The sequence below is a fragment of the Streptomyces sp. NPDC017993 genome (assembly GCF_044328065.1).
Classification (GTDB): Bacteria; Actinomycetota; Actinomycetes; order Streptomycetales; family Streptomycetaceae; genus Streptomyces.
Genome location: NZ_JBIRGO010000002.1, coordinates 1 through 56,588 on the forward strand (window position 1 = coordinate 1; position 56,588 = coordinate 56,588).

The window sequence follows — 56,588 nt, forward strand, 5'->3', positions numbered from 1 at the left end:
GGGGGGGGGGGGGGGGGGCCCGGGGGGGGGGGGGGGGGGGGGGGGTTGGGGGGGGGGGGGGGGGGGGGGGGGGGGGGGGGCGGGGGGGGGGGGGGGGGGGGGGGGGGGGGGGGGGGCCCCCCCCCCCCCCCCCCGCCCGTCGAGCACGTCACGCGAGTTACCGCGCCGTGACGGCCTCCTTCTCGGTGGCCGACCGGCGCAGCCGCTCGCGCACCAGCGAGATGGCGACCACGACCGCGGCCAGCAGAACCGAAAGCAGCACCTGGATGCGACCGCCGCCCTCGCTGTCGTCGGTGAGCATATAGACGAGCACGAAGGAGATCATCGCGATCGTCGCCCAGGTGAGGTACGGGAAGAGCCACATCCGGACCGTGAGCTTCTCGGGGCTCTCGCGCTGGATGATGCCGCGCATCCGCAGCTGCGAGAAGCAGATGACCAGCCACACGAAGAGCGCGACCGCACCCGAGGAGTTCAGCAGGAACTGGAAGACGGTGTCCGGCCACAGGTAGTTGAAGCCCACCGCGATGAAGCCGAAGGCGACGGAGACCAGGATCGCTGCCTGCGGGACACCGCGGGAGTTCGTCCGCGCGAAGACCTTGGGGGCGTCGCCGCGCTGGCCGAGGGAGAAGGCCATGCGGGAGGCGGTGTAGAGGCCGGAGTTGAGACAGGAGAGCACCGCGGTCAGCACGATGACGTTCATGACCTGGCCGGCGTGCGGGATGCCGATCGTGTCGAGGGCCGCGACGTAGCTGCCGTGCTTCTCGATGGAGGGGTCGTTCCAGGGCAGCAGGGAGACCACGACGAGGATCGAGCCGAGGTAGAAGACGCCGACCCGCCAGATGACGCTCTTGGTGGCCTTGGTGACCGCGCGCCGCGGGTCCTCGGACTCACCGGCGGCGAGCGTGACGATCTCACTGCCCATGAAGGAGAAGACGACCATCAGCACACCGGTGAGGATGGCGCTGGGTCCGTGTGGCAGGAAACCGCCGTGCTCCGTGAGGTTGCTGAAGCCGGTCGCCGCGTTCTCGGAGCCGGGCAGCACGCCGAAGATCGCCAGGCCGCCGAGGACGATGAAGCAGACGATGGCGACGACCTTGATGCCCGCGAACCAGAACTCGAACTCGCCGAAGGAGGCGACGGAGGCGAGGTTGGTGGCGGTGAGGATGATCATCACGAGCAGCGCCCAGGCCCACTGCGGGACGGCCGGGACCCAGCTCGTGAGGATGGCGGCGCCCGCGGTCGCCTCGACGGCGAGTACGACGACCCAGAAGAACCAGTACAGCCAGCCGATGGAGAATCCGGCCCAGCGGCCGAGCGCCCGGTCGGCGTAGGCGGAGAAGGAGCCGGACGTCGGGTTGGCCGCGGCCATCTCGCCGAGCATTCGCATGACGAAGACGACGAGGGTGCCGACCAGGGCGTACGACAGCAGGATGCCGGGGCCGGCGGCGGCGATGCCGGAGGCGGAGCCGACGAAGAGACCGGCGCCGATGACCCCGCCGACGGCGATCATGGACAGATGGCGGTTCTTGAGGCCGGACTGCAGGCCTGACTGGTGCGGAGCCTGACTGTTCCCGGGCGGAGCGGGAGGGGGTGCCACGGGAGCAGGGGGACGTGTGGTCATCTCGACATCCATTGCGTGGTGGGAGGGGTCGTGAGCGGGGTGACTGCTGAATTCGCCTCGGTAGCAGGGCACAGGTGCGGGCCGGGTCGGGGGACGACGGCCGGTGGCCAAGGCCCTGAGGAACTTCGATGACGGTGAGACCACGGACCGCGGTCTTCCCATTGCGGCGCGGGCGACGTACCGGCTGTCGCTCGGTTGCCCTCTGCTCGACCTCCTTGTGAGAGGTGAGCCGCATCACCGCCGGATGAATTTGCGCCAGCGTATGAGGAAAGACGCGGCGGCGTATTTGTGAGACCGCACAAACTCGTGGCCGATAACTGTCCGGTCGACCAATGCATAACTCGGACAAACGGGATCCATCGCCGGCGGGCGGGCACTGTGGACCGCGTCGGCGGAGCCTGCGCGCGAGGAGCTCGGGAGGAGCTCGGCGGGACCTCGGGAGGATTCGGGAAGACCTCGTTCCGCTTCTTCCGCGCAGCCTACGGGGCACGCTCCGACGCCGACCGTCGTGGGTCCCGGGAGCCCGGAAGCCCTGCTCGTACGGCCGGACAACGCCGCCGCGGAGATCTTGGCCGGCGGCACAGAAGCCTCGGCCGGCCCGCGCCCTAGCGTGAGTGCCGCATCCCGGCGGCCGTCCGCACACCGGGCGTCCAGGCCGGTCACACCGCATGCAGCAGCTCACCGACCTCGTCGATCAAGGGAGCTCCATGGACACCACCAGCGGCGGACTACCCCGGCCGGACGGGAACGCGCCACCGGGCGCAGCGGACGGCATGGTCGTGATCGGGGCGACCACCTTGGCGCGCCGGGTCTGTGCGGCGCTGCGGGAGAGCGGGCGTCCGGTCCGGCACCTCGCCGCACCGGACGACCAGGAGCTGCGGCACGCGCTCGCCGCGCGCCCCGCCGGTGTCGCGATCCTGGTGGGCGACGACCTGTCCGCTCTCCGCTACGCGCTCGCCGTACGGCATGTCCGCGACAGCGCCGAGATCGTCGCCACCGTCTTCGACCGCACGGTGGCACAGCAGCTCCGCTCGCTGCTTCACCGCTGCGTGGCGGTCTCGCCGGCCGACCTGCTGGCGCCGACGCTGGCCGGCCTGTGCGTCGACGCCGACACGCTCGCCGTACGGCAGGACGGGGACGGCGCGGTGGCTGTCCGCCGCCGGGACGGCGCGTTCGTGGAGCGGGCATGGCGGCCGAGCGGCACCGCCCGGCGGCGCGCCCTGCTGGGCCGGCTGCGCGAGCAGCTGCAGCCCCACGACGCGGACGCCCGCCTGCTGCTCATCGGGCTGCTGGGCATCGCCGCGGTGCTGACCCTGGACTGGCTGTGGCTGGTCACCGCCTTCCACGAGCCGGCCGGCACGGCCTTCCTGGAGGCGGCGCGGGTCGTCGCCGGGGTCGGCCCGGCCGCGGCGCACCCCGGCCACCCCGGGTACGAGGTGGTGTCCGGCATCGCGATGCTGGTGACGGTGGGCTTCACCGCGCTGCTCACCGCCGGCATCGTCGACCGGCTGCTGGGACCGCGACTGGTCGGCGTACTGGGACCGCGGGTACTCCCCCGCACCGGCCATGTCGTGGTGGTGGGGCTCGGCCAGGTCGGGCTGCGGCTCTGCCAGACGCTGCGGCAGCTGGGCATTCCCGTCGTCGGGGTCGAGCGGGAACCCGCGGCCCCGAACCTCCGGCTGGCCCGGTCGATGGGGATACCCGTCGTGCTCGCCCACGGTGAGGACCGCGAAGTCCTCGCGCGGCTCGGACTGGCGCGCGCCCGCGCCCTGGTCGCGGTCGGCTCCCACGAGCTGGACAACATCGCCGTCGCCGTCGCCGCGCACGCCGTGGCCCCGGATGTCCGGGTGGTGCTGCGGGCCGGCGAGGACGAGGCGATCGCCGAAACCCGCTCGCTGCTTCCGCTCGGGCTGACCCGCGACATCATCAGGACGAGCGCCGCCTACGTCACCGCCCACCTGACCGGCCAGCCGACCGGCGCCGCACCGCGCCGCGTCATCGCCGACTCCGACTGCGACTACGTCGACCTGCCCGGTCGCGGCCTGGTGCGATGGCCCGTCCCGGCGGGGGACGGCTGCGGGCATGTGGCGGGGGCGGCCGATGCGGGACAGGCCGAGGCCGGGACGGGCTCAGGGGCCTCGGGGCATGCCGCGGACCGGGGCGCGGACGCGGCAGGCGCCGCGGACCGGGACGCGGCTCAACGAGGCGACGCGGACCGGGACGTGGTGCGCACCGGATGACGGTGCCCCGGGCTCACAGCAGCCCCTCCAACGAAGGCATCGGTTCGTCCGACGAGGCGTCCTGCTCGGCCCAGATGATCTTTCCGGTCGAGGTGTAGCGGGTGCCCCACCGCCGGGTGAGCTGGGCGACGATCAGCAGGCCACGCCCGCCCTCGTCGGTGGTCCGGGCGTGGCGCAATCGCGGCGAGGTGCTGCTGGTGTCGGAGACCTCGCAGATCAGCGCGCCCTCGCGGATCAGGCGCAGGGTGATCGGCCCGGTGGCGTGCCGGATGGCGTTGGTGACCAGCTCACTGACGATCAACTCCGAGGTGAACAGCAGCGATTCCATGCCCCACATCGACAACTGCCGGCCGACGAGGGTGCGCGCGCTCGCGACGACGGCCGGGTCGGTCGGCAGGTCCCAGGAGGCGACCTGATCCGCGCCCAGGGCGTGGGTGCGTGCCAGGAGCAGCGCGGCGTCGTCGGACGGCGGGCCGGTCAGCAGCGCCGAGACGACGTTGTCACCGATCTCCCGCAGCGTCGGCCCTGGCGCCGACAGGGCGTTGGTCAGCCGGGAGAGCCCGACGCCGATGTCCCGGTCGCACGCCTCGATGAGGCCGTCGGTGTAGAGGCTGATCAGGCTGCCCTCGGCCAGTTCCAGCTCGGCCGACTCGAAGGGCAGGGCACCGAGGCCGAGGGGCGGCCCCGCGGGCAGTTCGGGGAAGTCGACGGAGCCGTCCGGGCTGACGATCGCGGGCGGCAGGTGGCTGGCCCGGGCCAGCGTGCACCGCCTGCTGACGGGGTCGTAGACGGCGTACAGGCAGGTGGCGCCCACGAACGTGGCGGCCACGCTCTCCTGCTCCACCGCCGTCGACGGCGCCTCGCTGTTCTGGGTCTCCATCAGACCGATGACCAAGTCGTCCAAGCGGGCCAGCAGTTCATCGGGCGCGAGATCGAGGTGGGCGAGCGTACGGACCGCCGTACGGAGCCGCCCCATCGTGGCCGCGGCGTTGATGCCGTGTCCGACCACGTCCCCGACGACCAGTGCCACCCGGGCCCCGGACAGCGGGATCACGTCGAACCAGTCGCCGCCCACCCCGCTGGGCGCGTCCGCGGGGAAGTACCAGGACGCCACCTCAAGGGCGGATCCGCCGGACAGCTCGTGCGGCAGCAGATTCCGCTGCATCGCGCGGGCCGCGGTGCGTTCGCGGGTGTAGCGGCGGGCGTTGTCGACGCACACCCCGGCACGGGCGACGAGTTCCTCGGCGAGCCGGACGTCGTCCTCCTCGAACGGGCCCTGCCGCCGCGACCGGACGAAGGTGGCGGCCCCCAGCGTGACGCCGCGCGCCCGCACCGGCACCACCATCGCCGAGCGGAAGCCGTACTCGTCGATGATGGCGGCGAGCGCCGGATCGTCCTCCACCCACGCGCTGGTGGCGACATCGAGCACCGCCTCCACCAGGGTCTTGCCGTCGCGCAGACAGCGGGCCACGGGCGAGGCGGGGGCCCGCCGGACCACCTCCCCCATGGCCAGGCTCGCCTCCGGGCAGCCTTCGCGGACGGACTGCTGCCCGGACCGGCGCAGCACGGGGGTGCCGTCGACGGGTCCGGGGTCCGGCTCCTCGCCCCTGAGGACGGAGTCCAGCAGATCGACGGCGACGAAGTCGGCGAACGGCGGGACGGCCACATCGGCCAGTTCCTGGGCGGTCACCGTGACGTCCAGGGTGCTGCCGATACGGGCGCTGGCGTCGTTCAGCAGGGCGAGACGTTCCTGGGCCCGCCAGCGCTCGGTGACGTCGATGACCATGTACCAGATGCCGACGCGCTGACCTAGGGGGTCCGCCAACGCGAAGAAGGACGCCGAGTAGGCGCGCTCCTGGTGCGGGTCGGAGTAGGCGGGACTGCGGAACTCGTAGTCCGTCACCGACGATCCGCTCGCCAGGACCCGCTGCATCCGCTCCTCGAACGCCTCCGCCTCCCGCCTCGGCAGCACGTCCTTCACCTGCCGCCCCAGCCGTCGCTCCAGCGGGATCAGCCGCTCCAGTACTTCGTTCACCCAGACGTAGCGCAGGCTGGTGTCCAGCACGGCCATGCCGACGGGTGCGTGGGCGAGAAACGGCTCCAGCATCAGCTGGTTCACCCCGCCTTCCGGCAGCCGCCACTCCTCCAGGGCGAGCACCGACCAGCGTTCCCGGCCGGCCGCGTCGATGAGCGGCGAGACCTGGATGGCCAGTTGGAGCGACCGTCCGTCGCGATGGCGCGCCGCCACGGACCCGCCCCAGCCGTCTCCCGTACGGCACCAGTGCGCCACGGCGGCCGCACGCGACGCGTCCCCGGGGACGGCGAGCAGTTCGGCGGCGGGATGGTTCAGGATCTCGTCGGCCGGATAGCCGAGCAGCCGCTCCGCGGCCCGCGTCCAGGCGACGACCTGCCCGGCCGCGTTCAGTTCCGCCGTGGCCGCGTCCGCGATATCGCAGGCCCGCCCCGCCCCCTCCGGCAGATCGCTCTCCGACGTCATCATCGCCAGCCCGTCACCTCAATGCCGCGTATGGCTCATTCTAGGAGAGATGCCCGATATGACGCCGTGCGAAGCGCGGACCGGCCGGGGTCCCGCCGAGCGGCCCCCGGCAGCGCCTCCGGCCGGGCGGACCGGCCGGCAGCGGATCAGCGGGCCGGCGGCAATCGCAGCTGGAGCATCGCGAGCAGCCGCTGATCAGGCCGGCTCAGATCGAGGCCGGTCAGCTGCTCGGCCCGGCGGATGCGGTAGCGCAGCGTGTTGGGGTGCACATGCAGCTCCGCGGCGGCCGCCCGTACGTCACCGAAGGAATTCAGGTACGTCAGGATCGACTCGGCCAGCTGCCCCTGATTGCGGCTGTCGTGCGCGACGACAGCCGTCAGACGTGGATCGCGCATGTCCGGGCGCGCGGAGAGCAACGCCAGCAACTCGCTGACCAGCACTTCGGCCTGTATGTCGGGCAGCGCCGCCACCGTCGTGGCGACGCCCACACGCACCATCGCATCGAGGATCCGGTCCGCCTCCCTGCGGGACTCCGGCACGTCGTCGAGGCGGGGCACGATGCACCCCACGCTGCCACGCAGCGCGATGCCCAGGTGCCGGCGGGCCGCGTCGGTGATCTCCTCGCCCCAGCCGCGCAGCGTGCCGGTGTCGATACTGCGCGGCAGCTGCGGCAGGAGCACGTAGATGCGGTGGTCGACCTGGGCGAGCAGGGCGCTGCGGTGCCGAGCGGCGGTGTGCACCGAGATCAGGTTGGCGACCTCGGCCCGCGTCAGCTCCGGTCCGGAAGCCTCCTCGGCGCCGTAGGTGAACCCCAGCACGGCCGCCGGACGGCCGACGTCGAGCCCCAGGTGGGTCGCCAGCGGCTGCGGCCCGGTGTTGCCCTCCAGCAGCCCGGCCGAAAGGGTCCGGGTGAGCGTCAGATCGGCCGAGAGCTCGCGCCGTCGGCGTACCAGGTGCTGGGCGGCGACCCGGGCCGCGCCTAGCAGCGCCTGCTCCGAGCGCTCGGTGAGCGGCACCGAGCCCTCCTGCACCCAGATGGTGCCCAGCTGCCGCTCCCCGGAGCGGATGGCCACGGCGAGCCGGCGGCGGATCCCCATCTCGGGGTGGCTGTCGATGCGGATCACCTCGTCGGAGGCCCGCAGCCGCTGGAAGACGCCCCACTTGCGCAGCCGCGTCAGATACGCCTCCGGGCCCTGCCAGCCCAGGATGGACAGCCGCCGCAGGTCGTCGACCTCGTCGGAGTCGCTCGAACGGGAGTAGGCCAGCACGCGGTTCGCGGTGTCCTCGATGCTGACGATGCCGCCGGTGAGAACGGCGGTGGTCTGGGCGAGGGCGAAGAGGTCCCCCTCCTCGGGCGTCTCGCCGGGCGGGCCCTGCGGAACGTCCTCCAGGGCCGCCCGCGCCAGGGCGTCCACATGCTCCCAGCGCGCCTCGCTGCGCACCGTGAGGAGGGCGATACCGGCCTCCACGGCGGTCTCGCTGAGGGCGGCGGCCTGAGCGGGCGCGTCGAGCTTCACGGCGACGGCGGCGGCGCCGTCCCGGCCACCCGCCCGCAGCGCGGGGAAGGCGGCACGGCCCCGCGCTCCGATGGCCAGAATCAGCTCCCCGGGACGGGCGAGCGGCGGATCCTCGGGGTCGAGCAGGGCGACGCTGCGGATCTCCACATCCAGCCCGGCGGGGGCGGCCTGCAACTCCACCAGCGGCTCCCCCAGCGCCATCAGCAGCTGGCGCAGGCTGATGCCCCTGGTGGGTGGCGGTGCCGCGGCAACGGAATCCATGATCGACGCCTCTGCTGGGGTCGGGCGGCCTGGGCTCAAATGGGGATGGCCTTCGTGCAGGCTCTTCCGGATGACGTCATGACCCCCGCCCGACCACGTCACGACGAGCATCCGAGGGACGCGCAAGGCCGAACCGCCGCGCGTAGGACCACGCCAACAGTACTGATGTTATCGGCCACGGCAACCGCCGGCGGCGGGGTCGCCCGCGGTTGCCGTGGCCGGGCTCCGGAGAGGCCGACCACCCCCGACTGGCGAGACGATCCGTCTCGGGTGCGACCGGAAGGCCACGGGGCGTGGCGGTCATGGCGACAACAGCGGTCCGCGAATACGGCGATTCCTTCTTGCCCACCACGAGCTGTCCAACTCATCCATATGAATCGTGAATTGAGCACCGCGAAATACATTCTGCGGTCGCCCGCGAATCGAATAAGCGCGAACGGGAGGGTGCAACGGGGCCTTTTCTCCGGCTCCGGCACTTTCGGCACGGCCTCTAATATGTTCGTAAAGCCGGAGGGCGGCGCCCTTTGGCCGGCGGCCTCGCGGAAGTGTGCCGCAGGCTTAAGTCACTTGAGGTCCGTGGGGGCCGCAGGCCGGGAGGGTCCGTGAACGGGCAGGAACCGCAAGTTTCCGTGGGCGGGCGTCACTACGACGCCTCACGGGTCGAGGCCGCACGGGCGAAGGTCAGGCTCAAGTCGGCCCGGGAGGAAGCCCGTCGGCAGCCCGCCGGCAATCGTGCCTTCGACCATCCCGAGACCCGGGCCGCCTGGAAGCGGCTGCGGCGGCGGGTGCGTGGGGGCCTGACGCTCTGGACCGTTCTGTGGCTGGCGTCGGTCGTCGCGGTCAGTGTCCTCGGCGGGGCAGATCTCCTCGGCCCGCGCCCGGAAAAGGTGACCGGCCCCTACGGAGGCGTGACGTTCCTCGTCTACCTCTGCTTCCTTTACCTCCGCGTCAGCTCGCTGCGCTGCCTGGGGCGGATGCGGCGCGATCTTGAGGCGTTTGAGTGGCAGGCGGTCCCGGCCGCGCGCCGCAACCCCCATTTCAAGGACATCGACGGGGTGGCCGTTCAGATTCAGCTCGGCAGCGCCGACGCGGAGAGCGAGCCGGCCGGGGGCGCCCGCACGCCGGCTCCGCGGAAGTCCAGGACCGGGGCTGCCGAGGGGGCGGCCGCGCAGCGGCTGTTCGGCGGTGCCGGTGAGCGGTGGACGGGGATCCTGTCGGCCCGGAATCCGGTGCACCGGCGGCGCTGGGCCGAGGAGATGGCGGGCGGTGCGTGGTACGCGGGAGACCCCTTGGCCGCCCACCCGAAGGACCTGGTGGGACGCGGTGTCGTGAGTGTCCCGGGTGGCGGTGACCTCTTCGCGCTGACGTCGACGAAGAGCGCCGGCAGGCCCGTCCGCCGCTGACCCCGGGGAGACCTCGCCCCGGCGACGGCGCACGGGGTACGGGACGGGGCACGGGACGTTACGACTCCTCCGGCTGGCACCGCGGGCACCACACCGTGCCGCGTCCCGCGATCCGGCTGTGGCGCAGGGATTCGCCGCAGCGCGGACAGGTCGCGTCATCGTCGTCGCGGTGGCCGGTGAGCCAGGAGGCGAGGGGCGGCACCCGGCCCGCGCGCACCGCCTCACCCAGCGTGCGCTGCATTTCCGAGTGGAGCCGGCCGTACTCGTCGTCGGTGAGGTCGCGGGCGGGCCGCGCGGGGTGCAGCAGGGCGCACCACAGGATCTCGTCGACGAGCAGATTTCCGAGGCCGGCCAGGGTCGACTGGTCCATCAGGACGGACTTGAGGCTGCCGCGCCGCCCGGCGAGCGCCTCGTCGAAGGCGGCGCGGTCCACGGTGGCCGCGTCGGGCCCCTGATCGTGCAGTACGCGGGCGACGCCGGCCTCGTCGGCCAGCCACAGGCCCTTGAGTTTGCGCTGGTCGCGGTAGCGGAGCTGCCGGTCACCCGCCATGGTGACGACGACACGGTCGTGGGCGTGGGGCGGGTCGTCGGGGGTGCAGCACAGCAGTTCCCCGGTCATGCCGAAGTGCAGCAGCACGGTCGGGCCGTCGGTACGGGCGAGCAGCCACTTGCCGTGCCGCTCGGGCCGGGTGAACGTACGGCCTTCCAGGTCGCGGCGGAACCGGCGCACACTCACGTCGTGCAGCACTCCCGCGTCGTGCACCTCGACCCGATGGATCTGCCGGTCCTGCGCGCAGGACTCCAGGATCCTGCGGAACTCCTCGACATCGGGCAGCTCGGGCATGACGTCGACCGCCAATCCTCGTGCGCCGCGCGACCGGAGCGGCAGCGAGGCGCCGGCCGGGCATCGTGCGACGGAGCCACGGATCGGGCCCGTCTCCGGGGCCGGACGTACATGAATCCGACGTTTCAGGCATACCACGGTGGCTGAGGGCGAGCTATTTTTCGCGGCCGGTGCGCCCGCGGACCCCCGGCCCCTCAAGCCCTCTCGCCGGGCCACCGGTCACCGCACCAGCGGGCCGGTGCGCCTCCACGCCCCCACGCCTCAGCGGACAAGCCCCACCACGATCAGCGCGACCCCCGCCACGGCCGCGAGCCCGGCCCCCAGCCCGTAGGCCAGCACCTTGTGGTTCTCGCCGCGGAGCAGTTCCTTCTCGGACTTGACCGACAGAACGAAGGCGCCGCCCTCGTCAGGCGGCGCGAGCGCCAGGTGGCCTTCGGCGTCGGTGGCCTCGCCGTGGACGTAGAACCGGCTGCCGGGGCGCACGAGCCACTCCTCGCGCAGGTAGCCCAGGGTGCCGTCGCCGCCACCGAGGTTCAGGCTGAGCGGGCCGAGTTCGAGGCGGTTGCCGCCCGCCACGAGCGGGTCGAAGCGGTCGAGCACCTTCTCCGCGCCGACGACCTCGTGGCCGGCGGGGTGCACCGCCACCTTGCCGGTGGCGTCCGCGACGAAGAACGCGGTGGAGCTGGAGTGCTCGGAGAGGACGTCGGTGCGGGTTCTGCGCTTGCGGTTGCCGTTGCCGTCGCGGTAGATCTCCTCGTACTTACGGGAGATCTTGTGCCGGTGCCAGACGCACTCCAGGTCCTCCAGCTCGGACCGCAGCGCGCCGTCCCGGTGCGGACGCGCGTGACCTGCGACCTCGCAGCCGTACCGGAAGTGGCCGGGCCCCGCGGCCTGCGCCGCCGCCTCGTGCAGCGACCTCAGGTCCCGTACAGGCAGCGTCTCGGCGCTCTCCATCGACCGGGCTCGAGTGTGCGCGGCGCGCGCGAGGTACGCGCACACCGCCGCCAGGGCCAAACCGGCGATACCTATCCAGATCACAGCAACTCCCCGGGTGGTGTACCCCCCTCGATCGCGTGACCCTACCCGGGCCCGCCGCCGGTGCGGCACCCCCGTACGAGGGCGGCCGCCCCGCTCCCGTCCGCCCCCTTCGCCCGTGCCCACCCTTTGCGTCTTCGGTGCCGTACGCGGCCTGTCAGGTGGATCGCCGGGCCGGCCCGGAGCAGGCTGGGCGCACACTCCACCGCTCGCCCGAGGAGGCCACCCGATGGCCGCGGTTCCCCCCGCTCCGTACCGCTACGACAACCTGCGTGCCCTGTTCGTCAACTGCACGCTCAAGCGCTCCCCCGAGGTCAGCAACACCGAGGGGCTGATCGACAGGAGCGCTGCCCTGATGACGGAGAACGGCGTCACGACCAGCGTGGTCCGCGCCGTCGACCACGACATCGCCACCGGCGTCTGGCCCGACATGACCGAGCACGGATGGGAGTCCGACGCCTGGCCGCAGCTGTACGAGCAGGTCATGGCCGCGGACATCCTCGTGCTCTGCGGCCCCATCTGGCTCGGCGACAACAGCTCCGTGACCAAGCGGGTCATCGAGCGGCTCTACGGCTGCTCCAGTCAGCTCAACGACCGGGGGCAATACGCCTATTACGGCAGGGTGGGCGGCTGCCTCATCACCGGCAACGAGGACGGCGTCAAGCACTGCGCCATGAACGTCCTCTACAGCCTCCAGCACCTCGGCTACACCATCCCTCCGCAGGCCGACGCCGGGTGGATCGGTGAGGCCGGCCCCGGCCCGTCCTATCTGGACCCGGGCTCGGGCGGCCCAGAGAACGACTTCACCAACCGCAACACGGCCTTCATGACCTGGAACCTGCTGCACCTGGCTGCCCTGCTCAAGCAGGCGGGCGGCATCCCCGCACACGGCAACCAGCGCTCCCGGTGGGACGCGGGCTGCCGCTCCGACCAGCCCAACCCCGAGCACCGGTGAGCCGGCCCCGGCCCGCCGGCCGCGGCTCCGGCGGGCCGGGGCAGGACCGCTACCCGGCGCTCAGGGCCGTCTGGAGGACCCGCGCGGCGGAGGTGCCCAGTCCGGTGGGCCCCGCGATCGACGTCGCGATGCCCGGCGGGTGGCGCAGGTCGGCCTCGCCGTAGCGGCGGCACTCCTGGTGCCAGACGAGGATGCCGGACAGCCAGTTCTGCAGTTCCTTCACGTACCCGTCGAGGATCTCGCGGGCTTCCGGAGAGAGGTCGAAGTCGTCGTAGACGATGGGCAGTTCATTGGCGGCGACATGCTGGAACTCGCTCATCCGCGACTTCATCAGATCGTGGACGATGGCCAGCCCGGTCGGGTAGTCGCAGTCGAAGAAGTTCTGCACGACCAGGATGCCGTTGTGCACCTCGCCCTCGTACTCGATCTCCTTCTGGTACGAGAAGACGTCGTTGAGCAGGGCGGCGTAATCGGAGGCGGAGTTCTCCAGGGCCCGCATCGGGCCGGTGCGGTAGATCTCCGGTGGCACCTGACGGCCGTGTCCCAGACGGCTGAGGCTCATCGTGAGGTCGGAGCCGAACGTCGCGCGGCGCATCTCGATGTAGTCGACCGGGTCGGGGATACGGTTCTGCGCCTGATTCTCCAGCTCCCAGATCCAGCCGGCCGTCATCTTGTCGATCGCGGCCCGGAAGGTCGCCCGCGCGTCGCGGGGCATCGGGCCCGCCGTGCGCGTCCACAGGTCCGCCAGGGACCGTTCCATGGCACTGGCCGGTACCGGCGTGGGCGTCGAGGAGTCGAGGGGCATGAACATCGAGAGCCGCGCGGTGCACACCTTCGCCGAGGCCAGATCACGGGACCGGCCGAAGACCGCCGGGTAGTAATCGTCGGCGTAGGTGCCCCAGGTCAGCCACTGCGAGCTGAGGTCGAGCTCTTCCAGGGTGGCGTCCGGGTGCAGGCCGGCCGCGCACAGCGGGAGGTCGTGCCTCACCAGGGCCTCCTCGTCCCAGACGTCGGAGAAGGGCACCCCCGGCTGCCCGACGAGCAGGCCCATGCGGTGCGCCCAGCTGACGATGTTGCGCCGGGCCGCGTCCAGGTGCGGGCTGCGTGCGGCGGTGAACGGCATGTCGAAGTCCGGCAGCCGGGACGGGCCGACCTTTTGGTTCGGGACGTGGGTGTGGCTGCGAAGACGCTGGGCGCAGGCCGTGCGCAGCGCGGTCTTCAGATCCGCCGCCGAGGTGCCGATGCCGCCGACCGCAAAGGGGGACCAGGGCGCGGCCGAGGGTGCTTCGGCGGCCGATCCGCCGCCGTTCATGTAGCGGCTGGAGCGCATGTGCCATTCATGACCGCCGGACTGCCAGTCCTGGAGGCCCTTGGCGTACGCCAGGACGTCGGCGCAGGCGTGCGGATCGAGGCCCTTCTCCATGAAGAGGACCGGGAGTTCGGCGACAACGGTGTTCTCGAACTGCTGGAGTCGTGAGGTGATGAGGTCGTTGACCGCCTCCGCCGCGTCCTGGGTGGTGCAGTCCAGGAACGTCTCCAGCACCAGGACGCCGTTGCTCAGCTCGCCTTCGTCCTCGATCTCCCGCTGATAGGAGAAGAGGTCGTTGCGCAGGTGCACCCCGTCGGAGAACGTGTCCTTGAGGACCCGCAGGGGGCGGGAGTCGGCGACGGCCGCGGGGACCTCGGCGCCGGTCGCGTACTCCACCAGTCCGGCGGACCAGGGCGCGCCGCCGACCTTGCGGCGCATCTCGATGTACTCGACGGGGTTGGGTACGCGGTGGATGTTGATGTTGGACAGTTCCCAGAGCGATTCATTGAGCAGGTGCTCGGTGCTCTCGGCGAAACGCGCCCGCCATTCCAGGGACATGGCCGGCACGGTGCGCGCCCACAGATCGGCCAGTCCGGCCTCGACGGGGTTGGTCGGCTCCGGCACGGGGGCGGACAGGTCCATCGGCATGAAGGCCGGCAGCCGGTCGAGGTATTCCTTGCCGCCCTTGCGGTCCAGCGTCCGTTTGAACTTCTCCAGGAAGTGGTCGTCGAAGAAGAAGACCCACACATACCAGTCGGTCACCAGGGAGAGCGCCGGCTCGGGGGCATCGGGGTGGGTGTAGGAGCAGAGCAGGGCGTAGTCGTGGGCGTCGAGGTCGCGCTCGTCCCAGATGTTGGAGCCCTCCAGCATTCCCATGCCGCGGGCCCACTCCTTCGAATGCGTTCGCGCCGCTTCCAGATGCGGGTTCAAACGCGCCGGATGCGGGGTGTAGAAGGTCGGCAATTCGAATGGCTGTGTCACCGTTCCTGGCCTCTCCCGGTACGTGCGAAGGCGCGACGAAACGACGTACGCCCCCTGGTCGCCAGGAGCACTACCCCTGGCCACATCGCGGTAGCCCCGTCCTTACGAGGACTTGCGCACCCAACCGGGATGTTGATATGAGCGGACCGGCAGGGCGGGGCCGCGGGAGCCGTGAAGTCCCGTGCGCCGTACGGCCGTTCCCGCGGCGGCGCGCAGGGTCAGTTCCGCCAGTGCCTCCGGTGCGCCGGCCTGGCCGCGGATGCCGGGGAAGGCGTTGATGTCCACGATCAGTGGTGTGCCCCCACCGGAATCCAGCAGGTCCACGCCGTAGACGTCCAGCCCGAAGGTCTCGCCGACGCGGAGCACCGCCGCGGTCCATTCGGCGGGGAGGTCGCCGACCGGCAGCGGCAGGGTCGGCCCGCGTCCGTCCGGCGCCAGCTCCGAGCGGCGCAGCCCGGCGAAGAGCCGGCCGTCGATCGCCCACAGCTTGTGGTCCCAGCCGCTGTTCGCGGTGAACTCCTGGACAACCACCGGTTCTTGCGGCCAGGCGTCGGCCAGCTTCCGCAGCTCCGCGGCACTGTCGACCCGCGCCACGAGGTCGTGACGCCTGCTGTGCCGGCTCTTGATGACCAGCGGGCCCGCCGGCGCCCCGGCCTCGGCCAGGTCGGTGAGCGTGGCCACGGCGGTGGTGGCGGCGAAGGGCAGCCCGGCCCGGCGCGCCAGCTCGGCCATCGCGACCCGGTCCTGGCACAGGGCCGTAGCCGCCGCGGAGTTGAGCACCGGGGCGCCCCTTCTCTCCAGCGCGGCGGCGAGGGCCAGCGCCCGCGTCGTACGGGACTTGAGCAGGTAGACGTCGGCCGGCTCGGCGCCGCCGGGCGGTCCGGCGGAGGGTGCGCCGTCCGCCTCGGGGTCCAGCGACACGACGTGGTGACGCGGGGTCAGCAGCGCGGTGGTGGCGGCCAGCAGGGGGTGGTCGGGGGCCGCTGTGATCAGGCAGATCCTCATCGGGTGCCGCCGACCGCGGCGGGCGCCGGGTCCGGCACCGGGGACGGTGCGGCGGTGGGAGTGGGGCCCGGGCGCCCGGTGCCGGTGCGGGCGAGCCGCAGCACCGCGGCGGACACCCGGGCGACCGCGTCGGGGACCTGGCGGAAGCTGGGGAAGTCGTTGATGTCGACGATCACGGGGCCGTCCGGGCCGAGCAGGATGTCGGCCCCGTAGAGGTCGAGGCCGAAGACCGTGCCGATCTCGGCGGCGATCCGGGCGACTTCGGGGGTGAGGGGAACCCGGCGTTCGGGAACGGCACGGCCGGGATGCAGCGGGGAGCAGCGTTCGGTGGCGTACAACTCGCCGTCGACGCAGTACACCTTGAGATCCGTGCCGGAGTTGGGGACGTACGGCTGGGCGATGAGCAGTCCTTCGCCGGCCGGTCCGGCGCCCGGGTCGCTCAGCCGGTCCGGCGTCGCGACGAGGCGGACGTCGCGCCCGGCGCTGCCGTCGGCGGGCTTCACCACGAGGGGGAAGTCCGCCTCGGGTATCGCCGCGAACTCCTCAAGCCTGGCCGCGGCGTAGGTGACGGGGACGGGCAGTCCGCGGCTGCGGGCGATGACCGCGGCCAGTGCCTTGTCGCGCACGCCGCGGATGGCCCGCGCGTCGTTCACCGTGGTCAGGCCGACGGTGGCGGCGGCCTCCAAGAGCGTCAGGCCCGGCCCGCCGGAGACGGTCTTGAGGACCCACGCGTCGTGTCTGCCGACCTGTATCAGCTCGGACATCGGCAGGAGCGACCGGCCGGGCCACAGGACGTCCACCCGGTGTCCCCAGGCGGTGAGTTGGCGGATCACGTCCAGCGGCATGCCGTCGTAGCGGTACTGCTCCTCCACCAGGAAGCAGAGTCTCATCGGTCCGTCCTCGTATCGCCGCACGTCCACCGCCCGTCCGGCGGATCCATGGCCCCTGGGGATCCTATGTGCCGTTCATCCGGAAGCTGCCGTGTGCACCTTGTTCGGCGACAAGCGGTGGAGGGGGCGGTCCGTGTGCTTCCGCGGGGGTGTGGCCGGAAGCGGCCGGTGTCGTCCGGCTCGTGGGCTTCGAGCGGCTCGCCGCCGCCCATGTCAGGGCCCGGCGTCATGTTTCCGCGAGGTTACGCCACCTCGGGGGCACGCCTGACCGCCCCTTCACCAGGGGACTTCCGCCCACCGGAAGGGGTTGCGCCACCCCCTCGCCCACCAGGCGAATCCCGTATGTCGGAAGCCTTGTTCCGTTTCCAGCCGTGGTTCTAGTGTCGGGCCACCCGGCGCGGCTGACCTCGTACACGGGTGCTTCTGGCGTCACCGCGTGCGCAGCGCACCCGCTGCTGCCCGCGCCCGGACGCCGCAGACGAACGTGCTCAGTGGGATGGACGCAAGTACGGAAGCAGGCGAGCGGGTTGGCGAACGCACAGCACGACCAAGGGATGCCGCACCACGAGCGGCAGGATCCGGCGCGGGCACCGGGCGAGGGCCCGGACCAGGAGCCGATGCCGGAATCGGGGACGGAAACGGGGCACACGGGTGTCGGGCGGCGTGGGTTTCTCGTCGGGGTGGGGCTGACCGGCGCGGGCGGGCTGCTCGGCACCTCGGTGACCGGCGGCGCGAGCGCGGCCGCGGCCACCCCGGGCAGCCCGGCAGCGGCGGCCGGGCAGGGCGGCGCCAAGGCGGCGCACGGCCCGCGGCCGGAGCAGTTCGGCGGCCGGAAGCAGCTGCTCGTGCCGGAGATGCTGATGCTGCCGGACGGGCCGGTCCGGGACCACGCGGTGCTCGTGGAGGACGGGAAGTTCCGGGAGATCGGCCCGGCCCGCAAGCTCCTCGCCCGGCACCCCGCGCTCCGGCCGGTGCGCCTCGACGGCCACCTGCTCATGCCGGGCTTCGTCGACGCCCACCACCATCTGACCCAGAGCTTCGGCAAGGCCCAGTCGTTCGGGCAGCCTTCGGAGATCTTCAAGACGATCTGGGAGCCGCTGGAGCATGCGCTGGACGAGGAGAGCGCCTATCTCTCGGCGAAACTCGCCGCGTTGGAAGCGCTGCGCGGCGGCTTCACCACCGTCGCGGACGCCGGGACCCGCGCTCCGGTGGACGTCGGTGCGGTGGCCAAGGGCACGGAGGAAGCCGGTATCCGGTGCGTGCTGTCCAAGATCGTCTCCGATGGGAAGGGCGGGCCCGCGCACCTCGGGCGCTGGGACGCGCATCCGCTGATCCACCCCTCGCTCGCGATCGCCGTCCCCGAGAACGCCACCGCCGAGGTGATCAAGAAGACGGCGAAGCTGTGCGCCGAGGCCGACGCGGTTTTCCAGGTCCACGTCAACGAGCATCTCGCCTCCGTGGAGCGCTCCTTGAAGAGCGTCGGGCGCCGCCCGGTCGAGTATCTGCACCACATCGGCGCGCTCGGCCCGCACACCCTGGGTGCGCACGCCACCCTGCTCACCCCCGGCGAGATGCGCCTGCTGGCCGAGTCCGGCGCGGCGATCAGCTACAACCCCGTGGCCAGCGCCTGGAAGGGCAACGGCGTCGCCCACGCCACCATGCTGGCCGCGATGGGCGTGCGCTTCGGCACCGGTACCGACGGCACCCGGGGCGACGGCTTCCGGATGATCGACGCGGCCGAGACCGCCCAGCGGCTGGCGTACGGAATGGGCGCGGGCGACTCCTCGTGCGGGGCCGGAAAGCTGTGGCTGGAGCACGCGACGTCGGGCAGCGCGGACGCCCTCGGACTGGGCCGGGTGACCGGGCAGATCGCCGTCGGCAAGGCGGCCGACTTCCTCGTGGTGGACATCGACGTCCCCGAACTCACCCCCTCCTGGGACCTGCGCTGGGAACTCGTCCGCCTGGCGAACCGGGACCAGATCACCGCGGTCGTCGTCGACGGCCGGCTGCGCCTGTGGCAGGGCTGGCCGCCGGACTGGGACGGGCCCGCGCTGGTACGGCGGGTGGCGGAGGTCGCGCCCGAGGTGGTGCGCCGGGCGAAGCTGCAACGCGTCGAGCCGGTCTGATCGAGCCGGTCTGGATGAGGGAGGCCGAAGTCGCGGGCGGACGACGCGACTTCGGCCTCCCTCATCCTGCGGCCGCGAGGCGTGCCCGCCCCCGGCTACTCGCCCGGCGGCAGCCACCGGGCGAGGAGGAGCGCCGTGAGCACGACGGCGGCGGCGAGCGCGAGGGTCGCGGTGTGCAGCCCGGCGGTGAAGGCGTCGACGACCGCGGCCCGCAGCCGCGGATCGGACGTACGGGCCTGCGCCGCCGCGACCGTCGTCGGGTGTCCTGGGCCGCGGAGCACCGCGGGCAGCCGGGCCGTGAAGACGGCCGTGGTGAGCGTCCCGGTGACCGCGATGCCCAAGGCGCTGCCCAACTCCCTTGCCAGGCTCTGCAGTCCGGACCCGGTGCCCGCCCGGTCGGCCGGCAGCGCGGCCATCATGGCGTGCGACAGCAGCGGGGTGGCCGTGCCGCAGCCGAGCGCGGTGAGGCCGGCGCCGAGGGCGTACAGCGCGTACGGGGTGCGGGCGTCCGCGGCGGAGACCGTGCACAGTCCGCAGGCCAGTACGAGCATCCCGACGACGACCGTGCCGCGCCGCCCGCACACCCGCTCCAGCAGCAGGCCGCAGCGCGGCCCGGCCAGCAGCGCAGCGGCCATCGGCAGCAACCGCAGACCCGCGCCGAACGGCCCGAAGCCCTTGGCGTACTGCAGGTACTGGCCGTTGAGGTAGAAGAGCCCGAACATGCCGGTGAACAGGACCGCCATGCCCACCGCGCCCGCCCGGACGGCGGGGCGGGCCAGCAGCCGGGGGTCGAGGAGCGGGTGCGCGGCGCGCAGTTCGTGCCGGGTCCAGGCGGTCAGCAGCAGCACCGCGGCAGCCAGGGCGCCCAGGACCGCCGGGCTCACCCAGCCCGCCTGCGGGCCGGAGACGATGCCGTAGAGCAGGGCCAGGAAGCCGCCGGTCAGCAGGGCGCTGCCGAGCGGCGCCGCCGGCCGCGGATGCCGCTCGGCCGCCGGGGCGACGGCAGCCACCAGCAGCAGGGCGACGAGCGCGAGCGGGACCAGGGCGAGGAACAGCGTCCGCCAGGTGCCGTACGCGATGGCCGCCCCGCCGCCCACGTTTCCCAGGACGGCGGCGAGCCCCGTCATGGACGCCCAGATCGCGATGGCTCTGCGCCGCGGCCGGTCCGCCAGGCCGTCCACCAGCAGCGCGAGCGTGGTGGGCAGCACGGCGGCCGCGCCGGCCCCGCTGATCATGCGGCCCGCGATCAGGACCGCGACATGCGGCGCGAGTGCGCAGACCACGCTGCCGAGCGCGAAGACGCCCATGCCGCACATCAGCGTGCCCTTGCGCCCTCTGCGGTCGGCTAGCGCGCCGGCGGGCACCAGCAGGCAGGCGAAGACGACGACGTAGCCGTCCACGACCCACACCACCGCCTCCGCGGAGGCGTGCAGGCTGCCGCCCGAGAGGTCCGGGATGGCCAGATTGACGGCGGAGACCATGCCGACGACCAGGGTGACGCACAGGCACAGGGCGACCGTGCACGCCCGGCGCCGCCGGAGCGCGGGACGGCCGGCCGCACCCCCTCTCCCGTTTCTCCCGTCGCGGTCGCCGCCTTCGCCGGTGGCGGACGCGGCCCCCGTGGCCGGTCCGTGCTCGGCTCGCGTCGTGGATCCGGGCTCGGTGAAACCCAACGAGACCTCCAGGGCAGGGGTCGCCGCGGCACCGGCCGACCCCGCGGTGCGAAGGCGGCGGGCCGTGCGGCCGGCTTACGGCATCACAGCAGCGGGCTGTCGGTGCTCCCGGCCCGGTCGAGCGTGGCGTGCAGGGTCAGCCGGTCGCCCCGCAGATGGATGAACTCCAGGTCGGCGGGGCGGCCGTCGGCGAGCCGGGTGAGGCGGTCGACGGCGAGCAGCGCGCCGCCCTCCGGCATCGCGAGCACCTCGCACGTCGCCGGGTCGGCGACCACCGCCCGCACCGACACCTCCGCCCTGCCGAGCGGTGCCCCGGCGGCGGTCTCGATCAGGTCGAAGACGTCGTGGTTCTCCAACGTGTCCGGGGCGAGAGCCAGCAGCGTCTCCCCCACCTCGGGGATGAGGTAGGTGCAGTCCAGGGAGAGCGGCGCGCCGTCCACCCGCCGCAGCCGTTCCAGGTAGACCGCCGGGCTCCCCTCGGGCAGCTCCAGGCGGCGGGCGACCGAGCGCGGCGGCCGTACGGTGCGGGCCTCGCGCACCTCGTTGACGACCGTCCCGTGCCGCTGGAGCACCTCGGCCAGACCGGACAGCTCGCCCAGCGGATGCTGGTAGGTCCGCCCGACCACGACCGTTCCCACGCCCCGGCGGCGCACCACCAGACCCTCATCGCGCAGGAGCCCCAGCGCCTCCCGGACGGTGTTGCGGGAGGTGTCGAACTCGGCCACCAGGTCCCGCTCATCGGGCAGCACACCCGAGGGGAAGGCACCCCGCAGCACCTGGCCGCGCAGGACATGGGCCACCCGCCGGGCCCGGTCGGCCCGCGTCAGCCCGTCCCCGGGCGCGCCGCCCGGCATCGGATCCTCCATGGCCCCTCCTCGCTGCTGCGGTTCGCGGAGCCGACGGCCCCAACGGTCCGCCGACTGACGACGCTAGGCGAGGCATATTGCCGCGAGGTTACGCCACCCCATGTGACCTGCATCGATTGCTGACCTGGCGGTTCGCGGAGGGCGCGGGCGGTTGCGCCGCCCGCCCGGCGGCCGCGGCGGCCCGCGGCGCGCGAGGCGGGGAGCCGCGGCCCCCTCCCCCGGCCCGCGTTGCGGCCCGCGGACGTCCGGCCGGATATCGCTACCGTGGGGCGACTCCGGACGATGGCGCTCGGCGCGAAGAGCCCACGCTCGGGAGCGGGAACAGGAGGGTCGCCACATGACCAGCAAGGCCGCGCCGTTCGACGCGCTGGACCGCAAGATCGTCGCGGCGCTGATCGAGAACGGCCGGACGAGTTTCGCGGAGATCGGTGCGGCCATCGGCCTGTCGGCCACCGCCGTCAAACGTCGGGTCGACCGGATGCGCGAGAACAACGTCATCACGGGATTCACCGCCACCGTCCGGCCCGCCGCGCTCGGCTGGCTCACCGAGGCGTACGTCGAGGTGTACTGCGACAGCGCCGCCCCGCCCCGCCGCCTCGCCGAGGTCGTGCGCAACCATCCGGAGATCGCGGCCGCCATGACCGTGACCGGCGGCGCCGACGCGCTGCTGCACGTCCGGGCGACCGATGTGGAGCACTTCGAAGAGGTGCTGGAGCGCATCAGGGCCGAGCCGTTCATCCGCAAGACCATCAGCTACATGGTCCTGTCCCACCTGCTGCCGGAGAGCCCGGAGGCGGGCGCGGGCCAGCCCTCCGCTTCGAGCGGCGCAGCGAACCTGCTGTAGAGGGCATTTCTACGCAGGATTCCTGCGCCTGCAAGCAGCGTTTGTCGCTTGTCCGGCGGCTTGTTCGATCTTTACCGTGGAACACGTGCCGGATACCTCCGGTCACCACCGGTCACCACAGCACACCGGTGCGTTCGGCCGGTGCCGGTGCGCCCGCCCCCGGTGTCCGGCCGAACCCGGCACCCTCCGCTCGCACCGCCCACCGCCGGAACCGAAGGGATCCTTCCTTGCCGACGAGCCTTTCGACGACGCCCCGCGTGGCGCGCCCCGGGCGCTATCTGCTCTGCGAGCCCCGCCACTTCGCCGTGCACTACGCCATCAACCCCTGGATGCGGGCGGACGCACAGGTCGACACCGTGCTCGCGGGGCGCCAGTGGGAGACCCTGGTGCGCGCCTACCGCGAACACGGCCACACGGTGGAGACGGTGCCGCCGGTAGCGGGCCTGCCCGACATGGTCTTCGCCGCGAACTCGGCCCTGGTCCTGGCCGGCCGGGTCTTCGGCTCACGGTTCCACGCTCCCGAGCGCCGGCCGGAGTCCACGGAGTACGAGACGTGGTTCAAGGCGGCCGGGTACGACGTCTACCGTCCGGAAGCCTTGTGCGAGGGCGAGGGCGACCTCGCGCCGGCCGGCCCCTTCCTCCTCGCCGGGACCGGTTTTCGCACCGCGCGCGAGGCCCATGCCGAGGTGCAGGAGTTCTTCGGCGTACCGACGGTCGGCCTCCAGCTGGTGGACCCGTACTTCTACCACCTGGACACCGCGCTGTTCGTCCTCGACGACCCGGGCGCCGGGCCCGGCAGCGAGGACGGTGGTCCGCGCCCCGCCGCGAACATCGCCTACTACCCGGGGGCGTTCTCCTCCGGCAGCCGCGAGGTGCTGCGCCGGCTGTTCCCCGACGCGGTGATCGCCACCCGCGAGGACGCCATGGCCTTCGGCCTCAACTCCGTCTCCGACGGCCGTCATGTCTTCATCGCCCCGGCCGCGACCGGTCTCATCGACCAGCTCACCCGTCGTGGCTACGTCCCCGTCCCCGTCGACCTGTCGGAGTTCCACAAGGCCGGCGGCGGCATCAAGTGCTGCACCCAGGAGATCCGCTCATGACCGCTCCCACCGAGACCGCCACCGCCACCGGTGCCTCAAGGCCGTCCGGGACGCCGCGCTCGTCGGCCGAGGTGATCCGCGCGGAGGCACCGGTACTCGCGCACAACTACCACCCGCTTCCGGTGGTCGTCGCCCGCGCCGAAGGGGTCTGGGTCGAGGATGTCGAGGGGCGCCGCTACCTCGACATGCTGGCCGGCTACTCCGCCCTCAACTTCGGCCACCGTCACCCCGCGCTGATCGAGGCCGCGCACCGCCAGCTCGATCAGCTGACCCTCACCTCGCGCGCCTTCCACCACGACCGCCTCGCCGGCTTCGCCGCGGACCTCGCCGAACTCACCGGCCTGGACATGGTGCTGCCGATGAACACCGGCGCCGAGGCGGTGGAGAGCGGCATCAAGGTCGCCCGCAAGTGGGCGTACGACGTCAAGGGCGTGCCCGCCGACCGGGCCACGATCGTGGTGGCCGCCGACAACTTCCACGGCCGGACCACCACCATCGTCGGCTTCTCCAACGACGAGACCGCCCGCGCCGGCTTCGGCCCCTTCGCCCCGGGCTTCCGCGTGGTGCCCTACAACGACCTCGCCGCACTGGAGGCGGCCGTGGACGAAACCACCGCCGCGGTGCTGATCGAGCCCATTCAGGGCGAGGCCGGGGTGGTCATCCCCGACGACGGCTACCTCAGCGGCGTACGCGAGGTGACGCGGCGCGCCGGGTGCCTGTTCATCGCGGACGAGATCCAGTCCGGCCTCGGGCGGACCGGCCGCACCCTCGCCGTCGACCACGAGTCGGTGGTCCCGGACGTCCTGCTGCTGGGCAAGGCGCTCGGCGGGGGCATCGTCCCGGTCTCCGCGGTCGTCGCCCACCGCGAGGTGCTCGGCGTCCTCGGCCCCGGCCAGCACGGCTCCACCTTCGGCGGCAACCCGCTGGCGGCGGCGGTCGGTTCCGCGGTCATCGAGCTGCTGGCCACGGGCGAGTTCCAGCGCCGGGCGGCCGAACTCGGCGAGGTGCTCCGCACCGGGCTGACCGCCCTGACCGGCAAGGGCGTCACGGGCTTTCGCGCGCGCGGCCTGTGGGCGGGCGTCGACATCGACCCCGCCCTCGGCACCGGCCGTGAGATCAGCGAACGGCTGCTGCGCGAAGGGATCCTGGCCAAGGACACCCACGGGTCCACGATCCGCCTCGCGCCGCCGCTGACCATCACCCGCGAGGAGCTGGAGTCGGCGCTGGGCGGGCTGGAGCGGGCCCTGAAGTAACCGTCATGCCATGTGCGGCGGCCGGGGGAAGGCCGCCGCACATGGCCGGGACGCCGGCGCGCTCCCGAAGGCGACTGTGCTCCGGAGCGCGGCACCTCGGTACCGCGCTCCGGAGCACAGGAACGCTCCAGGGCCGGCTCCCGCTACCCGGCGGCGCGGCCCGCACCCGCCGTGGCCACCGGAGCCCCAACCACCGGCTCCGCGCCGTTGTGCTGTGCGGCCCAGCCGTCCAGGGCGGTACGGCAGGCATGATCCAGGTGCCGCAGCTCCGTCAGGTCCAGTTCGACGGGCTTGTCCCGGGGCAGCTCCTCCAGCGCGTCCAGGATCTTGGGCAGCCGCAGGAACGTCGCGTTTCCGGTGAGCGCGACGATGATCCGGCCGCCGGTCAACTCCCGTACGTCCACCTGCACATGGGAGGTCTCCCAGGCGGTCTTGACGACGGCGAGCAGCAGCCCGAGGAGCACACCCTCGAACATGTTGGCGACGACGATGGCGCCCGCGGTGACCACGAGGATCACCGCCTCACCGCGATGCTCCCGCCACATCGACACCAGCTGTCGGCCCGGCACCAGCTTCACCCCGGCGTGCACCAGCACCGCCGCGAGAGCGGCGAGCGGGACGACGCCGAGCGCGGCGGGCAGCAGCGCCGCGAACAGCAGCAGCCAGACACCGTGCAGGATGCGCGAAAGCTTGGTGCGGGCACCGGCCTGGACGTTGGTGGCACTGCGCACGATCACCGCGGTCATCGGCAGCGCGCCGAGCACACCGCAGAGGGCGTTGCCCGCGCCCTGCGCCATCAGCTCCTTGTCGTAGTCGGTCCGCGCTCCGTCGGTCATCCGGTCCACCGCCGCGGCGCTGAAGAGGCTCTCGGCGGAGGCGATGAGGGTGAAGGCGAGCACCGTGCCGAGGATGGACAGCCCGGCGAGACCGCCCAGTTCGCCGAGCCCGGGCGGCTGGATGGACTCCAGCAGGCCGTGCACCTCCACCTTCGCGATCGGCAGGCCGAACACGGCCGTCACGACGGTGGCGAGGGCGATGGCGGCCAGCGGGCCCGGCACCTTGCGGACCTTCTCGGGCATCCACTTCCACAGCAGGAGCAGGCCGAGGGTGCCGGCCCCGACGGCGAACGCGGTGGCGGCCTGCGGGTTGCTGACCAGCTCGGCGGCGAGCCCGGGGAGCCCGGCGATCTTCGCCGGTCCGCTGCCGGGCTGAGCGACGTCGGCCATGGCGTAGACCTGGCCGAAGACGAGGATGAGGCCGATCCCGGCCAGCATCCCCTGCACCACGGCGACGGATATCGCCCGGAACCACCGGCCGAAGCGCAGCGCGCCGAGGGCGATCTGCAGCACACCTGCGGCGAGAACGATGGCGCCGAGCGCCGCGAGCCCGTACTGCTGCACAGCCTCGTGGACAAGGACGGTCAGACCGGCCGCGGGCCCGCTGACCTGAAATGAACTGCCCGGCAGAGCGCCGACGACGAGACCGCCGACGATGCCGGTGATCAGCCCGAGTTCGGCGGGTACGCCGGACGCGACGGCGACACCCACACACAGCGGGACGGCGACGAGGAAGACGACGAGCGAGGCGAGAACGTCACGCCGCAGCGTGTCGGGGCTGAGGGCGGAGAACGTCGGTAGGGAGAACTTCGGTATCGGGGTCTTGCCTGAGCTGAGCATGGAAACTCCGGTTCCTCCGGAAACGGTGAGGGGAAGGGGCGGGGCGGCACTGCCGTGCGCGAACGCGCGGCTGCCGCACTACAGCGGCTGAAAGGCCCCCGTCTCCGGCCGATGGCTGCGCACGGCTCCCGTGTGCACCTCGTAGAACCAGACGTCCAGCGTCAGTCGCCCGGCGTCCATCGCCTCCCGTACGCACGGGTAGGCCCGCAGCCGTTCGCCCTGCGCCACGGCGTGCCGCTGCACGGCCTCGGCGAGGTCGGGCCCGGCACCCGCCCACTCGGCACCCGCGTCCCGAAGCTGCTGCGGCGCGGCGCTGTCGAGCCAGCCCCGGATCGCCGGCGCGCCGCTGAGGTCGTCGCCACGCACCACGGCGCCGACCGCTCCGCAATGGGAGTGGCCGCAGACGACGATGTGCCGCACGCCCAGGACACGCACCGCGTACTCGATGGTCGCCGCCTCGCCCGCGGGGCGCTGTTCGCTGTACTCGGGGACGATGTTGCCCGCGGTGCGCAGCTCGAAGAGGTCGCCGGGGCCGGCCCCGGTGATCAGCGAGGGCACGACACGGCTGTCGGAGCACGTGATGAACAGGGCCTGCGGTGACTGCCCGGCTTCGAACCTCTCGAAGTCCTCGCCGCGCTCGGCGCAGCGGCGCTCGAAAGTGCGGGCATGAGCGGTGAGTTGCTGCATGGTGGTGGCCTGCCTCCTACTCGCCCTGACGGGCGCGTGGTGTGGTCGGGTCAAGGGGTGGCACGGCCGCCACGTCGACACTGACGGGGCGATGCCACACCCGGCCGCGGGGCACTCCCGCGGCCGTCAGGCGCTCGGCGAGCACCTGTGGTCACCATGGCGCAATGATCCTTAAGCGAAGCTGAAGACGGCTTCCGCCACGGCCGCCCATCCCCCTCCAGGCCGTGGCCGGCACGGCGGACTCGCCCCCCTCGCTCCCGGTCGGCCGCCCTGCGTCAGGCCCCCGCCACGGCCCCGGCCGGCGCCGCCGCCGCCAGCCGCCGTAGCGCCGCGGCCGAAGGCGACGCCGGTTCTGCGTGATAGGTGAACAGCTGTTGTCCGGGGTCGGCAGGCAGCGTCAGGACTTCGTACGCCAGCGTCAGCCGTCCGACCAGCGGATGGTTGAGCACCTTGACGCCGAAGCCCTTGTCCCGGACCTCGTGCGCGGCCCACAGCCGACGGAACTCGCGGCTCCTGTCGGACAGTTCGGCGATCAGCGAGGTCAGCTCGGGGTCCTCGGGGCAGCGCCCCGCGTCCCGCCGCAGATAGCCGACGACATCGGCGGCCTTGGCCGCCCAGTCGTCGTAGAGATTGCGCGCGGCCGGATCGAGGAAGACCTGCCGGGCCAGGTTGGGCCGGTCCCGCGGCAGCGCCGAGAAGTCACCGAGCAGGGCGAAGGAGAGCCGGTTCCAGCCGAGGACGTCCAGCCGCGGGCCGACGACGCAGGCCGGGACGCCCTCCATCGCGTCGATGAGCTGCTGCACGGCGGGCCGCACCCGCAGCGGCGACCCCACACCGCAACCGCTCCCGGACCGACCGGGAGACCGCACCCGCCGCGAGACCGGACGGGCCAGGTGGGCGAGGTGGTCGCGCTCGGCACCGGTCAGCCGCAGCGCGGTGCCGATGGCGTCCAGAACAGCGGCCGAGACGTTTCGGCCACGGCCCTGTTCCAGGCGGGTGTAATACGCCACACTCACCCCGGCGAGCTGCGCCAGCTCCTCGCGCCGCAGTCCCGGCACCCGGCGCCGCCCGCCGTGCTCCGGCAGCCCGACGTCACCGGGCCGCAACCGGGCCCGCCGGGAGCGCAGGAACTCGCTCAATTCGGTGCTCCGGTCCATGACGGCAGTATGCGTCCGGCCGCGAAACACGCCCAGGCAGGGTGGTCCTGGCAGTGGTAGGACCACCGTGCATAGGCACAAGGGGGCCCTGGCTAAGGCCTCTGACCTGCCGCATTGTCGATGGCATGACCCACACCTCTGTCGCCGCGTACGCCGCACCCGCCCCGAAGGCACCGCTGGAGCGGACCACGATTCCGCGCCGCGAGCTGGGTGCCCACGACATCCTGATCGACATCAAGTACGCCGGTATCTGCCATTCCGACATCCACACCGTGCGAGCCGAGTGGGGAGACGGCGGCACCTTCCCGATCGTCCCCGGGCACGAGATCGCCGGCGTGGTCGCCGAGGTCGGCCCCGAGGTCACCCGTTACCGGACCGGTGACCGGGTGGGCGTCGGCTGCTTCGTCGACTCCTGCCGCCAGTGCGAGAACTGCCTGGCCGGCCTGGAGCAGTACTGCACCGGCGAGCTCGGCAACGTCGGCACGTACGCCGCCACCGGCCGTGACGGCGAGCCCACCTACGGCGGCTACTCCACCCACCTCGTCGTCGACGAGAACTACGCCCTGCGGATCCCCGAGAGCATCCCGCTGGACGCCGCCGCCCCGCTGCTCTGCGCCGGCATCACCCTGTACTCCCCGCTCGCCCACTGGAAGGCCGGCCCCGGCAAGAAGGTCGCCGTCGTCGGACTGGGCGGCCTCGGCCACATGGGCGTGAAGATCGCGCACGCGATGGGCGCCGAGGTCACCGTGCTGAGCCAGTCGCTCCGCAAGAAGGACGACGGCCTGCGGCTCGGCGCCGACCACTACCACGCCACCTCCGACCCGGCCACCTTCGAGGCGCTGGCCGGCACCTTCGACCTGATCGTCAACACCGTCTCCGCCGACCTCGACCTCAACGCCTACCTCGGTCTGCTCGCGACGGACGGCACGCTGGTCCAGCTCGGCGCCCCGGAGAAGCCGCTGCAGCTCGCGCCGTTCGCGCTGATCCCCCGGCGCAGGTCGATCGCCGGTTCGATGATCGGCGGCATCCGCGAGACGCAGGAGATGCTCGACTTCTGCGGTGAGCACGGGCTGGCCTCGGACATCGAGGTGATCGACGCGTCGCAGATCAACGAGGCGTACGAGCGGGTGCTCGCCAGCGACGTGCGCTACCGCTTCGTGATCGACACCTCGACGATCTGAGGGTCTCGGGGGACGCGCCGGACGCCTGATCCGCCGGCGTGCCCCCCGGTCCACGCTCCCCCGGCACCACAGCGCCCGGGGCGGCCCCTGACAGGGCCGCCCCGGGCGTTCGCCTTCCCACCCCACCCACTTGGAAATGGGACCCATTTTCATATAGCCTCCGGACGACCGCCCGCCCCGAAGGAGGCCCGGACCACCATGGCCGTACCCAAGCGCAAGCTCTCCCGCAGCAACACCCGCCACCGCCGCGCCCAGTGGAAGGCCACCGTCCCCGCGCTGGTGCCCGTCACCGTCGACGGCTCGGTGTACCAGGTACCCCGCCGCCTGGTGAAGGCCGTCCGGCTCGGCCTGATCGACCCGAGGGACTGACCGGCCATGGCGCACCCCCGGCTGCCCGTCACCGTGCTCTCCGGATTCCTCGGCGCGGGCAAGACCACCCTGCTCAACCACATCCTGGGCAACCGGGACGGTCTGCGCGTGGCCGTCATCGTCAACGACATGAGCGAGGTCAACATCGACGCCGCGCTCGTCCGCGGCGGTGGCGCGGCGCTCTCCCGCACCGAGGAGCGGCTGGTCGAGATGACCAACGGGTGCATCTGCTGCACCCTGCGCGACGACCTGCTGGAGGAGGTCGCGAGGCTGGCCGGCGAAGGCCGCTTCGACTACCTGCTGATCGAGTCCAGCGGCATCTCCGAGCCGATGCCGGTCGCCGCCACCTTCGCCTTCCCCCGCGACGACGGCGCCACCCTCGGCGACCTCGCCCGGCTCGACACCATGGTCACCGTCGTCGACGCCGCCGGCTTCCTCCCGGAACTGACCGGCGGCGACGGGCTGGCCGAGCGTGGCCTGGACCAGTACGAGGACGACACGCGCACGGTCAGCGATCTCCTCATGGACCAGGTCGAGTTCGCCGATGTCATCGTGCTCAACAAGACCGACCTGGTCGACACCGAGACCGTCCTGCGCCTGCGGGCCACCCTCACCCGCCTCAACCCCGCGGCGCGCATCATCCCCGCCCGGCGCGGCCGGGTGGCGCCCGCCGAGGTGCTCGGCACCGGCCGGTTCGACCTGGAGCGGGCCCAGGAGGCGCCCGGCTGGGTCAGGGAACTCAACGGCGACCATGTGCCGGAGACCGAGGAGTACGGCATCTCCAGCACCGTCTTCCGGGCCGGCCGCGCCTTCCACCCGGGCCGCCTCTGGCACTTCGTCACCGAGGATCTGGACAGCGGCCGCTACGGCGACATCCTGCGCTCCAAGGGCTTCTTCCGGCTCGCCACCCGCCCCGGGATCGCCGGGCTGTGGTCCCAGGCCGGCGCGGTCGCCCGCTTCGAGCCCTCGGGCATGGAGGACGCGGGCGGCGAGCCCGGGGCGGACGCCTCGGAGGAGTACCGGTACGGCCAGGAACTGGTCTTCATCGGCACCCACTTGCGGCCGGAACCCCTGCACGCCGCCCTGACCGCCTGCCTTCTCGCGGCCGACGAGCCGGACCCCGCAGCCGCCGACGATCCGTTCCCGGCGTGGGGGATACACGGGGTCGAAGAGGTCTGCGGGCACGATGAGGGCGGCCTGCCGGTCGCACAGCAGGCCGCCCTCATCGCCTAGACGCCGCCGGCCGGGTCCCGGTCGATGTGCCGGAGAATCGCGCCGGCGAGCTCCTCGTGCACCTCGGGCGGCAGGGTGTGCCCCATCCCCTCGACGGCGAGGAAGCCGGCCCCGGGGATCGCCTCGGCGATCAACCGCCCGTGCCCCGGTTTGACCGGCTCCTCGGTCCCCTCGACGACCAGCGTCGGGGCCCGTACGCCGCCCAGGGCGCCGGCCGGCTCGTGCTCGGGGTCGGCGGCCCAGGCGAGCCGGTGGTTGCCGACCGCGGCCGGATCCGCCGCCCGGTCCCACAGCAGTTCCTCGAACCGGCGCTGGGCGTCCTCGTCGAAGGGGAGCACCGTCCCGTGGAGCATCCGGGCCACCTCCACCTGGAAGTCGATCAGCCCGGCCTGCCCCTCGGGCGGCGGGCTCACCGCCGCCTTCGTGAACAGCTCGACGAAGGCCGGCGCGGGCCCAGGGAGGCTGCCCGCCGGCTGCGGCTCACCGGTCAGCGCCCGCATCAGCACCTGCCCCTCGCGCCCGCCGAGCGGTGACGACGCGATCGCGGTGAGCGTGGCCACCCGCTCGGGGTGCTCGACCGCGAGCCACTGGCCCAGCAGACCGCCCGCCGAGTGACCGACGACATGCGCCCGCTCGATGCCGAGGGCGTCCAGCAGCCCCACCGCGTCGTCCTTGACCGCGCGCCAGGTGTAGGGGTGCGCGGCGAAATCCCGGGAGGTCGAGCGCCCGACGTCCCGGTGGTCGTACCGGATGACGCGGCGCCCGCCCGCCACCAGCAGGCCGATGAACTCCTCCGGCCAGAGCAGCCCTTGAGACATCGAACCCATGACGAGCAGCACCGGCGGATCCGTCGGATCGCCGAACTCCTCCGCCCACAACGCGATCTCGCCCACCTGGACCATGCGTTCCACTCGCTGCATATTGCGCTTCCCCCTCGTGATGGTGCTGCGGTCCCGGGACTGTATCGACACGGAGGGCCGGGCACCCCGCTCTGCCCTGCACTGCGCTGCACTCCAGGAGTAGGAGCCAACTCCCTTCGCTTCAGGACGTGGTGACCCCCGGGGCACTCGCCTCAGGGCGCCGCCCCCGCCGCCACAGCAGCCCCAGGGCCACGACCACGACGGACCCGCCAACACACAGCACCGCGAACACCGCCCCCATCTCGCCGTAGAGGGTCTGCGTCCGCCGCTGCACCGGCACTTCGGCGACCAGCGTCTGGCGGTCGCCGGTGAAGTAGTCCGCCATGCCCAGGACCCGACCCTGCGGATCCACCGCGGTGGCGACCCCGTTGACCGACTGGCGGACGATGGCATAGCCGTACTCCACGGACCGGAAGACGGCCCGCTGGGCGTGCAGCGACTCGAAGCCCGCCCAGTCGTTGGCCGGCACCAGCATCATGTCGGCACCCTTGTCCGCCGCCTGCCGCATCAGGTCCGGATAGTCGGCGTCGTAACAGATCACCGTGGCCAGCCGCCCGTACGGCGAGTCCGCCACCGGGACCTTGCCGCTGCCCGGCGTCATCGTCTCCATGGGCGTCGGATGCGCCTTGTCGTACGTCCAGGCCACCTTGCCCTCCGGTGTGACCAGGACGGCGACGTTCCGCACGTAGGGGGCGTGCCGGAGATAGAGGCCGTAGGCCGCGTTGACGTACACCCGGTGTTCACGGGCGATCGCCGCCACCCGCCCGAGCAGCCGCCGCTGATCGCTCTCCAGCACCCCGGCCTGCGTCTCCGGCCACACCACGATCCGCGCGCCGGCCCGCGCCTCACGGTCGGTGGCCGTCACCAGGTCGTCCGCCACCGGGGCCAGCGCCTTCCGCACCCGCTCCGGAGCAGCCCCCGCCACCGACCGCGGCCGCCACCCCTCGGGGTCGATCCGGTCCAGCGCCCGGCGCGTGTCCTGTTCCGCGGCCCGCCCCGCGCTGACCCCCGCGACCCGTACGGTGTCCGTCACCGGCGCGAAGAACAGCAGGCGTACGCCGCCGGCGCCCAGCACCACCGCCAGCACCCCGGCCCACACCAGCACACCGCGCCGGATCCGCGGCCGGGGCAGCCCGCCCTGCCAGACCCAGTGCGCCATGGACGCGGTCCACGCCACGACGAAGCTCACGCCGTACACGCCGGTGACGGAGGCGAGCTGGACCAGCGGCAGGAACCCGTGCTGGGTGAAGCCCAGCACGCCGTAGTCCCCGAAGTCGGCCAGTTCCGCGAACAGATACTCGCCGCTGACCAGCACCGTCGGGAAGATCAGCGTCGTCAGCACCGACCGGCTGCGCACCGCGATCAGCCGGTCGGCGACGAACGGCAGCGTCTGCAGCACCGCGAGCACCGCGAACAGACCCACCACGGACGGCACGAACACCATGCCCGTGGAGACCAGCCACAGCAGCGTCGCCGACGCGGACGCCCAGCCGATGCGGAGCAGCCCGTGACGGGCCGGACGCAGCCGCCCGTAGCGCAGCAGGAAGACCGGGAAGAGCCAGGCGGCAAGCGCCACATGCCAGTTGCTGTGCACGGCGAGAACCAGCAGCACGGTGCCGACTCCCCACAGCCAACGGCCGGGCGGTCGCCTCCGCGGCACCCCGGCGGCGTCGCCGTCCCCCGGCGCCACCCCGCGTGATCGCCTCTCGTCCTTCCGTTCCCGCAGCCCGAGCACGGTGCTCTCCCCTCGTGTGCCGGTGTCCGCATCGGCCGATGCGGATCGGAACGCTAGGGACACCGGGGCACGTTGCACCGCTGCCGTTCGACAGGACCGACCCCTGACTTTCGTCAGGTACGCCCGGCAGGAGCCCGGACGGAACCGGGCAGGCAGGCCCCCGGAGCCTCCCGCGCCACTCCAGCCGCGTTAGCCACGCGTTAGCCGATCAGCAGTGCCACCGCCGACCATCATCCCCACGCCACCGCCCCGCACCGCCGCGGGCCGGGCCTGCCGTACGTCCCCGGGGGACCCCATGCGATTCACCGCCCTCGCCGCCACCTCCCGCCGCGGCAGCCGCCTGTCCGCCGCCGCGCTGCTCGCCGCCACCGCACTGTCGCTCACCGCATGCCACGGCCATACCGGCAAACCCGTCGGAGCGGCCCCCGCCGCCCCCTCCACACCGGAGGCCGGTACCGGCCGGAGCGAGCCGGCCACCTCCCGGCCCGACACCTCCGACGGCGGTCCCACCCCCTCCGGCTCCAGACCCGGCGACCGGCCGGCCTGCACCCCCGACATGCTCGGATTCCACGCGGGCGGGGTCCACCGACCGGCCGGCCACATGGTGCTGGCCGTCACCAACCTCTCCGACCGGACGTGCACCTTCGCCGCCCAGCCGTACCCGCTCCTGCGGTTCCACGACGAACAGCGGACCGCCACCCCGGTGATCGAGGCCAGCAAGCCGCAGGCCGTCGTCGCCCTGGCGCCCGACCGGACCGCGTACGCCGGAATCACCACCGCCGCCGCCGACGGCTCCGGCGGCGAGGGCAAGAAAATCTCCCAGTTCGGCGTCGCCCTGGCCGCCCGCACCGACCCGGCACAGGTCGGCCTGGACAGCGGGCCACCGGTACACGTCAACCACAACACCGCCCGCGTCACGTACTGGCAGTCGAGCCGCGCCGACGCCCTCAAGTGGTGACACCCGGGCACCGGCACGGCTTCAGCGGCCGGGCCGCACCCACACCCGCGCGACACGCGGTCGCTCGTTCGTGTCACCTGCCCGCGCGACAGCGGCACCGGGGACGACACGGCCCCCGGCGATCACCACGGCCGTGAACCAGGGCCCACCCCCACCCACCGTTCCCGCTTTGCTCCACTTCCCCCACTTCTCCCGCTTTGCAGTCCTGCGGCATGGCTGCGCCCGGTGCCGCTTGCCCGGTAGGCTTTCCGTGTGATCTTCAAGCGCATCGGAAATGGGCGGCCGTACCCGGACCACGGCCGGGAGAGCACCCGCCAGTGGGCGGACGTCGCCCCGCGCCCGGTACGCCTCGACCAATTGGTGACGACCAAGCAGCAGCTCGACCTCGAGACGCTGCTCGCCGAGGACTCCACCTTCTACGGCGACCTCTTCGCGCACGTCGTGAAATGGCAGGGCGACCTCTACCTGGAGGACGGGTTGCACCGCGCCGTGCGCGCCGCCCTCCAGCAGCGCCAGGTCCTGCACGCCCGCGTACTCGAACTGGACTGACGCCCCAGCAGCCACGCCGCCCTCACCCGGCATTCACCTGCCCAAATTGATCCTTTTGGGTGGGGTCTCACGCCACGCATTGATCATTTAGTAGGCACGGCCCCTCGCCCGCACTACGCTGCGGCCATGAGCATGCTGACGCCCCCAGGCATGGGCGGTAAGAAGTACCGCATCACGGGCGACAGGTACCCGCGGATGCGCCGTCCCCGACACCGCCGCCGGATCGTCCTGACCATCGTGGCCGCGGCCTGCGTCCTCGGGCTGGCCGGCTGGGGGTCCCTACAGCTCATCGATGTCTTCGGCGGCAGGAGCAGTACCGCCCAGGCCGCCCAGGGCAAGGCGAAGTGCCGGACCGGCGACACCGTGAACGGCTCGCACGTCAAACCCGCCGCCACCGGTCCGCTGCCCAAGCCCGCCGTGCTGACCGTCAACGTCTTCAACGCCACGCCGCGCAGCGGTCTCGCCAAGAGCACCGCCGACGAGCTGAAGAAGCGCGGCTTCAAGATCGGCAAGGTGGGCAACGCCCCGGCGGCCTACGACAAGAAGATCAAGGGCGCCGGGATACTGCTCGGCCCGAAGTCCGCGGTCGACGGCCCTCTGAAGGTACTGGCCACCCAGCTCGCCGGAGTCGAACAGAAGACCGACGACCGCAAGGGCGCCGAGCTCGACCTCCTCATCGGCGACGGCTTCAAGGAACTGGCCAAGCCGCAGGAGGCACAGAAGTCCCTCGCGCTGCTCACCCAGCCGTCCCCGCGGCCCTCAACGGGCGGCAAGTGCTGACACCGCACCGCCCGTCCCGCACACGCACCCGGGCCCCTCGCCGATCAACGGCGAGGGGCCCGAGCAGTGGTCGAGGAAAAGCGGCGCGGAGGCTCAGCCCGCCGTGCCGTACATCCGGTCGCCCGCGTCACCGAGCCCCGGCACGATGTAGCGGTCGCCGTTCAGCCGCTCGTCGACCGCCGCGGTGACCACCGTCACCGGCGAGCCGGCCAGCTCCCGCTCCATGACCTCGACGCCTTCCGGCGCGGCCAGCAGGCAGATGGCGGTGACATCGTCCGCGCCACGCTTGATCAGCTCGCGGATCGCCGCGACCAGCGTGCCGCCGGTGGCGAGCATCGGGTCCACGACGTACACCTGGCGACCCGAGAGGTCGTCGGGCATCCGCGTCGCGTACGTGTGCGCCTCGTAGGTCTCCTCGTTGCGCACCATGCCCATGAAGCCGACCTCGGCGGTGGGCAGCAGCCGGACCATGCCGTCCAGCATGCCCAGACCCGCCCGCAGGATCGGGACGACCAGCGGCCGGGGGTGCGAGAGCCGCACACCGGTGGTCGCCGTCACCGGGGTCTCGATGTCGACCTGCTCGGTGCGCACGTCACGGGTGGCCTCGTAGGCGAGCAGGGTGACCAGCTCGTCGGCGAGCCGCCGGAAGGTCGGGGAGTCGGTGCGCTTGTCGCGCAAAGTGGTGAGTTTGTGCGCCACCAGCGGGTGGTCGACGACATGCAAACGCACAAAATCCTCCAGGGGGTCTGTTCTGCCACAACGGCCGCAGAAGCGACCCGCAACCAACCAGGCTACCGGTGCCGTCTGCCGACGGCGCCCGACCCTGCGACCTCCCCGCCAGACCCGGCCACGGGCCTCAATGCCGGCTCCCGTCCACTCGGAGTTTCAGCTTTTCGCGTCCTACCGAGTTGTCGGTGCACGAACGACATGGCCCCGCGTGCCGAAGAGAAGCAGCCGAGCCCACCGCGCCCCAGCAGCCGGACCGGCTTCACGGCATCGCTGGCATCAAACCACCAGATCGAGGGAAAGTGGGCACGTACGCTCGATTTGTCGGCTCGGCATCGGGCGAGGACCTCCTCCAGGGGTGGTGTGTACGCGTGCCCGACCGCAAGCGGAGCGACGACACGAAGGACGCCATATCCGCCGCCCACGGCGTCGAAAACGACGCGGCGCGCCGAAGGCGCCGGGCACAGTTCCTGCGTGAACTGCACGAGGCCAAGGAGCTGCGCGACCGCGTCCAGCCGCGCCGCGCACGGGCCGCACGGATGCGACAGGCCATGCGGATGCGCACCTTCCGTTGGTAGCCGGACGCCTCCGCGCCCCCGTCCGCGCTCCTGCACGTGAGCGACATCTCGCAGAACCGCCGCACGACGCAGCGCCGAAGACCCCGCGCGAGCGCGCACTTTCTGCCACGATTCCGAAGGGGCGGGACCCGCGGCGCAGCCAGCGTCGCCCCGCCCGGCCCGGCACGCCTATGACCAGTGGGAGAGTCACGGTGTACTTCGCCGCACTGCTCGCGCGCACCGAAGACGGGTGGGAAGCGAGCGATACAGAGCTCGACAATGTGGAGACCCTGTCCGATCTGGCCGATCTGGCCCGAGAGGCGGCGGTCGACGACGACACAGTGGTGGCGTTCATCGAACAGGAGGACGCCTGGTTCGGCGTCATCCGGGTGGACGGCGAGGAAGACCCTCGGATCTTCCTCTCCAACGCCGCCGCCGCTGCCCGAAGCTCGTACGGCGCGATGCTGACCGACGAGCTCCTCGGCCGAGATGAGGACGATCTGGCCGACCTCGACACCCTCGACCTGGACGGCACGGAGGACGGCGAACCCGAATCGGACGACAACGTTGATGACAGCGACCCCCAAGACGCGGTAAGCGAATCGGGCGGCCTCGTACCGCCACCCGGCCCGCTCGGCGATCCCGAGCTGCTGACCGACCTCGGTGTCAGCGTGAAGGAGCTGCTCGCCCTCGACGGCGACGCCCTCTCCACCATCGCCGACTCCCTGGGCTGCACGGATGTCCTGGAAGCCGTGCGCTGACAGCCGCCGGGCCACGCCCCCGCCACCCGCCGGGCCCCTGTCACCGACACCGGGCCCGGCGCGTCCCCGCATCCGGTGCCGACCCCGGCGTCGGGGCCGGCACCGGATCACTCCGCCAGGTCCCGTCCCCGACACTGGGGACATGACCTGGCCTCCATCCGCCCCTTCGCAGTCCTCCGCCCCCGACCCGCTGCGCGATCCCTGGATCGCACCGATGCGGCAGGCGCTGGACGAGGCCGCGCGCGCCCCCGGGACCGGTGATGTCCCGGTGGGTGCCGTCGTGCTGTCCGCGGACGGCACGGTGCTCGGCACCGGCCACAACGAACGTGAGGCGACCGGCGACCCGACCGCGCACGCCGAGGTCCTCGCGCTGCGCGCGGCTGCCCGCTCGGTCGGAGAGTGGCGGCTGACCGGCTGCACCCTGCTGGTCACCCTCGAACCGTGCACGATGTGCGCGGGTGCGATCGTGCTCTCCCGGGTCGACCGCGTCGTCTACGGCGCCCGCGACGCCAAGGCGGGCGCGGCCGGCTCCCTGTGGGACGTCGTTCGCGACCGTCGCCTCAACCACCGCCCCGAAGTCATCACGGGCGTCCTCGAAGCCGACTGCGCCGCCCTGCTCACCGCCTTCTTCCGCGGCCGCTGAGGCCCGCGGTCACCGCTGCCGGGAATCCGATTTCGGAGCACGGCCCCCTGTGGGCTAAGCTCTCTCTCGGTAGCGTGTCCGAGCGGCCGAAGGAGCACGCCTCGAAAGCGTGTGAGGGGGCAACTCCTCCGTGGGTTCAAATCCCACCGCTACCGCTCTGAAGGTGAAGGCCCCGATCCCCTGCGGATCGGGGCCTTTGTCGTGCCTGGGGCCCGGGGCCTTCCTCGTGCCCGGTCGCGGTCCCGGCCACTGTGCCGGTCCCCTCTCAGGTGGCGCTCGGCCTCGGACCTTCGCCCGCCCGGCCGCAGACACCTCCCTCCGCGTGAACTCGCGGGCACCGGCAAACCGGCTGACCCTTGAGTGCATGAGCGAACGGAGTCCGGGGCAGGGCCCCGAACCGGGCCGGGAGGGGCAGGGCCGGGGATGGGGCCCCCGCCGGCCCACGCCGCCGCACCAGAGGGGCTGGAGTCCGCCGGCCGGGGGGCCTCCCCCGTACGGAGCACCGCCCGGCGGCCCGGGGCAGCCGCGGAAACGGGCGTGGCCCTGGGTGGTGCTGGGGCTCTGTCTGCTGCTGGTCGGTGGCTGCGCGGCCGCCGTCGCGGTTCTGGTGTCCGACGTCACGGAAGAGATCACCAAGACGGTGCAGGTCAGCTACGAGGTCACAGGGGACGCGAAGGATGTCGCCATCACCTACTCGACCTGGCGGGACGAGGACATGTCCACCAGTCAGGCGACCGCGCGAACCCTGCCGTGGACGAAGGAAATGCAGGCCGAGGGGCTGGTGAAGGGCGGCGCGCTCAGCATCACCCTCGGCGCGGGCGGCGGCACCGCGACCTGCTCGGTGTCCGTGGACGGCGCGCAGGCGAAGACGGCCACGGCCACGGGACCGAACGCGACGGCCAGCTGCGGTTACTGATGCGGGCCGGCGGTGGCCGCGGGGGCGCGCCCCCGCGGCCACCCGGCAAGGGCACGTCAGTCGTTACGCCGGCTCGCCGCGCGGCGGATGAAGCGGAAGACCAGCCAGATGACCAGGCCCAGGAGACCGAGGAAGATGATGCCCACCACCAGGGCGACGATGCCGCCCTTCTTGAAGAAGCCACGGCTGCCCGACCTCCCCTTGATCCCCTTGGATCCCTTGGACCCCTTGGACTTGAAGACCGTCCGGGCGTGCGTGGAGTGATGCCCCGAAGAGGAACGGTGGGAGGAGGTGAGGGGCGCCGCGGGGGCCGCACGTACGGCGCCGGCTGCGGAGGTGGCCGGGCGGGCGTCCACGGTCGCGTGCCGGGCGGCGGGCGCGGTGCGCGGTGCGGCCTCGGCGCGGCCCGCTGCGACGGCCGGGGCGGCGGCCGCGGCGAACAGGCCGAGCAGCAGCGCCAGGACGACAGTCGGCCGGCGGCGCGGCAGGCGGCCGGTGGCTCGCAGCGCTTCGGCGCGTGGTGAATCCGTATGCCGGTGTGTGGAGTTCATGGTGAAGGTTCCTTCCCCCTCGGATGTCCGGTCAGCCGCGACGGGCGGGTGCGAAGCGCTCCGGTGGAGAGCGGGGCCTCCGGGTGCGGGGCGCTGTGCCGTCCGTGTCGAGAACTGCTCGACTGCCGCGCAGTCCGAACAGCCGTTTGCCCAGCGCGATATGGAGCACGGCGAGCGGAGGGACGCGCGAGGGCGGGACTCCCGGGCCGGCCGGCGCCTTGCCGGACGGCGGGTACGACGGCACCGCACGTGAGGTGCCGTGGGTGCGCGTGGCCACGCGAATCCCTGTCGCGCTTCATCGGGCCGCGTGATCCCTTCGTCGTCCCGTTGTCCCCGCGCGTCGCCCGGCTCACTGCCGTACCGCCACGCCTGAATCTGTCGCGTACATGATGCCTTTTAGGGCCTGCGGGGTGGGAGACGCGGGGCGCCGTGCGGGTGGTTGCAGGCGGGGGCCCTTTCGGGCGGGGGAGACGGGCGCCGTGGGCAGCCGTCTCCCCCGAGTGGACGGGCCTCGAGCCCGCGCCGCGCTCGGGGGCGCGGCACGGACCCCGCAGTGAGGCCGGTCCGGGGCCTGCGGACTCCTGCCAGGTCCGTCGGCCACCTCTTCCATCGTGCCCGTCGGCGTCCCCTCAACAGGCAGCCGAAAGGCCCCGCTTGGTGGGACTTTGGTCCCCGGCTCTCCGGGAGCCGGCGGAGGGCGGCCATCGCCCCCCGGACCGGGCGGCGATGGCCGGGCCTGCCACGATCGAACACCTGTGGTTACACTCGCCCGACTGCATTCGGGAACTGCAGGTACTGCCGCAGGGGAGACGGGACTGATGGTGCAAGCGAAGAAGATCGCGCTGTATTTGGTCATCGTCTTTGTGCTCTACACGATCATCACGTCCCCGGGACGGGCCGCCGATCTCGTCCAGATAGGCTTCGAGGGCATCTCGTCCGCTGCTCAGGGCGTCGGCGAGTTCATGACCCAGCTGGTCGCCTGACCCGCTGGGCGCCCCAGCCGGCCGGCCGGTCCGGCTGCGCATCGTCCGCCGCACGGAGGCCCCAGTGATCCGCCACCTGGTCCTGTTCAAGCTCAACGAAGGTGTCTCCCGCGACGAGGAGCGGGTGCAGGCGGGCGTCCGCGCGTTCGCGGAACTGGAAGGCCAGATCCCGGAGCTGCAGTTCTGGGAGTGCGCCTGGAACATCACCGACCGCCCGATCGCCTACGACTTCGCGATCAACTCGGCCGTGACCGACACCGACGCCCTCAAGCGCTACGTGGAGCACCCGGCCCACCAGGCGGCCGCCGGACAGTGGCGCGAGTTCGCCACCTGGGTGATCGCCGACTACGAGTTCTGAGCGCGGAGCCTGCGCACACCGAGCCCCTCGCCCCTACGGGCGCGGGGCTTCGTCATGCCAGCCGAGGTGCCCCGAGACGGCGCACACGCTCCGCGGCGCGCCCCCCTGCGGCCCGCACGCGCCCTCGCGGCCCACTCACCCCGCTCACCTTCGGAATGGCTGCGCGAAGCGCTCCTGTGGCACCCCACGTGTCACCCAGCCCCCACCGGCCTCCGTGGCATGCCACACCCGCAACAACACACACCTCTCGCACCCTCCAACTCGGCAGTCAACACGGAGTTATGGGGTGCTTGCACACAGTGCACATGTCTTGTGATGCTATGACCGCTTTTGCCGGATACATGCACTGTGAAGGGTGGCGTGACCGTGACGGCCCGTACTGCGCCCAAGGCTCCATCCCGCGAGAGCCGAAGCGCGGACACGCGGGCGCTCACGCAGGTGCTGTTCGCGGAACTGACGGGTCTCGAAGCGGGCACCCCTGAGCACACCCGGGTCCGTGCCGCGCTGATCGAGGCGAACCTTCCCCTTGTCCGCTATGCCGCGGCCCGCTTTCGCAGCCGCAACGAGCCGATGGAGGACGTCGTCCAGGTCGGCACGATCGGGCTGATCAACGCCATCGACCGGTTCGACCCGCACCGCGGCGTGCAGTTCCCGACCTTCGCGATGCCGACCGTCGTCGGCGAGATCAAACGCTACTTTCGAGACAATGTCCGCACCGTGCATGTCCCGCGCCGCCTCCACGAGCTGTGGGTGCAGGTCAACGGGGCCACCGAGGATCTGACCGTGCTGCACGGCCGGTCCCCCACCACCGCCGAGATCGCCGAGCGTCTCAAGATCGGCGAGGACGAGGTCCTGGCCTGTCTGGAGGCCGGCCGGTCCTACCACGCGACCTCACTGGAGGCCGCCCAGGAAGGTGACGGCCTGCCAGGCCTGCTGGACCGCCTCGGATACGAGGACCCCGAGCTGGCCGGCGTCGAGCACCGGGACCTCGTACGCCATCTCCTGGTGCAGTTGCCCGAGCGCGAACAGCGAATCCTTCTCCTGCGCTACTACAACAATCTGACGCAGTCACAGATCAGCGCGGAGCTGGGGGTGTCGCAAATGCATGTCTCGCGGCTACTGTCGCGGAGCTTCGCCCGGCTGCGATCCGCAAACAGGATCGAAGCCTAACCGGGACGAGCGACCTCCCCGCGCAGATATGTCGACTTGGCGCTACAGCGTGTTGCCGACATGTGACATTCTGCAGGAACCGCGTTTGCCGTGGCGCTGCCTCCGGTATTCAGGTGGAGGCATCACTCCTCGGTCCGCCTCGGTCCGGGGACGCTGCAGCGACCCGACCCGCGACCTCAAGGGGGTGGCATGTCCGTAGAACTGGGCAGCTCGAAGGTGCTTCCCGCGATTCCCGCGCCTGCACCACACGTGCACGACGACGACGCCATCAACACCCGCACGCTCTCCCGCTCCCTCTTCCTGCGGCTGGCCACGCTCGACAAGGACTGCGCGGAGCGGACCTACGTCCGCGACACCCTGATCGAACTGAACCTCCCGCTCGTCCGCTACGCCGCGGCGCGCTTCCGCAGCCGCAACGAGCCGATGGAGGACATCGTCCAGGTCGGCACGATCGGCCTGATCAAGGCGATCGACCGTTTCGACTGCGAACGCGGCGTGGAATTCCCGACGTTCGCGATGCCGACCGTCGTCGGCGAGATCAAGCGCTTCTTCCGCGACACGTCGTGGTCGGTGCGGGTGCCCCGCCGGCTCCAGGAGCTCCGGCTCGCCCTCACCAAGGCCAGCGACGAACTCGCGCAGAAGCTCGACCGCTCCCCGACCGTCCCCGAACTGGCCCTGGCCCTCGGGGTGTCGGAGGAGGACGTCGTCGACGGCCTGGCGGTCGGCAACGCCTACACCGCCTCCTCCCTCGACTCCCCCTCCCCCGAGGACGACGGCGGCGAGGGCTCCCTCGCGGACCGCCTCGGCTACGAGGACACCGCGCTTGAGGGCGTGGAATACCGCGAGTCCCTCAAGCCGCTGCTGGCCAAACTCCCGCCCCGGGAGCGCCAGATCATCATGCTGCGCTTCTTCGCCAACATGACGCAGTCCCAGATCGGCGAGGAGGTCGGCATCTCCCAGATGCACGTCTCCCGGCTTCTCACCCGCACCCTGGCGCAGCTGCGCGAAGGGCTCATCGCCGACTGAGGTCAGGTCCGCCGAGGGGACGGCTCCTCGCGCCGCTCGGCGGACAGCTGAAGATGGCCGTACGGCACACCCATGGGGCGCCGTACGACATCTGTACACCTGACGCATCGTCAGCAACACTGGCCCGATGCGACGGACGACGACTGTTGCCTCCGCCTCGGCGGCCTTGCTGTGCCTGGGAGTTCTGCTCACCGGCTGCGGGAGCGCGGCCGAGGAGGGCTATGCCGCGGTGGGCGCGGCAGGTCCCGCGGACGGACGGGCGCCGACGAAGGCCGTACCACCGGACGCCGGGGTCGAGCTGACTCCTTTGGACGGCGACGGCGACGGCGCTCCGCACACCGGGCCGGAATCTCGCGCGGCTGCGGGCTCTCGCGACGCTCACGGCAGCCCCGGAAGCACCCCGGGCGCCTCCTCTTCCCCTCCTGCCCCCTCCTCGGAGGACGCCGGCGGCAACGACGGCGACTCCCCCCACGCCCCTCCCGGCTCTTCGTCCCCGCCGGAAGGATCCGGCGCGGGCGGCCCCTCCGACGGTGCGAGCGGCCCCCCGGACTCCCCCGGAAGCGGCTCCCCCGCGCCCGAGCCGCCCTCGCCCGCCCTGCCGGCCGGTCCCGGTGCGCCCGCGGGGCTGCTGATCGGTGCGAAGGACCTGGCCGGTACGGACGTCCGCTGGTGCGAGAAGGTCACCCTCGACTTCCTCAACACCGGCAAGCACCCGGTCACCTCGGGCACCGTCTCCTTCGGCACCCATGTCATCGGCGGCCTCGGCGTCGACTGGGCCACCCTCCGCTCCACCCACCGGCTCCCGCTGCCCCTCGACCCCGGGGAGAAGCGGACCGGCAGCTGGCGGGTGTGCGTGGACGCCTGGCGGGTGCCGCTCGGCATGCACCTCGACACCCGGGACGTGAGCTTCACCTGGAAGTGACCCGGGGCCGCCCGGCACCCGGCGAATTCACCGCCCCGCTGGCGATGACTTTCGGTCGGTGCGACCGTCAGAACTGGTGACGACACGCAGGCCGACGACACCAGGAGCCAGTCATGCCCCAGATCACGCCCAACCTCTGGTTCGACACCCAGAGCAAGGAAGCCGCCGAGTTCTACGTCTCGGTGTTCCCCAATTCCCAGGTCAAGGACATCACCTACTACGGCGAAGCGGGCCCGCGCGAGGCCGGCATGGTGCTGACCGTCAACTTCCTGCTCGACGGCCAGGAATACACCGCGATCAACGGCGGCCCGGACTTCACCTTCTCCGAAGCGATCTCGCTGTTGATCAACTGCGCCGACCAGGACGAGATCGACTACTACTGGGAGAAGCTCTCCGACGGCGGCGAGAAGGGCCCTTGCGGGTGGCTCAAGGACAAGTACGGCCTGTCCTGGCAGGTTGCCCCCACCGGGATGGAAGAGCTGCTGAACGACCCGGACCAGGAACGCGCCCAGCGCGCCATGAAGGCCATGCTCGGCATGAAGAAGATCGACATCGCCGCGCTGCAGGCGGCGGCCGACGCGGCCTGATCGTCCGGCACGCCAGGCGCGGCCCGGCCCGCCGGTCCGGGCCGCCGTGCGGCTCCCCGGGCTCGGGGGGCTGCCCAAGCGTCCCCTGATCCCACCGCCACTGCTTCACCTGTGCGCCGGGCGCGGCTTCGCGACCCGGCGCCGGCGTTCTCCCGCTCAGGGTGGCCCGACCCCTGCGCCCCTGAACGACGGGCCTAAGCGGTGCCGTTCGGCTCCTGCGGTCGGCGCGGCGCCACGAACGATCCCATTCCCGGGGTGGTGACGATCAGCCCTTCCTCGCGGAGAGCCGCAGTGACCTTACGGATGGTCACGCGCGCGACGCCGAACTCCTGCTCCATGCGCACCTCGGAGATCAGGTGGTGGGGCGGATAGGTGCCGTCCTTGATCCGAGTTCGGATCACTTCGGCAATCTGCGTCCATTTAGGCAACGTCGGATCGAACTCCATCACGAACGGAACTGTACGCACGGGTAATTAGCAAGGCATAGACGTCGATAGCTATAGACAGGTGCTAACAGGAAAGCCTAGGGTGGGCCGGCAAAGACCCCGGCGGGTGCGCCAACACCCCCGGGGCATGGCCAACGCCGCCCAAGGAGCGTCGACATGCAGAACCCTATGCGCAGCCTCATCGCCCGATTAAGGGGAAGGACCACGCCACCGGCAGCCCACCCGCGTCGGGCCAGTCGGCCGGGTCGGCTTGCGCGACCGGCCGGCCGCGCCCGCCCCGAATCCCCCCTGGACGGCGACGCCTCCCGCCTCGTCCGCCCCTACCTCCTCGCCCACGAGCACAGCGAGGCCCGGCGCGAGTGCGCGTTCCTGTGCGAGATGGCGGTGGCCTCATGAGCGACGGAATGCGGCTGCTCCCGTGGGCGGGGCCGGATGGGCAGCGGTGCTACGTGTCCGGTGACGACGACGGCGGCTATGTGTCGCGGCTGGCGGACCACCTGGAAGAAGTACAGCTCGAAACCGGGGCGGAGCTGCTCGGGCACGCCGCCGACCTGGTCGCCACGGACCGGGCGGCCACCGCCGACGAACTGCGCTTCTGTGTCCACAGGTTGCGTGAGGCGTTGCGGGACGCCTTGCGGGTGGCCGAGAGCCGCGGGATGCGGATCGGCTGAGGGTGCGGAGCGGCTGACGCGCGGCGGACCGCGGTGGGCGCGGGGACGCCGTGGGGAGCAATCAGGGCCCGGTGAGCGGTCTCACCGGGCCCTGTCGGTACGGGGGAGGACGCGTTGACGGCGGGCCCGTTCGCAAGCCCGCCGCGGCGTTACGACAGCGCCAGCCAGGCGGCTCCGGCCACGACCACGATCGCGACGATCACGCCGACGATGAGGCCCACGCGCGGACCGCCCTGCGCCTGCTGCGGGGCCGCGGCGCGGCTGCCCGCTTGCGGAGCCCCGCCCTCGTCCACGAAGGCGCGGAACATCTGGGTGCTGCCCGCCGGATCGTAGGTGCCTTCGGGCTGGTTCTGCGGGTTGGTCGCCATGGGGAAGGACCCTAGCGAACCAGGCCCTCAGGGGCACCCCTGGGGCGCGCACCGTGCACCGCTCGGACACGTGGCCGACACGCCGCGCCCACGGATCGCACCCCGTCCCGCTTCGCGCGCCTCTGACCTGCACCTTTACGTGGCGCCGCGCGGCTTTTGACCACCACCAGGCGCAGACTTTTCGCTCCCTTTACCCCGAGAGGCCGGAAACAGTTTGCCTTCAGCAACCAACTTGCCTATGGTTGCCCTAAGCAACAAAAGATGCGTGGAGGAGCTCATGGCCGCTCGAAGTCAATACGAAGAGCTGGCCAGGCAACTCAGTGCCATCGGCGCCGTCAAGCGTGAAATGGGCCGACTCCTTCCCCAGGACTGCCCGCCCGCCTCGGCAGGTGTGCTCACCCTTCTCGACCGGCACGGCGAGATGCGGATGAGCCAGCTCGCCGAGCTGCTGGCCATCGACATGTCGGTGACCAGCCGGCACGTCGCCCATGTCGCCGACCGCGGCTGGATCGCGCGCGAGCCGGATCCGGCGGACAAGCGGTCGCGGCTGCTGCGCCTGACCCCGAGCGGCAAGGAACTCCTGACGGAGCTCTCCGAGCGTTACGCCCAATCGCTCGCCCGGTACCTGGACGACTGGTCCGACGCCGACGTCGGACACCTCGTCGAGCTGCTCGCCAGGCTCCGCACGAGCTTCGGCGACTGCCGCACCCGGGCGCACCACGACTCCACCACCCGTACACCCGCAGGATGAAAAGGAACTACATGGCTACGACCACACCAGCCGGTGTGCGGGGCGGCCACGCCAAGCATGGAGGCGGCTCAGACGCCTCCAACGGGGCGCCCATGACGCACCGTCAGATCATGGAGGCGCTGTCCGGGCTGCTGCTCGGCATGTTCGTCGCCATCCTCTCGTCGACGATCGTCTCCAACGCGCTGCCCGAGATCATTCACGACCTCGACGGCGGCCAGAGCGCCTACACCTGGGTCGTGACGGCCTCGCTGCTGGCGATGACCGCGACCACCCCGCTGTGGGGCAAGCTCTCGGACCTGTTCAGCAAGAAGCTGCTGGTCCAGGTCTCCCTGGTGATCTACGTCGCGGGCTCGGTGGTGGCCGGTCTCTCGCAGAACACCGGCATGCTGATCGCGTGCCGTGTGGTGCAGGGCATAGGCGTGGGCGGTCTGTCCGCCCTGGCCCAGATCGTGATGGCCGCGATGATCTCGCCGCGTGAGCGCGGGCGCTACAGCGGCTACCTCGGTGCCACCTTCGCCGTCGCCACCGTCGGCGGCCCGCTGCTCGGCGGCGTCATCACCGACACCGACTGGCTCGGCTGGCGCTGGTGCTTCTACGTCGGTGTGCCGTTCGCGATCATCGCGCTGATCGTGCTGCAGAAGACCCTGAAGCTGCCCGTCGTCAAGCGTGAGGGCGTCAAGGTCGACTGGGCGGGCGCCTTCTTCATCAGCGCGGCGGTCTCGCTGCTGCTGGTGTGGGTGACCCTGGCCGGTGACAAGTACGACTGGATGTCGTGGCAGACCGCCGCGATGGTCGGCGGCGCGGTCGTGCTCGGCGCGATCTTCGTCTTCGTCGAGTCCAAGGCCAAGGAGCCGATCATCCCGTTGCGGCTGTTCCGCAACAAGACGATCACCCTGGCGTCGCTGGCCTCGCTGTTCGTCGGCATCGCAATGTTCTCCGGCACCGTCTTCTTCAGCCAGTACTTCCAGCTGGCGCGCGACAAGTCGCCGACGATGTCCGGTGTCATGACGATCCCGATGATCGGTGGCCTGTTCATCTCCTCGACGGTCTCCGGCCAGGTCATCACCAAGACCGGCAAGTGGAAGGCCTGGCTGGTCGCCGGTGGCGTGCTGGTAACCGCGGGCCTCGGCCTGCTGGGCACCATCCGCTACGACACCGAGTACTGGCACATCGCGATCTTCATGGCCCTGATGGGCCTGGGCATCGGCATGATGATGCAGAACCTGGTGCTCTGCACGCAGAACCAGGTCGCTCCCGAGGACCTCGGCTCCGCCTCGTCCGTCGTCACCTTCTTCCGCTCCCTCGGTGGTGCGGTGGGCGTCTCGGCGCTCGGTGCGGTGCTCGCCAACCGCGTCACCCACTACGTCAAGGACGGCCTGACCGAACTCGGCCCCAAGGGCGCGCAGGCGGCCGCCAAGGCCGGCAGCGGCGGCGGCGGTATCCCGGACCTGGACTCCCTCCCGGCCCCGATCCGCACGGTCATGGAGAGCGCCTACGGGCACGGCGTCGCCGACGTCTTCCTCTACGCGGCGCCCTGCGCGCTGCTCGCCTTCCTCTTCACGCTGTTCATCAAGGAGGTCGCGTTGAAGACCCGCGGCGGACTGGCCCAGAGCGCGTCCGGCGAGGAGAACGCGGGCGCCCCGACCGCGGCGCCGGCTTCGGCCGCGGCGGCGCAGGCCGAGGAGCGGGAGCCCGCCCTGGTGGGTGCCCCGTCGGTCGGCTCCGACCCCTCCGACAGCGACGGCCACACGCCGTCCTGGGCGCAGCCCGCCACCGCGGCGGCCACCCAGCCCTTGGCGGCGTTCGCGTCCGCCGGCGGTGACACCACCCCGGCCGGCTCCGCGATCCACGGCTTCGTGCGCAACGCGGAGGGCAACCCCGTACCGCGCTCGGCGGTCACGCTGATCTCGCTCGGCGGGCGTCAGCTGGGCCGCGCGGTCGCCCAGGCCAACGGCTCGTACGTGCTGAACGCCCCCGGCGCCGGCTCGTACGTGCTGATCGCGGCGGCCGACGGCCACCAGCCGCAGGCATCCACCGTCGTCGTCGGCGACGAGCCGTACGGCTACGACATCCTGCTCAGCGGCACCAGCGGCTTCGGCGGCCAGGTCCGCAGCGCGGTCACCGGCGAGCCGGTGGACGGCGCGATGGTCGTCGTCACCGACGTCCGCGGCGAGGTCATCGCCACCGGAAAGACCGGCGAGCAGGGCCACTTCACCTTCGACGAGCTGACCACCGGGACCTTCACCGTCGCGGTGAACGCCGCGAACTACCGGCCGACCGCACTGCCGGTCGAGGTCGGCGGCCAGGGCACGACCCGGATCGAGGTCGAGCTGCTGTCCGGCGCGCGCGTGCAGGGCATCGTGCGGGCGGGCAGCCCGAGCGGAGCCCGCCGCCCGCTGCCCGACGCCCGGGTGACGCTGGTGGACGCGGCGGGCAACGTCGTGGCCACCTCGACCACCGGTGCGGACGGCGCGTACGCCTTCACCGACCTCGACGCCGGCGACTACACGGTCATCGCGAGCGGCTACCCGCCGGTCGCCAGCGGCCTTGCGGTCGACGCACGCGGGGTCGACGGCTACGACGTCGAGCTCGCCCACCCCGGGGACTGACCCGGCCCCCGGGTGCACCACCCGGGGATGCGATACCCCGGGCCGGGGCGCGCGTTGAGCGGAGACGCGCCCCGGCCCGGACCCCAGGGCTCCGGCGGCGGCTGTGCGCACAGGCAGGGGACGGCCTGCACACCGCCGTCCGGAGCCCGACATTCCCCACGCTCTCGAATGCACTTGAGCAGGGGACCCCATCAGGCAACAACGGGAGAGGTAATGACTTCGACGGGCGCGGGAGCTGCGGGACTACGAGCGCAGGTCCGCACACGGGACGGCTGGGCGGTCCAGCACGCCGTACTGACCGTCACCGACATGACGGGCGCGCAGGTGCTGCGCGAGGCAGCCGACGAGGAAGGCGCCGTCCGCAATGCGCAGCCGCTGCCCGCGGGCCCGTACACGGTCATCGTGACGGCCGTCGGCTACGCCCCGGCCGCCTCCACCGCGATCGTGACGGCGAGCGGCCGGATGGACGTCGGCACGGTGGTGCTGGCGCGGCAGGGCGGCGCGGAACTGCCGCCGCCCGGGGCGTGGACGATCGACCCGATGCACTCGACGGTGGCCGCGGTCGCCCAGCATCTGGGCATCTCCAGCGTGCACGGCCGGTTCACCGGGTTCAGCGGCCGGATCGAGATCGCCGAGGACCTGGAGAAGTCCACCGTCGAGGCGGTCATCGACGCCGCGACCGTCGACACCGGCAACGGGATGCGCGACGGGCACCTGCGCTCGGAGGACTTCCTGAACGTGGAGCAGTACCCGCAGATCAGCTACCGCAGCAGCGGCCTGGAGCCGGCCGGACCGGACCGCTGGACGGTGCACGGCGAGCTGTCCCTGCACGGTGTCGTACGGCCCGTCGACCTCGGCCTGAGCTACCTCGGCACCGGTCCCGACCCGTGGGGCGGGGTGCGCGCGGCGTTCCGTGCCACCGCGGAGCTGCGCCGCGAGGACTTCAAGATGAACTACAACCAGGTCGTGGCGGCCGGTATCGCCGCGATCGGCACGACCCTGAAGGTGGAGCTGGACATCCAGGCGGTGCAGGGCGAAAGCCTGCCGACCGGCTGAGGCCCCCGGGGATCATGGAGCGGTCCCCGGGCCCGGCCAGCATGAGCGGCCGGCCGGGCGGGAGCGGTGGTGCGGACGGCGGTCCCGCCACCGCTCCCTATGCGTCAGTCACCGATCCCGTGATCTGTCAGTCACCGATCCCGGGTCGGTCCCGCATCGCCTCGATCCCCGCGATCTGCAGATCGAGCGCGAACGCGAAGTCCCGGTCCAGCATGTCGAGGGCGCTGCGGCCCTCGCGGGCGTACGCGGCCCTGGTGGACAGCTCCATCGTCTCGGCGAACTCCGGACGGTCCGCGATCGCGGCGACGACCAGCTCGAAGTAGTCGTCCAGCGCGACCCCGGCGGCCCGGCAGCGCGCCTCGTGCAGCGCCCGGATCGTCGAGAAGCCGTAGACGAAGTGGAAGACGGACGCCAGCGCGCCGGACGTCCGCTCCACGCCCAGACCGCTGCGGGCCATCACCCGCAGGGTGGCGTTGGAGAAGGCCGTCGAGCGCGGGCCGACGTTGAGGAACTCCCCCAGCAGCCGCGCCGCCCAGGGATGGCGCAGCAGCATGTCGCGGTAGCCGGTGGCGAGGACACGGAGCTGGTCGCGCCAGTCGGCGTCGGCCTGCGACTCGTCCGGCAGGGTCATCTCGCCGGCCACCGCGTCCATGGCCAGCTCCAGCAGGTCGTCCTTGGTGTCGACGTACCAGTAGACCGACATGGCCGTGACGCCGAGTTCGGCGGCGAGCCGGCGCATCGAGAACTTCGCCAGGCCCTCGGAGTCCAGCAGCCGGACCGTCGCCGCGACGATCTTGTCGAGGTCCAGACCGGCCGGCTGACCCGCCTTCCGGGTGAGCGGGGGGCGCTCGGTCAGCCAGACGCTGTGCGGCCGCTTCCCGGCACCGCCGTCCGTCGCTGCCATGGCGCCCCTCCCTTTCGCTGCCTTGCCGTTCGCGCCGTACAGGTCGTACGGATCACTCACCGTCGATGCTATTCCGCCGTCGCGACGGCGGGTTCCGATCCGGCTGCCGTCCGGCCCCCCTGGCCGGTTCGTTCCGCCCGGCGCAGCATCACCGCGGCGAGCAGCCCGCCGGCGAACACCGCGGCGGCACCGACCAGCTGGCTGGTGCCGATGCCCGCCGCGAAGGCGTCGTGGACGGCGGTGCGGTCCGCGTCGCTGCGGACTTCGGCGAGCGCGGCGGGCAGCGACCCGGCGCCCGCGGCGACGGCCGGAAGCAGCGCCACGAAGCGCGAGTTGAGGACCGCGCCGAGGACGGCCACGCCCAGACCTTGGCCGAATTCCATCAGCGTGCCGTTCACTCCGGCGCCCACACCGGCCTTGGCGGGCGGGATCGCGGACATGATGGCGTTCGCCATCGTCGGCATGGCGAAGGCGACGCCGACGCCCATCACGATCAGCCCGGCCAGCATGCCGCCGTAGCTCGCGCCGCCGAGGGTGGAGATGGCGGCCAGACCTGCGGCGAGCAGCGTCATGCCGGAGACGATCATCCCGGGGGTGCCGAGCCGGGGCGTCAGGCGGGCGCCGAGCCCGGTGAAGTTGACCAGGATCACGGTGACGGCGAGCGGAGCCATCCGCAGTCCCGCGTCCAACGGCCCGTAGCCGAGGACTAGTTGCAGATGCTGGGTCAGCAGGAACATCGAGCCGCCCATCCCGAAGGCGACGAGGATGCCGCCGGAGACGGCCCCGATGAAGCGGCGGTTGCGGAAGAAGTGCATGTCCAGCATCGGGTGCTCGATCCGCAGCTCCCAGAGCGCGAAGACGGCCAGGCCGACGAGGCCGACGGCCGCGGAGATCAGCACCCGCCCGGACAGCCAACCGGACACCGGGCCGGAGATGATCGCGAAGACCACCCCGACCATGCCGATCATGGACAGCAGCGCGCCGAGCGGATCGGGGCGCTCGCCGAGGGGGTTCTTGGACTCCGGTACGAGCGTGACCACGGCCACCAGCGCGACCAGCGCGACCGGCAGGTTGATCAGGAACAGCGAACCCCACCAGAAGTGGTCGAGCAGCGCGCCGCCGATCAGCGGCCCCGCGGCGAAGCCCAGCGAGTTGACGGAGCTCCAGATGCCGATGGCCTTGGGCCGCTCCGCGTCGTCGAAGATCTGCATGACGACGGCGAGCGTGGTGGTCACCAGGAGCGCGCCGCCGACGCCCATGCCGGCGCGGGCGGCGATCAGCTGGCCGGGCGACTGGGCGAGGGTGGCGCCGAGCGAGGCGATGCCGAAGAGCACCAGGCCGACGGCGAGCATCTTCCTGCGGCCGTACCGGTCGGCGGCGTTGCCCGCGGTGAGCAGCAGACCGGACTGCACCAGCGAGTAGGCGTTGATCATCCACTGGACGTCGGCGGTGGTCGCGCCCATCTCCTCGGTGAGGGAGGGGACGGCGACGTTCAGCACGGTGTTGTCGAGGACGACGGTGAGCTGGGCGACGCAGATGACCGCCAGGATCAGCCAGCGGGTGGCGGGCCGGCCGGGCGGGCCGAGGGTGGCGGTGGCGGTGGCGTCGGAGGCCACGGGGGACATACGGGCTCCCTGTGCGGTGCGAGCGGCGAGGCTTACACCGTACAGGGAGCGTTATACGCCGTACATTGCATTCCGGCCGGGCCGGGCATCGCGGACCGGGCCGTCGCGAGCCGGGGCTTCGCGAGCAGGACCGGGCGAACCGGACGGGCCGGGCCGAGCGGCCGGACCGGCCGGCCCTGCCGCCGTCAGACCCTCCGTGTCAGGTCGTAGAAGGTCGCGCTGCCGACGGTGACCTTCTTGAAGGTCTTCTCGATCCAGGACGTGATCTTCGAAGAGCTGCCCTGGCCGCCGCCGGGACCGCCCTGCTGACCGGCGATGAAGTAGTGGACCTTGCCGTCCGCCACGTAACTCTTGAACTGCGCCAGGGTCGGCGACGGATCGCTGCCGTTGAAGCCGCCGATCGCCATCACCGGCTTCTCCGTGGCGAGTTGGTAGCTCGCGGCGTTCTGGGAGCCGATGGCGGCGGCGGCCCAGGTGTAGTCGTCCGCGTCCTTCTCCAGCAGCGCCTTCGCCTTGTCGCCGACCTTGCTGCCGTTGAGCAGGCCGCCCATACCGCCGCCGCCCATCCGGCCGCCGCGCTCGGCGGAACCGGCCGTCCCGCCGGGGAATCCCTGCTTGCCGGTCCGGCCCTGCCCCTGACCGGTCCCCGGCGCCGGGAACTGCCCCTGATTCCGGCCCTGCGCCTGGCCCGGGGCCTGGCCCTGCTTCTGACTCTGATTCTGGCCCTGCATCTGGCCCTGCCCGGGTGCGGCCTGGCCGCCCGGGGCCTGACCGGCGCCCGGGCCGCCCGGCATCGCGCCGCCCCCGGGCCGGCCGCCCCCGGGGAAGCCACCGCCGCCCGGACCGCCGCGACCGCCCTGCACCGAAGGACCGGCCGTGATGATCGAGCCGCTCTTGGGGGTGTCGACCGTGGTCAGCGTGTACGCCACCGGGCCGGCCAGCGCGGTGGCCACCCCGAGCCCGGCCGCCAGCAGCGCGACCCGGCGACCCGCCCGCGCCCCCAGCAGCATCCCCAGCACCGCCAGTGTGCCGAGGGCCAACACCGTCCAGCGCAGCCACGGCAGCCAGTCCGGCGAGCGGTTCAACAGGACGTACGACCAGCCGGCCGTCGCCGCGACCGCCACCGCGAGGACGACCGAGGCGAACCGCCCCCCGCTCCGCCACAGGAGCGTCGCCCCCATTCCGACCAGCGCCGCGATGTAGGGCGCCAGCGCGATGTTGTAGTACTGATGGAAGATCCCGGACATGAAGCTGAAGGTCACAAAGGTCATCAGCAGCGCCCCGCCCCAGACCAGGAACTCCGCCCGCTGACCGGCCCGTTCGGCATCCACGGCGCGCCGGGCCCGCCGCAGTACCCACACAGCGGCGACCAGCAGGATCAGCGCGGCAGGCAGCAGCCACGAAATCTGGCCGCCCATGTCGGAGGAGAACAGCCGGGTGATGCCGGTCTCACCCCAGCCACCGCCACCGCCACCGCCACCCCGGCCGCCGCCTCCGCCACCGACACTGCCGGTCTCGTTGCCGGTGATCCGGCCGAAGCCGTTGTAGCCGAAGGTCAGTTCAAGGAAGCTGTTGTTCTGCGAACCGCCGATGTACGGGCGCGAGGACGCCGGCCACAGCTCGACGATCGCCACCCACCAGCCGCCGGACACCACGACCGCGAGACCGGCCAGCAGCACCTGACCGAACCTGCGGCGCAGCGCGACCGGCGCACAGCACAGATACACCAGGGCCAACGGCGGCAGGATCAGCCACGCCTGGAGCGTCTTGGTCAGAAAGCCGAGGCCGAAGCAGAGGCCGGCGATCAGCAGCCACTTCGTCCGCCCGTCCTCCAGCGCACGCAGTACGGCGGCAATCGCACCGACCATCAGCAGGCACAGCAACGCGTCGGGATTGTTGAAGCGGAACATCAGGGCCGCCACCGGGGTCAGCGCCAGCGCCGCACCCGCCAGCAGCCCCGCCCCGGCGCCGAACCGGCGCCGTACGGCCGAGTAGAGCACCCCGACCGTCGCGACACCCATCAGGGCCTCGGGCACGAGGACCGCCCACGAACTCAGCCCGAAGAGCCGCACGGACAGGGCCATCGGCCACAGCGCGGCCGGCGGCTTGTCGACGGTGATGGCGTTGGCCGCGTCGGAGGACCCGAAGAAGAACGCCTTCCAGCTCTCACTGCCGGCCTGGACGGCGGCCGAGTAGAACTGGTTGGCGTAGCCGGACGCCGCGAGGTCCCACAGGTAGAGCGCGGCCGTGACCACCAGCAGTGCCAGCAGGGCGGGGCGCGCCCAGCGCGGGTCCTCCGGCCGCCCGCGCACGATCCGCTCGGGCAGCCCGCGCGGTCCCGGTCGGGGCTCGTAGCGGAGTACGGGCAGGGCCGAGGGCTCGGGCGAGGCGGCCGGAGCGGCGGGTTCCGGCGCGGCGGTACCGTCGCCGGCGACGGGCCTGAGCGTTCTCACCGGGTTGTGCGGTGGAAAGGACGGCTGGGCCGGTGTGCCGGCCTGGGGCGGGGTCATCGGGTGCTCCTGGTGAGGTCGTTCAGGTCGTTCAGGTCGGACTGCGCGTACGGCGGGTTCAGCGGGTTCAGCTCGTCACGGCGCTCGGGGGCGGAGTCGGGGGCGGAGTCGGGAAAGACCCAGGCACGGAAGAGCAGGAACCGCAGCACCGTCGCCGCGAGGTTGGCGGCCACCAGCACGGCGAGTTCGGTGCCGTGCGAGGGGTGGCCGGTGGCGGCGTCGAGCGCGGCGAGCGAACCGCTGGTCAGGGCCAGTCCGATGGCGAAGACCACCAGCCCCTGGGCCTGGTGGCGGACCGCACGGTCCCGGCCCCGCACACCGAAGGTCAGCCGGCGGTTGGCGGCCGTGTTGCCGACCGCCGACACCAGCAGCGCGGCCGCGTTGGCGCCCTGCGGTCCCACGCCGAGGCGGAAGAGGGAGTACAGACCGAGGTAGAGCAGGGTGCTGAGCGCACCGACGACACAGAACCCGACGAGCTGACGGGCCAGGCCCCCCGGCACACCCGGTACGTCGCGGTCGCGCGGATCGTCGCCGAAGGGCCGGGCGAGCCGGTCCAGCGGCAGCCCGCCGGTCGCCAGCGCCCGCCCCACCCGCCACACGCCCTTGAGGTCATCGGTCGCCGTCCGCACGAGGTGCACGGTGCTGTTGGGGTCATCGACCCAGTCGACGGGCACCTCGTGGATCCGCAGCCCGGCCCGCTCCGCGAGCACCAGCATCTCGGTGTCGAAGAACCAGCCGGTGTCCTCCACCATCGGCAGCAGCCGCTCGGCGACATCCCCGCGC

General features: G+C 72.2%; 50 protein-coding genes and 1 tRNA gene (1 of these 51 running past the window's edge). 28 read left to right on the forward strand and 23 right to left on the reverse strand.

What is annotated here, in order from left to right; translation table 11 throughout:
- Nucleotides 1-157: 157 nt before the first annotated feature.
- Nucleotides 158-1,621, reverse strand: coding sequence for an amino acid permease (locus ACH4FH_RS03050; RefSeq protein WP_398553991.1), 1,464 nt, complete (start codon nt 1,619-1,621; stop codon nt 158-160).
- A gap of 707 nt (nt 1,622-2,328) precedes the next feature.
- Between ACH4FH_RS03050 and ACH4FH_RS03055 the strand changes: the two genes are divergently transcribed.
- Nucleotides 2,329-3,861, forward strand: coding sequence for an NAD-binding protein (locus tag ACH4FH_RS03055; protein WP_398553992.1), 1,533 nt, complete (start codon nt 2,329-2,331; stop codon nt 3,859-3,861).
- 13 nt (nt 3,862-3,874) lie between these two features.
- Here ACH4FH_RS03055 and ACH4FH_RS03060 read toward each other — a convergent pair whose 3' ends face one another.
- A complete protein-coding gene (locus tag ACH4FH_RS03060; protein ID WP_398553993.1) occupies nt 3,875-6,361 on the reverse strand; it encodes a SpoIIE family protein phosphatase in 2,487 nt (828 codons plus the stop codon).
- Nucleotides 6,362-6,504: 143 nt separating this feature from the next.
- Nucleotides 6,505-8,136 carry a helix-turn-helix domain-containing protein gene (locus ACH4FH_RS03065; protein WP_398553994.1) on the reverse strand — a complete coding sequence of 544 codons (1,632 nt, stop codon included), beginning with the start codon at nt 8,134-8,136 and terminating at the stop codon, nt 6,505-6,507.
- A 602-nt stretch (nt 8,137-8,738) separates the two neighbouring features.
- On the opposite strand from ACH4FH_RS03065, the gene ACH4FH_RS03070 reads away from it, so the two are divergent.
- The gene (locus ACH4FH_RS03070; RefSeq protein ID WP_398553995.1) at nt 8,739-9,539 is read left to right on the forward strand and encodes a hypothetical protein; all 801 of its coding nucleotides are present in this window, start codon (nt 8,739-8,741) and stop codon (nt 9,537-9,539) included.
- A gap of 58 nt (nt 9,540-9,597) precedes the next feature.
- On the opposite strand, the gene ACH4FH_RS03075 is transcribed toward ACH4FH_RS03070, so the two are convergent.
- Together ACH4FH_RS03075 and ACH4FH_RS03080 are read right to left on the reverse strand one after the other, a co-directional pair.
- Nucleotides 9,598-10,383 (reverse strand): Fpg/Nei family DNA glycosylase, encoded by a 786-nt coding sequence (locus ACH4FH_RS03075; protein WP_398553996.1) that lies wholly within the window; start codon nt 10,381-10,383, stop codon nt 9,598-9,600.
- 261 nt (nt 10,384-10,644) lie between these two features.
- Complete coding sequence (locus ACH4FH_RS03080) at nt 10,645-11,421, reverse strand: GIDE domain-containing protein (RefSeq protein ID WP_398553997.1); 777 nt, start codon at nt 11,419-11,421, stop codon at nt 10,645-10,647.
- A 226-nt stretch (nt 11,422-11,647) separates the two neighbouring features.
- Between ACH4FH_RS03080 and ACH4FH_RS03085 the strand changes: the two genes are divergently transcribed.
- Nucleotides 11,648-12,373 (forward strand): flavodoxin family protein, encoded by a 726-nt coding sequence (locus ACH4FH_RS03085; RefSeq protein WP_398553998.1) that lies wholly within the window; start codon nt 11,648-11,650, stop codon nt 12,371-12,373.
- 49 nt (nt 12,374-12,422) lie between these two features.
- Here ACH4FH_RS03085 and ACH4FH_RS03090 read toward each other — a convergent pair whose 3' ends face one another.
- From ACH4FH_RS03090 to ACH4FH_RS03100, 3 genes are all read right to left on the reverse strand, one after another.
- Nucleotides 12,423-14,663, reverse strand: a complete 2,241-nt coding sequence (locus ACH4FH_RS03090) for a family 2 encapsulin nanocompartment cargo protein terpene cyclase (RefSeq protein WP_398553999.1) — start codon at nt 14,661-14,663, stop codon at nt 12,423-12,425.
- Nucleotides 14,664-14,765: 102 nt separating this feature from the next.
- The gene (locus ACH4FH_RS03095) at nt 14,766-15,668 is read right to left on the reverse strand and encodes a RimK family alpha-L-glutamate ligase (protein WP_398554000.1); all 903 of its coding nucleotides are present in this window, start codon (nt 15,666-15,668) and stop codon (nt 14,766-14,768) included.
- On the reverse strand, nt 15,665-16,558 hold the full coding sequence (locus ACH4FH_RS03100; protein WP_398554001.1) for a RimK family alpha-L-glutamate ligase: 894 nt from the start codon (nt 16,556-16,558) through the stop codon (nt 15,665-15,667). The genes ACH4FH_RS03095 and ACH4FH_RS03100 overlap by 4 nt, the downstream gene beginning before the upstream one ends.
- 854 nt (nt 16,559-17,412) lie before the next feature.
- On the opposite strand from ACH4FH_RS03100, the gene ACH4FH_RS03105 reads away from it, so the two are divergent.
- Complete coding sequence (locus tag ACH4FH_RS03105) at nt 17,413-18,684, forward strand: amidohydrolase family protein (RefSeq protein ID WP_398554384.1); 1,272 nt, start codon at nt 17,413-17,415, stop codon at nt 18,682-18,684.
- A 95-nt stretch (nt 18,685-18,779) separates the two neighbouring features.
- On the opposite strand, the gene ACH4FH_RS03110 is transcribed toward ACH4FH_RS03105, so the two are convergent.
- Nucleotides 18,780-20,357, reverse strand: coding sequence for an MFS transporter (locus ACH4FH_RS03110; RefSeq protein ID WP_398554002.1), 1,578 nt, complete (start codon nt 20,355-20,357; stop codon nt 18,780-18,782).
- Nucleotides 20,358-20,440: 83 nt separating this feature from the next.
- Nucleotides 20,441-21,223: a GntR family transcriptional regulator gene (locus ACH4FH_RS03115; RefSeq protein ID WP_398554003.1), complete on the reverse strand. Its 783-nt coding sequence runs from the start codon at nt 21,221-21,223 to the stop codon at nt 20,441-20,443.
- A 337-nt stretch (nt 21,224-21,560) separates the two neighbouring features.
- Here ACH4FH_RS03115 and ACH4FH_RS03120 point away from each other — a divergent pair, with 337 nt between their 5' ends.
- From ACH4FH_RS03120 to rocD, 3 genes are all read left to right on the forward strand, one after another.
- Nucleotides 21,561-22,067, forward strand: a complete 507-nt coding sequence (locus ACH4FH_RS03120; RefSeq protein WP_398554004.1) for an Lrp/AsnC family transcriptional regulator — start codon at nt 21,561-21,563, stop codon at nt 22,065-22,067.
- Between the two features lie 227 nt (nt 22,068-22,294).
- Nucleotides 22,295-23,167, forward strand: a complete 873-nt coding sequence (gene ddaH, locus ACH4FH_RS03125; protein WP_398554005.1) for a dimethylargininase — start codon at nt 22,295-22,297, stop codon at nt 23,165-23,167.
- The gene (rocD, locus tag ACH4FH_RS03130) at nt 23,164-24,420 is read left to right on the forward strand and encodes an ornithine--oxo-acid transaminase (protein ID WP_398554006.1); all 1,257 of its coding nucleotides are present in this window, start codon (nt 23,164-23,166) and stop codon (nt 24,418-24,420) included. Before ddaH ends, rocD begins: the two co-directional genes overlap by 4 nt.
- 143 nt (nt 24,421-24,563) lie before the next feature.
- Here rocD and ACH4FH_RS03135 read toward each other — a convergent pair whose 3' ends face one another.
- The 3 genes from ACH4FH_RS03135 to ACH4FH_RS03145 form a co-directional block, all read right to left on the reverse strand.
- Entirely contained in the window at nt 24,564-26,096 is a 1,533-nt protein-coding gene (locus ACH4FH_RS03135; protein WP_398554007.1) for a SulP family inorganic anion transporter, read from the reverse strand.
- A 78-nt stretch (nt 26,097-26,174) separates the two neighbouring features.
- Nucleotides 26,175-26,783 (reverse strand): carbonic anhydrase, encoded by a 609-nt coding sequence (locus tag ACH4FH_RS03140; protein ID WP_398554008.1) that lies wholly within the window; start codon nt 26,781-26,783, stop codon nt 26,175-26,177.
- Between the two features lie 275 nt (nt 26,784-27,058).
- Nucleotides 27,059-27,940 (reverse strand): helix-turn-helix transcriptional regulator, encoded by an 882-nt coding sequence (locus tag ACH4FH_RS03145; RefSeq protein WP_398554009.1) that lies wholly within the window; start codon nt 27,938-27,940, stop codon nt 27,059-27,061.
- Between the two features lie 125 nt (nt 27,941-28,065).
- On the opposite strand from ACH4FH_RS03145, the gene ACH4FH_RS03150 reads away from it, so the two are divergent.
- From ACH4FH_RS03150 to ACH4FH_RS03160, 3 genes are all read left to right on the forward strand, one after another.
- Nucleotides 28,066-29,121, forward strand: coding sequence for an NAD(P)-dependent alcohol dehydrogenase (locus tag ACH4FH_RS03150; protein ID WP_398554010.1), 1,056 nt, complete (start codon nt 28,066-28,068; stop codon nt 29,119-29,121).
- Nucleotides 29,122-29,319: 198 nt separating this feature from the next.
- Nucleotides 29,320-29,490 carry a 50S ribosomal protein L32 gene (rpmF, locus tag ACH4FH_RS03155; protein WP_398554011.1) on the forward strand — a complete coding sequence of 57 codons (171 nt, stop codon included), beginning with the start codon at nt 29,320-29,322 and terminating at the stop codon, nt 29,488-29,490.
- 6 nt (nt 29,491-29,496) lie between these two features.
- Nucleotides 29,497-30,723, forward strand: a complete 1,227-nt coding sequence (locus ACH4FH_RS03160; protein ID WP_398554012.1) for a GTP-binding protein — start codon at nt 29,497-29,499, stop codon at nt 30,721-30,723.
- Here ACH4FH_RS03160 and ACH4FH_RS03165 read toward each other — a convergent pair.
- Both ACH4FH_RS03165 and ACH4FH_RS03170 read right to left on the reverse strand, forming a co-directional pair.
- A complete protein-coding gene (locus ACH4FH_RS03165; RefSeq protein WP_398554385.1) occupies nt 30,720-31,625 on the reverse strand; it encodes an alpha/beta fold hydrolase in 906 nt (301 codons plus the stop codon). The two genes, ACH4FH_RS03160 and ACH4FH_RS03165, sit on opposite strands and share 4 nt — an antisense overlap.
- A gap of 139 nt (nt 31,626-31,764) precedes the next feature.
- On the reverse strand, nt 31,765-33,255 hold the full coding sequence (locus ACH4FH_RS03170; protein ID WP_398554013.1) for an apolipoprotein N-acyltransferase: 1,491 nt from the start codon (nt 33,253-33,255) through the stop codon (nt 31,765-31,767).
- Between the two features lie 418 nt (nt 33,256-33,673).
- Between ACH4FH_RS03170 and ACH4FH_RS03175 the strand changes: the two genes are divergently transcribed.
- From ACH4FH_RS03175 to ACH4FH_RS03185, 3 genes are all read left to right on the forward strand, one after another.
- A complete protein-coding gene (locus ACH4FH_RS03175) occupies nt 33,674-34,336 on the forward strand; it encodes a DUF4232 domain-containing protein (RefSeq protein ID WP_398554014.1) in 663 nt (220 codons plus the stop codon).
- Between the two features lie 252 nt (nt 34,337-34,588).
- The gene (locus ACH4FH_RS03180) at nt 34,589-34,885 is read left to right on the forward strand and encodes a type II toxin-antitoxin system VapB family antitoxin (protein WP_004943146.1); all 297 of its coding nucleotides are present in this window, start codon (nt 34,589-34,591) and stop codon (nt 34,883-34,885) included.
- 126 nt (nt 34,886-35,011) lie between these two features.
- On the forward strand, nt 35,012-35,665 hold the full coding sequence (locus tag ACH4FH_RS03185) for a LytR C-terminal domain-containing protein (protein WP_398554015.1): 654 nt from the start codon (nt 35,012-35,014) through the stop codon (nt 35,663-35,665).
- A 93-nt stretch (nt 35,666-35,758) separates the two neighbouring features.
- Here the strand turns inward: ACH4FH_RS03185 and upp are convergent, their stop codons facing one another.
- On the reverse strand, nt 35,759-36,394 hold the full coding sequence (gene upp, locus ACH4FH_RS03190) for a uracil phosphoribosyltransferase (RefSeq protein WP_398554016.1): 636 nt from the start codon (nt 36,392-36,394) through the stop codon (nt 35,759-35,761).
- Nucleotides 36,395-36,762: 368 nt separating this feature from the next.
- On the opposite strand from upp, the gene ACH4FH_RS03195 reads away from it, so the two are divergent.
- From ACH4FH_RS03195 to ACH4FH_RS03215, 5 genes are all read left to right on the forward strand, one after another.
- Nucleotides 36,763-36,969 (forward strand): hypothetical protein, encoded by a 207-nt coding sequence (locus ACH4FH_RS03195; RefSeq protein ID WP_398554017.1) that lies wholly within the window; start codon nt 36,763-36,765, stop codon nt 36,967-36,969.
- A gap of 191 nt (nt 36,970-37,160) precedes the next feature.
- Nucleotides 37,161-37,709 carry a hypothetical protein gene (locus ACH4FH_RS03200; RefSeq protein ID WP_398554386.1) on the forward strand — a complete coding sequence of 183 codons (549 nt, stop codon included), beginning with the start codon at nt 37,161-37,163 and terminating at the stop codon, nt 37,707-37,709.
- Between the two features lie 142 nt (nt 37,710-37,851).
- Complete coding sequence (gene tadA / locus ACH4FH_RS03205; RefSeq protein ID WP_398554018.1) at nt 37,852-38,352, forward strand: tRNA adenosine(34) deaminase TadA; 501 nt, start codon at nt 37,852-37,854, stop codon at nt 38,350-38,352.
- A gap of 68 nt (nt 38,353-38,420) precedes the next feature.
- Nucleotides 38,421-38,507: transfer RNA gene (locus ACH4FH_RS03210), tRNA-Ser, on the forward strand.
- Nucleotides 38,508-38,899: 392 nt separating this feature from the next.
- Nucleotides 38,900-39,268, forward strand: coding sequence for an MmpS family transport accessory protein (locus ACH4FH_RS03215; RefSeq protein WP_398554019.1), 369 nt, complete (start codon nt 38,900-38,902; stop codon nt 39,266-39,268).
- 56 nt (nt 39,269-39,324) lie between these two features.
- Here the strand turns inward: ACH4FH_RS03215 and ACH4FH_RS03220 are convergent, their stop codons facing one another.
- A complete protein-coding gene (locus ACH4FH_RS03220; RefSeq protein ID WP_398554020.1) occupies nt 39,325-39,819 on the reverse strand; it encodes a hypothetical protein in 495 nt (164 codons plus the stop codon).
- A gap of 818 nt (nt 39,820-40,637) precedes the next feature.
- Between ACH4FH_RS03220 and ACH4FH_RS03225 the strand changes: the two genes are divergently transcribed.
- The 6 genes from ACH4FH_RS03225 (at nt 40,638) to ACH4FH_RS03250 (ending at nt 44,865) form a co-directional block, all read left to right on the forward strand.
- A complete protein-coding gene (locus tag ACH4FH_RS03225) occupies nt 40,638-40,802 on the forward strand; it encodes a hypothetical protein (RefSeq protein ID WP_393892909.1) in 165 nt (54 codons plus the stop codon).
- A gap of 64 nt (nt 40,803-40,866) precedes the next feature.
- Nucleotides 40,867-41,160, forward strand: a complete 294-nt coding sequence (locus ACH4FH_RS03230; RefSeq protein WP_398554021.1) for a Dabb family protein — start codon at nt 40,867-40,869, stop codon at nt 41,158-41,160.
- A gap of 360 nt (nt 41,161-41,520) precedes the next feature.
- Entirely contained in the window at nt 41,521-42,330 is an 810-nt protein-coding gene (locus tag ACH4FH_RS03235) for an RNA polymerase sigma factor SigF (RefSeq protein ID WP_398554022.1), read from the forward strand.
- Between the two features lie 189 nt (nt 42,331-42,519).
- A complete protein-coding gene (locus ACH4FH_RS03240) occupies nt 42,520-43,356 on the forward strand; it encodes an RNA polymerase sigma factor SigF (protein ID WP_393892912.1) in 837 nt (278 codons plus the stop codon).
- 127 nt (nt 43,357-43,483) lie between these two features.
- Entirely contained in the window at nt 43,484-44,278 is a 795-nt protein-coding gene (locus tag ACH4FH_RS03245; RefSeq protein ID WP_398554023.1) for a hypothetical protein, read from the forward strand.
- 113 nt (nt 44,279-44,391) lie between these two features.
- Complete coding sequence (locus tag ACH4FH_RS03250; RefSeq protein WP_398554024.1) at nt 44,392-44,865, forward strand: VOC family protein; 474 nt, start codon at nt 44,392-44,394, stop codon at nt 44,863-44,865.
- A 194-nt stretch (nt 44,866-45,059) separates the two neighbouring features.
- Here the strand turns inward: ACH4FH_RS03250 and ACH4FH_RS03255 are convergent, their stop codons facing one another.
- Nucleotides 45,060-45,311, reverse strand: coding sequence for a GntR family transcriptional regulator (locus tag ACH4FH_RS03255; protein ID WP_398554387.1), 252 nt, complete (start codon nt 45,309-45,311; stop codon nt 45,060-45,062).
- 392 nt (nt 45,312-45,703) lie between these two features.
- Here ACH4FH_RS03255 and ACH4FH_RS03260 point away from each other — a divergent pair, with 392 nt between their 5' ends.
- Nucleotides 45,704-45,982: a hypothetical protein gene (locus ACH4FH_RS03260; protein WP_398554025.1), complete on the forward strand. Its 279-nt coding sequence runs from the start codon at nt 45,704-45,706 to the stop codon at nt 45,980-45,982.
- Between the two features lie 149 nt (nt 45,983-46,131).
- On the opposite strand, the gene ACH4FH_RS03265 is transcribed toward ACH4FH_RS03260, so the two are convergent.
- Nucleotides 46,132-46,350: a hypothetical protein gene (locus ACH4FH_RS03265; RefSeq protein ID WP_398554026.1), complete on the reverse strand. Its 219-nt coding sequence runs from the start codon at nt 46,348-46,350 to the stop codon at nt 46,132-46,134.
- Between the two features lie 277 nt (nt 46,351-46,627).
- On the opposite strand from ACH4FH_RS03265, the gene ACH4FH_RS03270 reads away from it, so the two are divergent.
- The 3 genes from ACH4FH_RS03270 to ACH4FH_RS03280 all read left to right on the forward strand — a co-directional run bounded on the left by ACH4FH_RS03270 (nt 46,628) and on the right by ACH4FH_RS03280 (nt 50,766).
- On the forward strand, nt 46,628-47,101 hold the full coding sequence (locus ACH4FH_RS03270; protein ID WP_398554027.1) for a MarR family winged helix-turn-helix transcriptional regulator: 474 nt from the start codon (nt 46,628-46,630) through the stop codon (nt 47,099-47,101).
- An 11-nt stretch (nt 47,102-47,112) separates the two neighbouring features.
- Nucleotides 47,113-49,710, forward strand: coding sequence for an MFS transporter (locus tag ACH4FH_RS03275; protein WP_398554028.1), 2,598 nt, complete (start codon nt 47,113-47,115; stop codon nt 49,708-49,710).
- 213 nt (nt 49,711-49,923) lie between these two features.
- The gene (locus ACH4FH_RS03280) at nt 49,924-50,766 is read left to right on the forward strand and encodes a YceI family protein (protein WP_398554029.1); all 843 of its coding nucleotides are present in this window, start codon (nt 49,924-49,926) and stop codon (nt 50,764-50,766) included.
- 127 nt (nt 50,767-50,893) lie between these two features.
- Here ACH4FH_RS03280 and ACH4FH_RS03285 read toward each other — a convergent pair whose 3' ends face one another.
- From ACH4FH_RS03285 to ACH4FH_RS03300, 4 genes are all read right to left on the reverse strand, one after another.
- Nucleotides 50,894-51,670, reverse strand: a complete 777-nt coding sequence (locus ACH4FH_RS03285; RefSeq protein ID WP_398554030.1) for a TetR/AcrR family transcriptional regulator — start codon at nt 51,668-51,670, stop codon at nt 50,894-50,896.
- Between the two features lie 68 nt (nt 51,671-51,738).
- A complete protein-coding gene (locus tag ACH4FH_RS03290; protein WP_398554031.1) occupies nt 51,739-53,295 on the reverse strand; it encodes an MFS transporter in 1,557 nt (518 codons plus the stop codon).
- Between the two features lie 185 nt (nt 53,296-53,480).
- Nucleotides 53,481-55,805, reverse strand: coding sequence for an ArnT family glycosyltransferase (locus tag ACH4FH_RS03295; RefSeq protein ID WP_398554032.1), 2,325 nt, complete (start codon nt 55,803-55,805; stop codon nt 53,481-53,483).
- A protein-coding gene (locus tag ACH4FH_RS03300) for a glycosyltransferase (protein ID WP_398554033.1) crosses the window boundary here: on the reverse strand, nt 55,802-56,588 show its 3' portion. The gene runs 566 nt beyond the window's last position; only the last 787 of its 1,353 coding nucleotides appear in the window; its start codon lies beyond the right edge, outside the window — the gene reads right to left on this strand; its stop codon occupies nt 55,802-55,804. Before ACH4FH_RS03300 ends, ACH4FH_RS03295 begins: the two co-directional genes overlap by 4 nt.

Bases quoted from the DNA above. Each gene is read 5' to 3' on its own strand.
- ACH4FH_RS03280 (WP_398554029.1), top strand. From the start codon at position 49,924: ATGACTTCGACGGGCGCGGGAGCTGCGGGACTACGAGCGCAGGTCCGC.
- ACH4FH_RS03140 (WP_398554008.1), bottom strand. From the start codon at position 26,783: ATGCAGCAACTCACCGCTCATGCCCGCACTTTCGAGCGCCGCTGCGCC.
- ACH4FH_RS03165 (WP_398554385.1), bottom strand. From the start codon at position 31,625: ATGGTCCAGGTGGGCGAGATCGCGTTGTGGGCGGAGGAGTTCGGCGAT.
- ACH4FH_RS03185 (WP_398554015.1), top strand. From the start codon at position 35,012: ATGAGCATGCTGACGCCCCCAGGCATGGGCGGTAAGAAGTACCGCATC.
- ACH4FH_RS03115 (WP_398554003.1), bottom strand. From the start codon at position 21,223: ATGGAGGATCCGATGCCGGGCGGCGCGCCCGGGGACGGGCTGACGCGG.
- tadA (WP_398554018.1), top strand. From the start codon at position 37,852: ATGACCTGGCCTCCATCCGCCCCTTCGCAGTCCTCCGCCCCCGACCCG.
- ACH4FH_RS03175 (WP_398554014.1), top strand. From the start codon at position 33,674: ATGCGATTCACCGCCCTCGCCGCCACCTCCCGCCGCGGCAGCCGCCTG.
- ACH4FH_RS03290 (WP_398554031.1), bottom strand. From the start codon at position 53,295: ATGTCCCCCGTGGCCTCCGACGCCACCGCCACCGCCACCCTCGGCCCG.
- ACH4FH_RS03120 (WP_398554004.1), top strand. From the start codon at position 21,561: ATGACCAGCAAGGCCGCGCCGTTCGACGCGCTGGACCGCAAGATCGTC.
- ACH4FH_RS03075 (WP_398553996.1), bottom strand. From the start codon at position 10,383: ATGCCCGAGCTGCCCGATGTCGAGGAGTTCCGCAGGATCCTGGAGTCC.
- ACH4FH_RS03055 (WP_398553992.1), top strand. From the start codon at position 2,329: ATGGACACCACCAGCGGCGGACTACCCCGGCCGGACGGGAACGCGCCA.
- ACH4FH_RS03150 (WP_398554010.1), top strand. From the start codon at position 28,066: ATGACCCACACCTCTGTCGCCGCGTACGCCGCACCCGCCCCGAAGGCA.
- rocD (WP_398554006.1), top strand. From the start codon at position 23,164: ATGACCGCTCCCACCGAGACCGCCACCGCCACCGGTGCCTCAAGGCCG.
- ACH4FH_RS03065 (WP_398553994.1), bottom strand. From the start codon at position 8,136: ATGGATTCCGTTGCCGCGGCACCGCCACCCACCAGGGGCATCAGCCTG.
- ACH4FH_RS03105 (WP_398554384.1), top strand. From the start codon at position 17,413: ATGCTGATGCTGCCGGACGGGCCGGTCCGGGACCACGCGGTGCTCGTG.
- ACH4FH_RS03135 (WP_398554007.1), bottom strand. From the start codon at position 26,096: ATGCTCAGCTCAGGCAAGACCCCGATACCGAAGTTCTCCCTACCGACG.
- ACH4FH_RS03160 (WP_398554012.1), top strand. From the start codon at position 29,497: ATGGCGCACCCCCGGCTGCCCGTCACCGTGCTCTCCGGATTCCTCGGC.
- ACH4FH_RS03060 (WP_398553993.1), bottom strand. From the start codon at position 6,361: ATGATGACGTCGGAGAGCGATCTGCCGGAGGGGGCGGGGCGGGCCTGC.
- ACH4FH_RS03145 (WP_398554009.1), bottom strand. From the start codon at position 27,940: ATGGACCGGAGCACCGAATTGAGCGAGTTCCTGCGCTCCCGGCGGGCC.
- ACH4FH_RS03285 (WP_398554030.1), bottom strand. From the start codon at position 51,670: ATGGCAGCGACGGACGGCGGTGCCGGGAAGCGGCCGCACAGCGTCTGG.
- ACH4FH_RS03245 (WP_398554023.1), top strand. From the start codon at position 43,484: ATGCGACGGACGACGACTGTTGCCTCCGCCTCGGCGGCCTTGCTGTGC.
- ACH4FH_RS03255 (WP_398554387.1), bottom strand. From the start codon at position 45,311: ATGGAGTTCGATCCGACGTTGCCTAAATGGACGCAGATTGCCGAAGTG.
- ACH4FH_RS03240 (WP_393892912.1), top strand. From the start codon at position 42,520: ATGTCCGTAGAACTGGGCAGCTCGAAGGTGCTTCCCGCGATTCCCGCG.
- ACH4FH_RS03225 (WP_393892909.1), top strand. From the start codon at position 40,638: ATGGTGCAAGCGAAGAAGATCGCGCTGTATTTGGTCATCGTCTTTGTG.
- ACH4FH_RS03260 (WP_398554025.1), top strand. From the start codon at position 45,704: ATGAGCGACGGAATGCGGCTGCTCCCGTGGGCGGGGCCGGATGGGCAG.
- ACH4FH_RS03220 (WP_398554020.1), bottom strand. From the start codon at position 39,819: ATGAACTCCACACACCGGCATACGGATTCACCACGCGCCGAAGCGCTG.
- ACH4FH_RS03050 (WP_398553991.1), bottom strand. From the start codon at position 1,621: ATGACCACACGTCCCCCTGCTCCCGTGGCACCCCCTCCCGCTCCGCCC.
- rpmF (WP_398554011.1), top strand. From the start codon at position 29,320: ATGGCCGTACCCAAGCGCAAGCTCTCCCGCAGCAACACCCGCCACCGC.
- ACH4FH_RS03100 (WP_398554001.1), bottom strand. From the start codon at position 16,558: ATGAGACTCTGCTTCCTGGTGGAGGAGCAGTACCGCTACGACGGCATG.
- ACH4FH_RS03270 (WP_398554027.1), top strand. From the start codon at position 46,628: ATGGCCGCTCGAAGTCAATACGAAGAGCTGGCCAGGCAACTCAGTGCC.
- ACH4FH_RS03275 (WP_398554028.1), top strand. From the start codon at position 47,113: ATGGCTACGACCACACCAGCCGGTGTGCGGGGCGGCCACGCCAAGCAT.
- ACH4FH_RS03250 (WP_398554024.1), top strand. From the start codon at position 44,392: ATGCCCCAGATCACGCCCAACCTCTGGTTCGACACCCAGAGCAAGGAA.
- ACH4FH_RS03085 (WP_398553998.1), top strand. From the start codon at position 11,648: ATGGCCGCGGTTCCCCCCGCTCCGTACCGCTACGACAACCTGCGTGCC.
- ACH4FH_RS03295 (WP_398554032.1), bottom strand. From the start codon at position 55,805: ATGACCCCGCCCCAGGCCGGCACACCGGCCCAGCCGTCCTTTCCACCG.
- ACH4FH_RS03095 (WP_398554000.1), bottom strand. From the start codon at position 15,668: ATGAGGATCTGCCTGATCACAGCGGCCCCCGACCACCCCCTGCTGGCC.
- ACH4FH_RS03265 (WP_398554026.1), bottom strand. From the start codon at position 46,350: ATGGCGACCAACCCGCAGAACCAGCCCGAAGGCACCTACGATCCGGCG.